Genomic DNA, 56775 nt, shown 5'->3' with positions numbered 1-56775 from the left:
GCCCTACCTGGCCCCGCCCGTGGCCGCGACCCTGGCCTTCGTCTTCCTCCTCAACCCGGGCACCGGCCCCTTCAACACCCTGCTCGACGCGGTCGGCCTGCCCGCCCCCGGCTGGTTCACCGACGCCGACTGGTCCAAGCCGGCGCTGACCGCCCTCGCCGTGTGGGGCGTCGGGGACCTGATGGTCATCTTCATGGCCGCGCTGCTCGACGTACCGAAGGAGCAGTACGAGGCCGCCGAGCTGGACGGGGCCGGCGCGTGGGCCCGCTTCCGGCACATCACCCTGCCGAACATCTCGCCGATCATCCTGTTCGCCGTGGTCACCGGGGTCATCCAGGCCATGCAGTACTACACGCAGCCGCTGGTCGCCGGGAAGGTGGCCGCCGGGGTCATCGGCGGCTCGGGACAGCAGGTCGAGCCGGGCTACCCCGACAAGTCCACGCTGACCCTCCCCCAGGTGGTCTACAACCTCGGCTTCCAGCGCTTCGACTACGGCAGCGCCTGCGTCGTCGCGCTGGTCCTGTTCGCCCTCTCCATGGCCTGCACCGCGCTCCTGATGCGCCGCCGCGGCGGCCTGACCGGAGCCGGCGGATGAGCGCCCGCGACCGCAGGGCCGTCCTGCACTGGATCGCCGTGCACTCCCTCGGCGTGGCCGCCGCCCTGTTCTTCGTCCTGCCCTTCGTCTTCCTCTTCCTCACCTCCCTGATGAGCGACCAGCAGGCACTGACCCGCGACCTGTGGCCGCGCACCTGGGAGTGGGACAACTACGCCACCGTCTGGAACACCCCCGGCTTCCTGACCTGGTGGCGCAACACCCTGCTGTACGCCGGCCTCGGCACCCTGCTGACCGTGGTGTCCTCGGTGCCCGTCGCCTACGCCCTGGCCAAGTTCCGCTTCCGCGGACGGCGGCTGTCCCTGCTGCTGGTGATCGCCATGATGATGCTGCCGCCCCAGGTGGTCGTCATCCCCATGTACCTGTTCTGGGCCCAGCAGCTGGACCTGTCCGGCACCCTGTGGCCGCTGATCGTCCCGATGGCCTTCGGCGACGCCTTCTCCATCTTCCTGCTGCGCCAGTTCCTGCTGACCATCCCCGACGAGTACCTCGACGCGGCCCGCGTCGACGGCTGCGGCGAACTGCGCACGCTGCTGCGCGTCGTCCTGCCGATGGCGAAGCCGGGCATCGCGGCCGTCGCCCTGTTCCAGTTCTTCTCCGCCTGGAACGACTACTTCGGACCGCAGATCTACGCCTCCGACAACCCGGCCGCCTGGACCCTCAGTTACGGCCTGGAGTCCTTCAAGGGCGCGCACCACACCAACTGGAACCTCACCATGGCGGCGACCGTGCTCGTCATGGCCCCGGTGATCGTCCTCTTCTTCTTCGCCCAGAAGGCGTTCGTCGAAGGCGTCACCCTGACCGGAGTGAAAGGCTGACGACCATGAAACTCGCAGTGGTGGGCGGCGGTTCCACCTACACCCCCGAACTGGTCGACGGGTTCGCACGGCTGCGCGACAGCCTCCCGGTCGACGAACTGGTGCTGATCGACCCCGCCGCCGAGCGGCTGGAGCTGATCGGCGGTCTCGCCCGGCGCATCTTCGCCCGGCAGGGGCATCCGGGACGGGTGACCACCACCGCCGACCTGGACGCGGGCGTGGCCGGCGCCGACGCGGTGCTGGTCCAGTTGCGCGTCGGCGGGCAGGCCGCCCGGCTCCGGGACGAGACCTGGCCGCTGGAGTGCGGCTGCGTCGGGCAGGAGACCACCGGCGCGGGCGGCCTGGCCAAGGCCCTGCGGACCGTCCCGGTGGTGCTGGACATCGCCGAGCGGGTCCGGCGGGCCAGCCCGGACGCCTGGATCATCGACTTCACCAACCCCGTCGGGATCGTCACCCGGGCCCTGCTCCAGGCCGGGCACAAGGCGGTCGGCCTGTGCAACGTCGCCATCGGCTTCCAGCGCAAGTTCGCGAAGCTGCTGGACCTCGCCCCCGCCGAGGTCCACCTCGACCATGTCGGCCTCAACCACCTGACGTGGGAGACCGGGGTCCGCCGCGGCGGACCCGGGGGCGAGGACCTGCTGCCGGACCTGCTCGCCGCGCACGGGGACGCCATCGCCGCCGACCTCCACCTGCCGCGGGCCGTACTGGACCGGCTCGGGGTCGTGCCCTCGTACTACCTGCGCTACTTCTACGCCCACGACGAGGTGGTGCGGGAGCTGGGCGAGAAGCCCTCGCGAGCCGCCGAGGTCGCCGCGATGGAGAAGGAACTCCTCGCCCTGTACGGGGATCCCGCGCTCGACGAGAAGCCCGCCCTGCTCGCCAAGCGCGGCGGGGCCTTCTACTCCGAGGCGGCCGTGGACCTGGCCGCGGCGCTGCTCGGGGACGGGGGGCCGCCGGTGCAGGTCGTCAACACCCGCAACGGCGGGACCCTGCCCTTCCTGCCGGACGACGCCGTCATCGAGGTGCAGGCCCGCGTGCGCGGCGCCGGCGGCTCCGGCCCGGTGCCGCTGGCCGTGCCCCGGCTGGACCCCCTGTACGCCGGTCTGATCGCGCACGTGACGGCGTACGAGGACCTCGCGCTGGACGCCGCCCTGCGCGGCGGGCGCGAACGGGTCTTCAAGGCGCTCCTCGCACACCCGCTGGTCGGGCAGTTCGACCTCGCCGAAGGACTGACCGACCGGCTGCTCGCCCACAACAAGGAGCACCTGCCATGGGCGTGACGCCCTCCGGCGCGGCCGTGCTCGCCGTCGACGCGGGCAACAGCAAGACCGACGTCGCGCTGATCGGCGCCGACGGCGACGTCCTCGGCACCGGGCGCTCGGGGGGCTTCCAGCCGCCCCGGGTCGGGGTGGAGGCGGCCGTGGACGTCCTCGGACAGGCCGTCGCGGAGGCCGCGGAGGCCGCCGGACTGCCCCGGCTGCGGCCGGGCGCCCCGTACGCGGCCCAGGTCTCGGCGTGCCTGGCCAACGCGGACCTCCCCGTGGAGGAACGGCAGCTCGCCGACGCGGTCAGCGCCCGCGGCTGGGGCGCGGCGACCGAGGTCCGCAACGACACCTTCGCGATCCTGCGGGCCGGACTGCCCGCGGGGGACGCGCCGCGCGGGGTGGCGGTGGTGTGCGGGGCGGGCATCAACTGCGTCGGCATGCTGCCCGACGGGCGCACCGCACGGTTCCCGGCCGTCGGGATGATCTCCGGTGACTGGGGCGGCGGGGGCGGGCTCGCGGAGGAGGCCCTGTGGTGGGCGGCCCGCGCCGAGGACGGGCGGGGCGGGCCGACGGAACTGGCGGCCGCGCTGCCGGGGCACTTCGGGCTCGGTTCCATGTACGAGCTGATCGAGGCGCTGCACCTGGGTTCCCTCGCCCGGCGGCGCGTCCACGAGCTGGTGCCGGTGCTGTTCGCGGTGGCCGCCGCGGGCGATCCGGTGGCTTCCTCGCTGGTGGAACGGCAGGCCGACGAGGTGGTGGCGATGGCCGCGGTGGCGCTGGAGCGGCTCGGCCTGCTGGAGGAGGAGGTACCGGTCCTGCTGGGCGGCAGCGTGCTCGCGGCCGGGCATCCGCAGCTCAACGGCAGGATCGGGGACCTGCTGGCGCGGCGGGCCCCGCGGGCGCGGGTCGCGGTGGTCTCGGCGCCGCCGGTGCTGGGCGCCGGGCTGCTGGGGCTGGACGCGCTGGGGGCTCCTGCCGGGGCCCACGCGAAACTCCGTGCCCATTTCGGGTGAACCGGCCCCGGGGGGTGGCGGTTCTGGAACCGTGGGGGCCTCCGGGGCGTATTGACGGTGAAGGGGTCACGGGGTGCGCACGGGGGGCGCACCCAGAGGCACGGGGAGGCGTTCCGGGCCGGCTTCGACCACGGATCGCCCAAGATCGAGCACCGGGTGCTGTGGTCGGCCGCCGCTGGGGCCATACTGCTCCGGAACAGCAGGGACCGAGGGGGAGGTCACGGTGGCCATCACGACACGCGCGCCCGCGCCCGGGGGCGGCACCTCCGGGGTGCCCACCGGGCCCGCCGCGGGCCCGCCCGCGCCGCCGGGGCGGGGTACCGCCTGGGCGGAGGGCGTGGAGCGGCTGCGCGCGGCCGCGACCACCGAGCCGGGCCGGCTGCGGATCATCGGGGCCGTACTGGCCGCGCTGATCGTGCTGTTCGGGGCGGTCGCCGTGTGGGAGGTCTCGGGCCGGGTCACCGCCGCCGACGACGTGGTGGGCCGCAGCCAGCCGCTGAGCGCGGACGCGGCGAGCATCTACCGCTCCCTCGCGGATGCCGACACGGCCTCCTCCAGTGGCTTCCTCGCGGGCTCGCAGGAGCCCCGGGAGGTCCGCCGGCGGTACGAGAAGGACATCGCCAACGCGTCCCGGCTCCTGGTCAGCGCGGCGGCCAACACCGGTGCCGGCGGGGACTCCCGCAAGGAGATAGCGCTCCTCGGCGAGCAGCTGCCCCGCTACACCGGCCTGATCGAGCAGGCCCGCGCCAACAACCGGCAGGGCCTGCCCCTGGGCGGCGCGTACCTGCGCCACGCCAACGAGCAGATGAGCACGGTGCTGCTGCCGGCCGCGCAGCGGCTGTACGAGGCGGAGACGGGCCGGCTCTACACGGACTACGACGAGGCCCGGTCCTGGCCGCTGGCCTCGACGGGGGCCGGGGTGCTGGCGATCGGCGCCCTGGTGTGGGCCCAGCGGCGCAACTACCTTCGCACCCACCGGGTCTTCAACCACGGTCTGCTGGCCGCGACCGCCGCCTCGGTGGTGGTGCTGCTGTGGCTGACGGTGGGGCAGACCGTCGCACGGTCGGGGCTCAGCGAGGCCCGGGCGGACGGGCAGGAGTCGCTGAAGGTGCTCAACGACGCACGGATCGCCTCGCTCCAGGCGCGGGCCAGCGAGAACCTGACGCTGATCGCGCGGGGCGCCGTACTGGCCGAGGACAAGAAGTCCGACAAGTACGACGTCGACTACGCGAAGAACATGCGGCAACTGGACGAGGGGCTGGCGAAGGCACTGCGGCTGGCGGACGACGGCAGCGGGCGGGATCCGCTCACGAAGGCCGCGGCGGGCGTGACGCAGTGGAAGCAGCGGCACGCGGCGGCCCGGGAGTCGGACATGAAGGGCGACTACGAGCTCGCCCTGCCGCAGGTCATCGGGGACAAGGACCACCCGGAGAGCAGCGGGGCGTCGTTCGACGTGGTGGACGCCTCCCTGGAGGAGGCCGTGGTCCACGAGCAGCAGGAGTTCACCCGGGCGGCCCGGAGCGGGCTCGGCGCCCTCGGCGGGCTGGTGACGGGCTCGGCGGGCCTGGCGGTCCTCGGCGCGGTGGCCGCCCTCCTCGGCATCGGCCGCAGGCTTTCGGAGTACAGGTGAAATCGATGCGGATACGGCGGATACGGGCGGGGCAGGACGGGGCTTCCGGTGCGGCCGGGACCTCCCAGGCGCAGCGCGCGACGGGCCGGCTGCGCGGCTGGGGCGGGGTGAGCGCGATGGCCGCCGCCTGCGCGGTGACGGCCGCGGCCGTGCTGCTGCCGCTCGCGCAGGGCGCGCCGGACGGCGGACGGGCGGGCGTGGTCGGCGAACCGGCCACCGTGGCGGCCGCCCCGGCCGCCCCCGCGGACACCTGCCCGGATCCGGAGGCGAGCCTTCGCCCGTCCGGCATGGACGGGCCGACGATCGAGCGGATCCGCAAGGCGGGCAAGCTCGTGGCCGGCGTGGACCAGAACAGCTTCAAGTGGGGCTACCGCAATCCGGACGGCCACCTCGACGGCTTCGACATCGATCTGGTCAAGGCCATCGCGAAGGACATCCTGGGCGACGAGGGCCTGGTCATCTACCGGGCCATCCCGACCAGTCAGCGCATCCCGGCCCTCCAGGAGGGCCGTGTCGACGTCGTCGTGCGGACGATGACGATCAACTGCAAGCGGCTGGAGGACGTGGCCTTCTCCACGGCCTACTTCGAGGCCGGTCAGCAGGTGCTCGTCCCCAAGGGTTCGACGATCACCGGCTACGACGATTCGCTGAAGGGCCGCACGGTCTGCACGGCCGCCGGGTCGACGGCGGAGGCGGCCCTCAAGTCCCGGTCGTACGGTTCGGTTCCGGTGTCCGTCCCGAACCAGCTGGACTGCCTGGTGCGGCTCCAGCTGGGCGAGGTGGACGGGATCATCACGGACAACGCCCTCGCCGCCGGCCAGGCCGCGCAGGACCCGTCGGTGCAGCTCGTCGGCGCCCCCTTCACCCGCGAGTTCTACGGGGTGGCCATGAACAAGGACGCCTCCGACCTGGTGCGCCGGGTGAACAAGGTGCTGGAGGACTACCGCGCGGGCGGTGACGGCAGCCCGTGGCTGACCTCCTACCGGGAGCACTTCGAGAACGTGCTGCCGAAGGCCGCCGCGCCGCCCGCGCCCAAGTACCGGGACGGCTGAGGCCGGTGACGGAATCGAGGCCGTACGTGAGCCTTCCGGGAACGGGGCCCGCAGTGATGGACAGGGACGACGTCGACCGCGCGCTGACGCGGCTCGGCGCCGAGCACGAGGCCGTCGAGACCTCGCTGCTCGCCCTCCAGGACCACGCCGGGCGCCGGCTCCTGGAAGGGGCCGCGCTGAGCGGGGTCACCAAGGAGCGGTGGGCCGCCGCGGACGCGGCGATCAGCCGGCTGTGGACGTACTTCGACGCCTACAGCGGGGCCCTGGCCGCCGCCCGCGCGATCCGTGAGCGGCGCCGCTGGCCGAGCCGGGAGGACCTGACGGAGCTGACCGAGCGGCTGCGCGGGCCCGGCGTGACCATCGCCGGCGCCGGGGTGGGGGGCGTCGCGCTGGCGGAGCGGTTCTCGCTCGCCGAGCTCGTCGCCCGGATGAACGAGCTGTACGCGTCCTCCCTCGACGTGGTGGTCGCCGCCGACGCCGTGTGGTCGGCGCTGCCCGCCCGGATCGACCTGCTCGCCGCCGAACTGCACCGGACGCGGTCGCTGGCGCACTCGGTCGGGGTGCGGCCGGGCGAACACCCGTCGGGGGACGACCTGGAGTCGATCACCGCCGAGCTGGCGGAGCTCCGGGAGCGGGTCATCGCGGACCCGCTGGCCTTCTGGGTCCCGGCGGCGGGAAGTTCCGCGCCGGGCGGGGGCCGTCCGGACACCGGCCGCTACGACCGGGCGGCACGCGCGCTGGACGACGTACGCCGCGAGGTGGAGGCGGTGCTGACCGTGCGGCAGGACGCCGAGCAGCGCCTGATCGGCCTGCGGGACGTGCTCTCGCGGGCCGACCGGACCCTCGCGGAGGCGCGCAACGCCCGCGGCGAGGTACTGGCGAAGATCGCGGCGTCCGAGGTGCCGGCCGTCAGCGGACCGCCGACCGCCCTCCAGGAGCAGCTCGCGGCGGCGGCCGAGTACCGCAGGCGTTCGCAGTGGCACCGGCTGTCCCCGCTGCTGGACGCCCTGGAGGAGCGGGCCGAGGAGGAACTCCGGCGGGCCCGCGAATCGTTGACCGCGGTGACGGCCCCGCTCGCGGTACGGGCGGAACTGCGCGGCAGGCTTGACGCCTACCGGGCGAAGGTGGCCCGGCACGGTCTGGCGGAGGACCCGTTGCTGATCGAGCGGTACGACACCGCCCGGCGGATGCTGTGGAGCGCGCCCTGCGACCTGCGGGCCGCCGAACTGGCGGTCCTGCGCTACCAGCGGGCGACGGCCGAGACGCTGGCGCCGCCGCAGCGCGACCCGTACGCACAGGACGACCACGACGCGCAGGAGCCCCTCCTGCCCGAGCAGCACCGGCCCGGCGGGCCGGGGAAGGAGGACGCATGAGCCTGAACGGAACGCCCTGCATGCGCCCCGGCTGCCCCGGGACGTACGAGGACATGGGCGGCGGCGAACTGTACTGCGACACCTGCGGGCTCGCCCCGACGGGCGCGGTCGCGGCGGGTGCCGAGGAACTGCTCTCCCCGCCGACGGGCATGACGAGCGCCGCCCGGCACGGCGACTCCCGGGGCTCGGCGGGCTCCCGCGGGTCCGGCCGGTCCTCGGCCTCGGCGCGTTCCTCGCGTTCCTCCCGGTCCTCCTCCTCGCGCCGCTCGGTGTCCGGGCGGCTGTCGCGGTCCCTGTCGGGCTCGGCGTCCACCCGTTCGGTGTCGGTGCGCAGTTCCGGTTCGGCCTCCGCGGCCTCGGGGCGGGGCCGGCTGGGCGCCGGACTGGTCAGCGTGCCGGAAGTGCCGCGTCCCGATCCGTCGGCGGCGGTGCTGGAGAACCCGGAGGTGCCGGAGCGCAAGCGGTTCTGTTCGCGCTCGGACTGCGGGGCGCCGGTGGGCCGCTCGCGCGGGGAACGGCCCGGGCGGACGGAGGGGTTCTGCACCAAGTGCGGGCACCCGTACTCCTTCGTGCCCAAGCTGCGCGCGGGTGACGTGGTGCACGGCCAGTACGAGGTGGCGGGCTGCCTCGCGCACGGCGGGCTGGGCTGGGTGTACCTGGCGGTGGACCGGGCCGTCTCGGACCGGTGGGTGGTCCTCAAGGGTCTCCTCGACACCGGGGACCAGGACGCGATGGAGGCGGCGATCTCCGAGCGGCGCTTCCTCGCGGAGATCGAGCACTCCAACATCGTGCGCATCTACAACTTCGTGGAGCACCTGGACCAGCGGACCGGTTCGCTGGACGGGTACATCGTCATGGAGTACGTGGGCGGCAAGTCCCTGAAGGAGATCGCGAACGAGCGGCGCCGGCCGGACGGCAGACGCGACCCGCTGCCCGTGGAACAGGCCTGCGCCTACGGGATCGAGGCGCTGGAGGCCCTCGGCCACCTGCACAGCCGCAACCTCCTGTACTGCGACTTCAAGGTCGACAACGCCATCCAGCAGCAGGACCAGCTGAAGCTGATCGACATGGGCGCGGTCCGCCGGATGGACGACGAGGAGTCGGCCATATACGGCACCGTCGGCTACCAGGCCCCCGAGGTGGCCGAGGTGGGCCCGTCGGTGGCCTCGGACCTCTACACGGTGGCGCGCACCCTCGCCGTGCTGACCTTCGACTTCCAGGGCTACACGAACGTGTTCGTGGACTCGCTGCCGGACCCGGAGCACATCGAGGTCTTCGGCCGGTACGAGTCCTTCTACCGACTGCTGGTGCGGGCGACCGACCCGGACCCGGACCGGCGGTTCGCGTCCGCGCAGGAGATGGCGGACCAGCTCACGGGCGTGCTGCGGGAGGTGGTCGCGCTGCAGACGGGCCGGCCGCGGCCGCAGCTGTCGACGCTGTTCGGTCCGGAGCTGCGGGTTCCGGACACTCAGCTGTACGCGGACGAGGCGGGCGCCGAGGTCTCCAGGCTGGGCGCGCGGGACGTCTCGCGGCGGCTGTGGGGGCGGGGCCCGGGCGGGCGCCGGCCGGTGCCCGCGGGTCCGGGTGCGGGCGGCCCTTCCGCCGCGGCGGGTCCGGCCGGGCCCGTTCCCGCCGCCGGTGTTCCCGAGCAGGGGCCGGATCCGGCCCGGGCGCCGTTCCCGCCGGCCGGGGGCGCCGTCCCCGCGCTCGGGACGACCGCGACCCACGTGGCGGGCGCCGCCGTACCGGGCCCCCGGCGGGAGCCGGCGGGGCAGGCTGCCCCGGCCGCGCACGCCGGCCCGGGCGCACAGGCGTCCGTACTCCCGCCCGCCGCGGCGGGGCCCGGCCGGGCCGGTCCGGCGCACCTCGACGCGTGTGACACGGCGCTCGCCCTGCCCGTGCCCCTGGTCGACCCGGCCGACCCGAACGCCGGGTTCCTCGCCGGACTCCTCGCCTCCGCCCCCGCCGACCTGCTGGGCGCCCTCGGCTCGGCCCCGGCGGACTCCGCCGAACTGCGGCTGCGCGAGCTGCGGGCCCGTCTCGAACTGGGCGAACTCGCGGTGGCGGGCGAGGCGCTGACCGATCTGGAGGCCCGGCATCCGGACGACTGGCGCGTGGTGTGGGCGCGCGGGATCGCCTCGCTGGCCACCGGGGACGACGAGATAGCGGCGCTGTCCTTCGACGCGATCTACGACGCCTTCCCGGGCGAGCCCGCGCCGAAGCTGGCCCTCGGGCTGTGCGCGGAGATCCTCGGGCAGCTCGACAACGCCGCCGAGTACTACCGGCTCGTGTGGACCACCGACCCGGGGTTCGTGAGCGCGGCCTTCGGGCTGGCCCGGGTCCAGCTGGCCGCCGGCGACCGGGACGCGGCGGTGCGCACGCTGGAGTCCGTACCGGAGGCCTCGATCCACTACACGGCCGCACGGGTGGCGGCCGTACGGGCACGCCTGCGCGACCGGTCCCCTCAGGAGCCCCTGCTGCCCGACCTGGTGGCGGCGTCCGGGCAGGTCGAGGCACTGCGGCGGTTCGGGCTGGACCCGGAGCGACAGGAGCGGCTGGCGACGGAGGTTCTGGGCTCGGCCCTGGACTGGGTACTGTCGGGTAGCCGGGGTTCCGACCCCGGCCGGACCTCGCTGCTCGGCAGTCAACTGGACGAGCGGGGGCTGCGCTTCGGCCTGGAGCGCTCGTACCGCGTCCTCGCTCGGCTGGCGCAGCGGGGCGAGGAGAGGATCGAACTGGTGGAGCGGGCAAACCGTTTCCGTCCCCGGACGTGGGTGTGATTGATGTCGATGCATCGGCTGTCGGGCTGCCCCAGCTGCGCGGAGCCCCTGGAAGAGGGTGACCGTTTCTGTGGCGTGTGCGGTTACGCCCTGTCCTCCCCGCCCCCGCCGCCGGACCCGGACCCGACCCTGCCCGTCGGTTCGCTGACGGGCCCGGCCGGGGCGGCCGCCGCGGGCCGCGCCCCGACGGCCTCCACGGGCACCCACCCCGGGCAGGGACCCGGGGTCCCGCCCGCCGGGGAGCAGGCCGGGCCTTACGCGGCCGGGGACCCGGGGCTCCCGGGCGCGGCCCCGTCCGGCCCGGAGGCCGGCGCTCACCCCGACCGGGAGGCCGCGGCGCCCGGCGCCCGCCCCGACCACCCCGCCGCCCCGGCCCACGCCCCGGCTCCGGCTCCGGCTCCGGCTCCGGCTCCGGCGTACGCGCCCGCCGGTGACGCGGCCACCGCGCGGAGTGCCGCCTACGCCCCCGGGGTGCCCGCGCCCGGGTGGGGCAGTGTCGCCGAGGCCGCGCCGACCCTGGCCGGGGAAACCCCCGCCCCGCCCGGGCCGAGCAGCCCCTGGGGCTCCGCCGGCTCCGGGCACGAGGCCCCGTACGGGCAGGAACCCGCCCGGTACGACCTCCCCGGCGGCGCCGGAACCCCGCCCGAGGGCACGCCCTGGGGTACGCCCGCGCCCGAGGACCCGTACGCGCCGCAGGGCTCCCCCGCGCCCGAGGACCCGTACGGCGCCGCCCCGCAGGGGGACGGCGGGAAGACCTGCGTCGCCTGCCGCGCCGGGCACGTGGACACCGACGGGTACTGCGAGCACTGCGGTCACGCCCAGCCCCGCGAGCGGGACCACCTGGAGGAGGAGCTCGGCAGCGTGGCCGCCGTCAGCGACCGGGGCCTGCGCCACCACCGCAACGAGGACTCCTTCGCCGTGGCGGCCACGGCCCTGCCCGACGGCTCGGCCGCCACCGTCGCCATCGTCTGCGACGGCGTCTCCTCCGCGAGCCGGCCCGACGAGGCCTCGGCCGCGGCCGCCGCCGCCGCCAACGAGGCGCTCCTCGAAGCCCTCCCCCGCGGCGCCCACCCGCAGGAGGCCATGCACGAGGCGATCCTGGCCGCGGCCTCCGCCGTGACGGCCCTCGCCCCGGAGACCCCCGGGGCCCAGAACGCGCCCGCCTGCACCCTGGTCGGCGCCGTAGTCAGCGGCGGTGTCCTGACCATCGGCTGGGTCGGCGACAGCCGCGCGTACTGGGTGCCCGACGACCGTGCCGCCCTGCCCCGCCGTCTCACCGAGGACGACTCGTGGGCCGCCCAGATGGTCGCGGCCGGCCTGATGGGCGAGGCCGAGGCCTACGCCGACGTCCGGGCCCACGCCATCACGGGCTGGCTCGGTGCCGACGCGTACGACCTCGAACCGCACACCGCGAGCTACAAACCGGACCACCCCGGCGTCGTCGTCGTCTGCACCGACGGCCTGTGGAACTACGCCGAATCCGCCCGGGACATGGCCCAGGTGCTGCCCCCGGACGCGGCGGTCCGGCCCCTGCACAGCGCGCAGGTCCTGGTGGGACACGCCCTCGACGGGGGCGGGCACGACAACGTCACCGTCGCCATCGTGCCCTTCGCCGCCGGGCCGGAACCGGAAGCCGCCGGCACCGGCCCGGAACCGGAAGCCGAAGCGGAACCGCGCCCCCGGGCCTGACCAGCCCGTCCCCGTCAGCGAGCCCCCCGAGGAGTCCAGTCGATGGCGAACTTCGCCAAGCCGAGCGCCCCGCGCTTCAGCGTGGAGGTGTACCAGAACGAGTTCCTGCCGGAGGGCGGCCGGGACGTGCACGCCATCGTGACGGTCACCTCCAGCGGGGGCGCCACCGCGACCGCCGCCCGCGCCCTGGGTCAGGACGCGGCCGTCGTGATCATGGTGGACTGCTCGGGCTCGATGGAGTACCCGCCGGACAAGATGCGCGGGGCCCGCGAGGCGACCGCCGCCGCGATCGACACCCTGCGCGACGGCACCGCCTTCGCCGTGATCGCCGGCACCCACGTGGCCCGCGAGGTGTACCCGGGCCAGGGCCGGCTGGCCACCGCCGGCCCGGCCACCCGGACCCAGGCCAAGGAGGCGCTGCGCGCTCTCGCCGCGGGCGGCGGCACCGCCATCGGGACCTGGCTGCGCCTGGCCGACGGCCTGCTGCGCCAGTCGTCCGCCGGCATCCGGCACGGCATCCTGCTCACCGACGGGCGCAACGAGCACGAGGAGCCGGCGGTGCTGCGCGCCACCCTCGACGCCTGCGCCGGCCGTTTCACCTGCGACGCCCGCGGCGTGGGCACGGACTGGGAGGTCAAGGAGGTCACCGGGATCGCGGGCGCGCTGCTCGGCTCGGCGGACATCGTGGCCGATCCGGCACACCTCGCCGAGGACTTCACGCGCATGATGGAGAACGTCATGGGCAAGGAGGTCGCGGACGTGGCGCTGCGCCTGTGGACCCCGGTGGGCGTGGAGATCCAGTACGTCAAGCAGGTCGCGCCCACCGTCCAGGACCTGACCGGCCGCCGCACGGAGGCCGGACCCCGCGCCGGGGACTATCCGACGGGCTCGTGGGGCGACGAGTCCCGCGAGTACCACGTCTGCGTGCGAGTGCCGGGCGCGTCCGTCGGCCAGGAGATGCTGGCCTCCCGGGTATCGCTGGTCCTGCCCGGGCCGGCGGGCGAGCCGCGGCCCCCGCTCGCGCAGGGCCTGGTCCGGGCGGTGTGGACGGACGACCTGGCCGCCTCGACCGCGATCAGCCCCCAGGTGGCGCACTACACGGGACAGGCAGAACTCGCGCAGGCTATCCAACAGGGCCTGGAAGCCCGCAAAATGGGTGATGTCGATGGCGCCACGGCCAAACTGGGCCGTGCCGTGCAGCTGGCGAGCGTCTCCGGGAACGCCGACACCGCCAAACTGCTGGCGAAGGTGGTGGATGTCGTCGATGCGGTGGCGGGTACTGTGCGGCTGAAAGCGAAGGTCGCCGATGCCGACGAGATGACCCTTGAAACGCGTTCGACGCAGACCGTCCGAGTGAAGAAGACCTGAGAAGAAACCTGACGCGATGACGCAGGAAGAAGGGGGAAGCGCCGCGATGCCGACCTGCCCGAACGGGCACCAGTCCGCCTCCGACGACTGGTGCGAGGTCTGCGGCCACCGCATGGCTGCCCCCGCGGGCACCTCCGCGGCGCCCTCCTACGGTTACGGCTACCCTCCCACGACCGGGGAGCCGACCGCTCAGGCCGAGCTGTGCCCCCAGTGCCGGACCCCGCGCGAGGCCATGGCCCCGTTCTGCGAGGAGTGCCGGTACAACTTCCTCACCCGTACGCCGACTTCGTACGCGCCGCTCACCCCGGACGGCACGGGCGCCGGCGCGGGCGCGCAGCCCGGGCCGCCGCCCCCGCCGCCGGCTCCGGCCCCGCCGGTCTACTCCCAGGACCACTTCGAGTACCAGGGATCGCGGCCGTCCCGGGTCAACCGGCCCGCCGAACCGCTCCAGCGCGAGGACGACTGGCTGCTGCCGCCGCCCTCGCACGAGCAGCAGGGCCAGGGCGCGGGCCAGGGCCAGTCGGCACAGCAGCCCGTCCAGCAGGAATACCAGCAGGAGTACCAGCAGCAGCACTACCAGCAGCAGCCTCCGCCGCCGCAGGAGTACCAGCAGCAGCCCGTCCAGCAGCACCACGAGTACCAGCAGCAGCACCAGCAGCAGCCGCCCTTCCCGCCGCAGAACGCCTCGGTGTCCTGGTCTGCGACGGTCGGCCCCGACCGCTCGTACTTCATGGCGATGATGCAGCGCAGCGGCCCGGAGGCGGCGGGGCTCAACCTGCCCGCGTACTCCCCCGAGCAGCACCTGCCGCTCTCCGGCGGCCAGATCACCATCGGCCGCCGGCGCGCGTCGACGGGCGAGTCCCCGGACATCGACCTCTCGGTGCCGCCGGAGGACCCGGGCGTCTCCCACCAGCACGCCGTGCTCGTCCAGCAGCCCGACCTCAGCTGGGCGGTCGTCGACCAGAACTCCACCAACGGCACCACCATCAACGGCGGCGAGGAGCCGATCCAGCCCTACGTGCCGGTCCCGCTCTCCGACGGCGACCGCGTCCACGTGGGGGCCTGGACCACCATCACCATCCGCCGCGGCTAGTGCCGTGACCGGAAAGGTCCGGAAGGGACGGCCTAAGGCCTGACCGGTTCCCCCAGGGGCCACACGTACGGGCCCTGGGGGTCGTCGAGCCACGACCACTGCCCCTCGGTCGTGACGGTGACCCCGAACCGCTCGCGCGGCGGGCGGCCCTCCCTGCGCCACAGGTCCAGGGCCTCACGGGGGTGCAGGACGCCCGCGGTCAGCACGAGCAGGAACTGGAAGCGCTCGTTCTCCACCAGCTCGTACGGGACCCCGTGCAGCGGCCCGGTCGTCCCGGCGGGGGTGAGCGCCGCCGTGGCCCCGCGCAGGGGGACGAAGTAGGCCGAGGTGTGCAGGAAGCGGCCCTCGGCGAACCGGGCGTCGCGGACGGTGAGCGCGATCAGTCCCGTCGACAGGGGGGCCAGGATCCGTGCTCCCGGCCGGCACTGGGCGAGCCAGGCGTCCGGGACCAACGGCAGGGTGCAGGTCACCAGGATCCGGTCGAAGGGGGCCCGGGAGGGGCAGCCGCGCGCGCCGTCGCCGGTGACGACGGCCGGACGGTAGCCGAGCAGCGCGAGGTGGGCCCGCGCCGACTCGGTGATCTCCTCGTCGAGGTCCACCGTGGTGACCAGGTCCTCGCCGAGCCGGTGGCAGAGCAGGGCGGCGTTGTAGCCGGTGCCCGCGCCGATCTCCAGCACGTTGTCGCCGTCGCGCACGTCCAGCGCGTCCAGCATCTTCGCCATCAGGGAGGGCTGGCTGCTGGAGGAGACCAGCTCCCCGTCGCGCAGCCGGGTCGCGAGCGGGGCGTCGGTGTACACGCCGCGCAGCCACCGGGCCCGCTGTTCCGGATCCGGGTCCTCGCCCCACAGCCGCTCGTGCCCGGCGCCGCGGCCGGTCCAGAACCAGGGCACGAACAGGTGCCGGGGCACCGCGCCGAAGGCCGCCCGCCAGGCCGGGTCCGGCAGCGCCCCGGCCGCCGTCAGCTCCCGCACCTGGGCGGCGTGCGCGGTGTCCCGCAGGTCCCGTGCCCCCTCGCCCGGTGACCCGTGGGAGCCGCGTGAGGTGTGTGCGCCCGTGCCGCCCGTGCCCATGACTCCACTGTGCTGCGGGCCGCCCCGGCGTGCGACCGCGCGGGGGCGGCCCGGGGGTGGGACCAGGACCGGGGTCCTCCGTCCGGGTGTCTGAGACGATGGTCGGGTGAATGACGATCCGCAGAGCACGGTCCAGGCGCAGACCTTCTACGAGCTGGTGGGCGGCGAGGACACGTTCCGCCGGCTGGTGCACCGCTTCTACCAGGGAGTCGCGGAGGACCCGCTGCTGCGCCCGATGTACCCGGAGGAGGACCTCGGGCCCGCCGAGGAGCGGTTCGCGCTGTTCCTGATGCAGTACTGGGGCGGCCCGGGCACCTACAGCGAGAACCGCGGGCACCCCCGCCTGCGGATGCGGCACGCGCCGTTCCGGGTGGACGCGGCCGCGCACGACGCGTGGCTGAAACACATGCGGGTCGCCGTGGACGAGATGGGCTTCGCGCCGGAGCACGAGGCGCAGCTGTGGCGGTACCTGACCTACGCGGCCGCCTCGATGATCAACTCGGCGTAGCCGCCGGGCCGGGGGTCAGACCGGCCGTACCTGGAGGGCGCCCAGGCCGCCGGTCCGCCCGGGGCGCCGCATGGCGACGGACCCGTACGGGGTGCTGAGGCGCAGCCACCCTCCGGAGGCGAACAGCGCCACGGGGGCGGGGACCGCGGTGGCCTGCGGCGCGCCGGTGGCGGTCGCGGCGGGCACGGGGGACCGTACGGGCCGCAGGAAGCCCAGGGACTGCGCGGCGTGCACGGCGCGGAGCGGGAGTTCGGTGTCGCCCAGGGTGCGCGACCAGATCTCGCGGCCGATGCGGTCCCGCTCGGAGCGGGTCCGGTGCTGCGCGGGCAGGGCCTCGTCCCGGGCGCGGAACTCGGCGACGGCCGCGGCCACGCAGGCGCGCACCGCTTCGGGGGAAGGCAGTCCCGCCACCGGCTGCCAGCCGCCGCGGGGCGGCAGCACTCCGGCCCAGGGGGGCCCGGTGACCGGCCCGGGCACGACGACGCCGGCGGTGGTCTCGTCGACGGCCTCCAGCAGCTCGCCGGCGGACACGGTCACGTCGAGCTGCGTCGCGAGGGGCTCGGCGAGACGCACCGTACGGACGGCGAGGACGTCGAAGGACGGCGGCCGTCCGAACACGGCGAGCGCGCCGCCGCCCGCCCGCGCCTGCAGGCGGACCGCGGCGGCGCGGTCGTAGTGCACCAGCCGGCCCAGGAAGGCGGCGAGGTCCGCCGCCTCCCCGGGATCGGCGAAGCGCAGCTGGCCGGTCATGCCGCGAGGCGCCCTTCGGGGGCCACGGGCTGGTCGAGGTACTCCTCCAGGAAGCGCCGCTCCTCGGCCGTGATGCGGCGGGGCCGCCCCTCGGCGAGGTTGTAGGGCACGACCACGGTCTCGGCCCGGACGTAGACCGTCTCGGGCGCGTCCGCGGTCGCCTCGTCCTTGACCTCGTAGCGGATGGTCAGGGACGCGGCGCCGATACGGGTCACCCAGGACTCGATGAGCACCGGCTCGTGCCGGTGCACCAGGGGCAGCTTGTAGTCGATCTCGTGGCGGGCCACGACGGATCCGCCCGTGAAGGAATCGCTGCCCTCCCCCGGCGCCAGGCGGAACATGAAGTCGATCCGCGCCTCCTCCAGGTAACGGAGGAAGACGACGTTGTTGACGTGCCCGAAGGCATCCATGTCCGCCCAGCGGAGGGGGCACCTGTAGTGGTGTCTGGCCATGGTCTCGGCCTAGCCCCGGGTGAGCTTCTTGTAGGTGGCGCGGTGCGGACGGGTGGCGTCCGGGCCGAGCCGCTCGACCTTGTTCTTCTCGTAGGACTCGAAGTTGCCCTCGAACCAGAACCACTTCGACTCGCCCTCGTAGGCGAGGATGTGCGTCGCGACCCGGTCCAGGAACCAGCGGTCGTGGGAGACGACCACGGCCGCACCGGGGAACTCCAGCAGCGCGTTCTCGAGCGAGCCCAGGGTTTCGACGTCGAGGTCGTTGGTGGGTTCGTCGAGGAGCAGCAGGTTGCCGCCCTGCTTGAGGGTGAGCGCGAGGTTCAGGCGGTTGCGCTCACCGCCGGAGAGCACGCCGGCCGGCTTCTGCTGGTCCGGGCCCTTGAAGCCGAACGCGCTGACGTACGCGCGGGACGGCATCTCGACCTGGCCGACGTTGATGTAGTCCAGCTCGTCCGACACGACCGCCCAGAGGCTCTTCTTGGGGTCGATGTTGGCGCGGCCCTGGTCCACGTACGAGATCTTGACGGTCTCGCCGACCTTGATCTCGCCCGAGTCCGGCTTCTCCAGGCCCTGGATCATCTTGAACAGCGTGGTCTTGCCCGCGCCGTTCGGGCCGATGATGCCGACGATGCCGTTGCGCGGCAGCGTGAAGGACAGGTCGTCGATGAGGACCTTGTCACCGAACGCCTTGGAGAGGTTGTTGACCTCGACCACGATCGAGCCCAGACGCGGGCCCGGCGGGATCTGGATCTCCTCGAAGTCGAGCTTGCGCATCTTGTCGGCCTCGGCCGCCATCTCCTCGTAGCGAGCGAGACGGGCCTTGGACTTCGCCTGGCGGCCCTTGGCGTTGGAGCGGACCCACTCCAGCTCTTCCTTGAGGCGCTTGGCGCGCTTCTCGTCCTTCTTGCCCTCGACCTTGAGGCGCTCGGCCTTCTTCTCCAGGTAGGTGGAGTAGTTGCCCTCGTACGGGTGGGCGCGGCCGCGGTCGAGCTCCAGGATCCACTCGGCGACGTTGTCGAGGAAGTACCGGTCGTGGGTGACGGCCACGACGGCGCCCTTGTACTGGGCCAGGTGCTGCTCCAGCCAGTTCACGGACTCGGCGTCGAGGTGGTTGGTGGGCTCGTCGAGGAGCAGCAGGTCGGGGGCTTCCAGCAGCAGCTTGCAGAGGGCCACGCGGCGCTTCTCACCACCGGAGAGGGTGGTGACCGGCCAGTCGCCGGGCGGGCAGCCCAGCGCGTCCATGGCCTGCTCCAGCTGGGCGTCGAGGTCCCACGCGTTGGCGTGGTCCAGGTCGTCCTGGAGCTTGCCCATCTCCTCCATCAGCTCGTCGGTGTAGTTCGTCGCCATTTCCTCGGCGATCGCGTTGAACCGGTTGAGCTTGCCCTTGATCTCCGAGACGCCGTCCTCGACGTTCTCCAGGACGGTCTTGGACTCGTCGAGCTTGGGCTCCTGCATGAGGATGCCCACGGAGTAGCCGGGAGACAGGTACGCCTCACCGTTGGAGGGGTGCTCGATGCCCGCCATGATCTTCAGAACGGTGGACTTACCGGCGCCGTTGGGGCCCACCACACCGATCTTCGCGCCGGGCAGGAAGTTCAGGAAGACGTCGTCAAGAATCACCTTGTCGCCGTGCGCCTTGCGCGTCTTGCGCATGGTGTAAATGAACTCAGCCAAGAGAAACCGTCCGGCAGATCGATGGTGGGCAGATACACCCCATCTTGCCGTACGTCCATCCCCCGGGGGAAACCCGTATGGTCAGGGCCCCTGCTCCCGGGCCGTCACAGGGCGACCGGGGACGCGGGGCCGGCGCGGGGCGGGCGGCCCGTGACGGCGGGCCCCGACGACGGGAAAGGCCCTGGCCGGCGGCCCGGCGGGGAGGCAGGATGCTGGTGCGCCGCACGGCGCCGACAGCACCGGAGGCCCCGCTGAACAGCAGTTCCCCCATCCCGCTCGCCATCGCCGTCATCGGGGTCGGCGGCACCCTGCTCGCCCCTCTGCTGACGCAGCGGCTCGTGGCCCGCGTCCAGGCGGAACAGGGCGAGCGGCAGGAACGGCTGGCCGAGACCCAGTGGGGGCGCGAGCAGCAGGTCGCCGCGTTGGAGAAGCGCCGCGACTGCTACGTGGCGGCGAACTCCGGATACCGCCGGTTCCGCGTCGAGCTCATGAACCACCTGTGGCTGGTGCACTAGGGCGAGGTCACCCCGGAACGGCGGGCGGCCCTGGAGGAGGCCCGGCACACGATGCACGCCTCCGATGCGGTGCTGGCGGAGCTGGACTCGATGTCGGAGACCTTCGCATACCTGTACGACCGGGTCATGCGGCTGGAGGAAGGGAACCCCGCGCCGGACGGTTCCTTCGAGAGATCCAGGCCGGCCTGCTGCGCGCGAACGAGCAGTGGATGACGATGCGCGGCACGATCCGCACCGACCTGGGCGTGCCCCGAGCCCCCCACCGACCCCCACTCCGAACTGACCCCGCCTCCGGGGCCGGGGCCGGGGGCGGGGGCCGGGGGCGGGGCCGGGGCCGGGGGGCCGGTCCGGACCGAGGACCGCGCGGCAGCCGAGCCGGGACCGGGCGCCGGGACAGGGCCAGGACCGAGCCACCGCCGGAGGGGAACCCAAGACCGGAGCCGGAGCCGAGGCGGGACCGAGCCCGGACCGGAGCCGGAAGCCGAACCCGGGAACGGGACAGGGCGGAAGCCCGAGCCGAGGCCGGAGTCGGGCCGGGCCCGAGCCCGAGCAGAAGCCGAAAGCTGAGCCGGGAACCGGGACCGGGGCTGGGACCGGGCGGGGGCCCGAGCCGAAGCCAGGCACCGGGACAGGGCCAGGACCGAGCGAGCTCGAGCCGAAGCCGGAGTCGGGCCAGGGCCCGGACCGGGGCCGGGATCGGGGACCGCTCGTCAGACCGAGCCGAAGCCGGGCACCGGGACACGGGCCAGGACCGAGCCACAGCCGGAGGGGAACCCAAGACCGGAGCCGGAGCCGAGCCCGGACCGAGCCCGGGCCGGAGCGGGAAGCTGAGCCGGGGACCGGGGACCGAGCCGGAGCCCGAGCCGAGGCCGGAGTCGGGCTGGGCCCGAGCCGGAGCCGGAAGCTGAGCCGGGAACCGGGGACCGAGCGGGAGCCCGAGCCGAAGCCGACGCCGGGCCGGGCCCGAGCCGGAAACTAAGCCGGGAACCGGGAGCAGGACCGAGCCGGGGCGGGGCCGGGCCAGAGCCGGGGACTGGGCCGGGGCCGGGGACTGGGGGCGGTGGTCGGGACCGGGGGCCGGGCCTGTCGGCGGGTGGGGTGGGCTGTGGGCAGCGCCCCAGGGGATGGGGCGCTGCCGACGGGGCCGGCCTCCGGGTCTGGCGGTGCGGGGGTGGCTGGTTCAGCGGGGACGGTAGACGGTGAGGGCGTCCGGCAGCGCGTCGAGGACGAACGCGGTGGGCGCCTGGGCGTACTCCCCGTCGTAGGCGAGCGGAGTGCCTTCCGGGACGTCCGAGACGCGCAGGCTGCGGAGCTTGGTGGCCACGTGGACGGGGGAACGGGTCAGCGGACCGGTGAAGGCGGCCGCGAGGAGGCGGGGTCCCGGGCGGCCTCCGCCGTGGACGAGCCGCAGGTCGAGCAGGCCCTCCCCGAGGGTGGCTCGGCGACGGGGCGTCGGGCCGGTCCCCTGGTAGGTGCCGTTGCCCGCGAAGAGCAGCCACACGCTCCGGGGACGCCCGGCCAGCCGGAGCCGCACGGGCCGCTCGGCACGTACCACCCGCCAGGCGGCCAGCAGCGCGGCCGGCCCGCCGCCGATCCGCGGCCCCCAGTGCAGCCGGTGCCGCAGCAGCTCGGGGTAGGCCCCGATGCTGAAGTTGTTCAGGAAGTACCCGGAGTCGTCACTGCCGCCGGGCCCGTATCCGGCCGCGGCAGCCGGTCCGGCCTGCGGTGCGCGGCCCGCGCCGGGGGCTGAGTCAGGGGTTGCCGGGGCCGGGGCGGACCGGAGGTCGGCGCGGGTGCCGGTGGGCTCGCCGGTGTCGGGGTCGGGGACGCCAGCGGCGTCGGGGGCGGGGGTGGGTCGGCGTGGGCCGGGGGTGAACCGGCCGACGCCGACGCGGACCGCGTGGCCCGCCGCGACGGCCCGGCAGGTGTCCGCGGGGCCGGCGAGGCCGAGGTCCAGCGCGAAGTGGTTGAGCGTGCCTCCCGGGAACACCGCGAGCGGCACCCCGGCGCGCAGCGCGGCGGTCGCGGCGGCGTTGATCGTGCCGTCGCCGCCGCACACCCCGAGCACGGTGGCCCGGGACGCCGCCGCGGCCAGCTCGGTCACCAGGTCGCCGCTCGCGCACTCCACCAGCTCCGCCTTCGGCAGCCGCTCCCGCAGGATGTCGAGGCCTGCCTCCGCCGCCGAACCCGACCCGGTGTTCACCACCACCGTCAGCCCGTCGCCGTCGGGCAGCGCGGGCGCGCCGGGCGCGGTGCGCTCGTCACCCGGCATCACCCTGGCCTCCTGGGCGTCCCGTGCGAGCCGCCGTACGACGAACCCCGCCGCCACCCCGAGCGCCGCGCCCGCCACCACGTCGGACGGGTAGTGCACCCCCGTGTACACGCGGGAGAACGCCACCGACGCGGCGACGGGTGCCAGCGCGGCCCCCCACCCGGGGGACTCCAGTGCCAGTCCGGCGGTGAACGCGAAGGCCGACGCCGAGTGCCCGGACGGGAAGGAGGTGGTCTGCGGCTGCGTGTGCAGCTGCCGCACGGCGGGCACGCCGTCCAGCATCGGCCGGGGGCGGCGGACCGACCACTTGCCGACGGTGTTGATGGTCGCCGAGGCCAGCGCGAGCGAGGCGGCTCCGCGCAGCGCGGCCCTGCGGGCCCGGTTGGAACCGAGCACGGAGATCGCCACGGCGGTGCCGCCCCAGAGCACGCCGTGGTTCGCGGCCCGCCCGAGGCGCGGCAGCACCCGGTCGGCACCGGGCCAGTGCCGGCGGGCCACCGCGTCGAACAACTGCCGGTCCCACCGCGCGACCGCACCTCGCCAGGTCAGTTCCTGATCAGCCATTTCCAGCCCCTACCCCGATGAACGAATCCGAAATCAGCCCACACGCCCGCCCGGGTCACACCACCCAGAACCCCGCCCCCTGGTCCCGGCCCCGGGACCAAGGCCCAAGGCCGGGACCACAGCCGGAGGGCGGACCCGAGGCCGGATGCCGGAGCCCGAGCCGGAGGCCGGGGCCGGGCCCGAGGCGGTCCAGGCCCGAGGCCGGAGCCAGGCCGAGGCCGGAGCCAGGCCGAGGCCGGAGCCAGGGCCGGACCCGAGGCCTGAAGCCGGGCCCGAGGCTGGCGGGCATAGCCCCCGTAGGGGGTCGGGCTCGGGCGGGATATCCCCCGCCCCCGCGGTGGAGGGCGGGTTCCGCGCGGGGCTCCTCGCCCCCCGGGCCGCCCCGGAGCCGGGCCCGGAGGCCGGAGCCGGGCCCGGAGGCCGGAGCCGGGCCCGGAGGCCGGCGGGCATAGCCCCCGCAGTGGGTCGGGCTCTGGCGGAATATCCCCCGCCCCGGCGGTGGAGGGCGGGTTCCGCGCGGGGCTCCTCGCCCCTGGACCGCCCCCGGAGCCGGAGCCGGTGCCGGGCCCGACGCCTGGTCCAGGCCGAGGCCGAGGCCCGAAGTCGGGGCCGGGCCCGAGGCCGGCGGGCATGGCCCCCGCAGGGGGTCGGGCTCTGGCGGGACATCCCCCGGCCCGCCCCGGGGCTGGAGCGGGGAGGCGGGCGGGGTCGGCGGAGGTGGGGTGTCGGTTACGCCTCGTTCTCCTCCGGGTGTTCGTCCTCGTAGGGGCGCTTGCGGAGCAGGAGGACGACCAGGCCGCCCAGGACCACCAGGCCCACGGCCAGGGAGGCGATGACCGGCGTCGCGGCCGAGCTGCCGCTGGAGGCCAGCCGTTCCTCCTCCGGGGATTCGGAGATCGCCGGGTCCGGCTCCCCGGCGACGGCGAGCTCGGTGGCTCCGGCCAGCGTGCCCACCGTGCCCGTCGGGGGCTGTGCCGGCTCGGGCCACACCGCGGTGGCCCCGGCCGAGGCCGCGGACTCGCTGGAGCCGGCCACGATCTGTGCCTCGGCCGGGATCCCGCTGGTGAAGACCCGCCCGACGGGCACCTTCGTGGAGCCCTGCACGATGACGGAGGCCGTGCCGTCGGGGGTGCCCGCGGGCACCTCGAAGTACAGCCGGCTGCCGTCGGCCGCGGTGTCGAGGGTTTTCCCCTCGGCGTCCACGACCCGTACGCCCATGGCGGCCGCGGCCGCGTCGGGGGTGACGGTCACGCTCTGGGCGCGGGTCCGGACCGTGACCGGGCCGATGCGGCTGCCGACCGGCCCGGCGACGGGTCCGGTCACCCGGCCGGGGTCGAGCCCCAGCGAGGCCGGCGGCTCCGGCAGCCGGCCCGCCTCCCGCTGGAGGTAGTCGGCGAGCTGTTCCGCCGCCGGGTCCGCGGCCTCCACCTGTGCCCCGTCGGCGAGCCTCCAGATCGCCACCTGGGTGCCGGCGGCGGCGCTCTCCGCGGTCAGCGCACCGGCTCCGGCGGCCTTCGCGAGCCCGGCCAGGTCGTTGAGCTGCGGGTAGGAGTGCTCCAGCACCCAGCGGATGCGTCCGGCCTCGGCGTTCCCGGCGAGGGGGCTGCCGCCCCAGCCGGTCTCGGTGAAGCGGGCCTGGGGCTGCGCGTATCCCGCGACGCCCACTCCGTACGTCTGGAGCATGCCGCCGCCGTCGACCCGCATCTCGTGGAGCCCGGCCGGGATCTCCCGGACCGAGCCGTCTCCGGAGCGCAGGACGGCCTGCCCGTACGTCTTGAGCCCGTCGAGGACGGCGCTGGCTCCCTCGGACGCCCGGCCTGCGGCCGGACCGGAATCCGCCGAGGCCCGGGCCCCCGGCGCGGCGGAGAGGGCGGCTGCCGCCAGGAGGGCCACCGCGAGGGGTCTGCGTACGGAGCCGCGCCCCCCGGACCCCGGAGCCACCGGAGCCACAACCGGAGCCGGAGTCGGAGCCAGGACCGGCTCAGCGGGGGCGCCGGCCGCGGGAACAGCGGCCGGGCCGGGAAGCGGAACCGCGGCGGCGGCTCCGGAGGACGGTCCGGCGGCGGCCGGAGCCACCCGCGCGGACGCGGTTGAGGACGCGGGTTCGGGCGAGGGCGCGGACGCCGGTCTGCCCGTGGAGGCGGAGGGAACGCGGTACGTGAAGGATTCGGAGGATGCGGAGGACGCGGGAACAGCAATCGACACAGTCTTCCCCTTCGGGCCAAAAGCCCAGGTGCCCGTGAGTACCGGGGAATCCTAGCCGTCTCGAACACTCAGACCACCGCCGCCTTCTGAGGGCCCATCAGTGGGGTGTCCGTCTTGACGACCCTGCGGAAGGCCGCGGTCCCGCGGTTGAGGTCGTGTCCGATGGCGATCGCGTCGATGTCGGCGGAGAACCAGCGGACGCCCTCGCCGTCGGGCGGGTCCTCCCGGACCCGGAGCCTCCCGTGCACCACGAGCGGTTCCCCGACGGACACGGAACTGGCCAGGTTCAGTGCCAGGACCCGCCGCGCCCACACGGTGTAGAAGCTGGTGGCCGAGTCCGTCCAGGTGTCCGTACGCCGGTCGAAGTACCTCGGCGTCACGGCGAAGCGGAACCTCGCCGACTGGCCGGTCGGCGTCTCCTTGAAGTCGATCTGCGTCGCCACGTACCCGACCAGCGTCACCAGGGTGTCGTTCATCCCGGTCGCCCTCCCCACGGTGCCGTACCCGCGCGGACCGTCCGCGCGGAGTGCCCCTGCGGACCAGCCGCACGAGGTACGACCATGCTGGGCCCGGCCCCGCGGATCCCGCTCCGGCCTGTGGACTACTGGCGGGTTGTGGACAACTTGCTCCCCCCTGCGGCGACGGTCGCGTACTGCTCCCGCACCTCCCGGTAGCGCAGCAGCTCGGCCGCCACCGGTTCGAGCACGCGGGCCCGCCCGCAGCCCGCGGCGGCCTGCCGCAGCCGGCGTTCCGCGTCCTGCCCGTAGCGCCGGGCCGGGCCGCGCGCCGCGATGGAGCAGGCCCACTCCACGAGCGGTCCGCCGATGATGCCGGCCACCATGAACAGCACCGGGGTCAGGAGCCGCGGCTCCAGGACGCCCACGATCTGTCCCACGAGCCAGAGCCCGCCGAAGATCTGAACCAGCGTCATGGCCGCCTGCGCCAGGACGGCGGCGGGCCACCAGGTGGGCCGCGGCGGTTTGGCGCCGGGCACGGCGACCGCCGCGCCCAGGGTGACGGCCAGCTCGTCCAGCGCCTCGGGCAGCTGTTCGCCGCCGCGCACGGCGGTTTCCCGTACGGCCTGTGCCCAGGGGTCGGGCAGCCCGATGACCGCCTCGTCCGCGACCGTCCGTACGGCCTGCTCCACCCGCTGCCGGGCGGTCACCTCCTCCTCGGCAGGTGCCTGCGCGGCGGGCGCGGTGGAGCGCCCGATCGCCGCCAGGGCGGCCAACCCGGCCAGGGAACGCGGGGCGCGCCGGTTCTCGTACCACCGCCACAGCCGCAGCCAGGGCGTCCCGCAGGCCTTGCCGGCGTTGCGCCGCCAGGCCCGTTCGGCGGCGAGGCCGGCGGCGTACGCGCCGACCGCTTCCGCGAGCCGGTCCTCGAACTCGGCGCGCGCCGCCTCCCCGATCTCGGGCCCGGCGTGCCCGTCGGCGACGTACAGCGGGCGCAGGCGCGTCGCGGCCCGGTCGACATCGGCGGAGATCCGGCGGGTCGCGGCGCCCTTCTCCTGGGTGAACGTGCCGAGGAGTTCGCGCAGTTCCCCGACGCCTTCGCCCGTGAGGGCGGACAGTCCGAGGACGGTGGCTCCGGGTTCGCCGTGCTCGCCGAGCGCGATCCCGTCGTCGTCGAGGAGCCTGCGCAGGTCGTCGAGGACGAGGTCGGCGGATTCGCCGGGGAGCCGGTCCACCTGGTTGAGGACGACGAAAGTCACCTCGGCGTGCCCGGCCAGCGGTCTCAGGTACCGCTCGTGCAGGACGGCGTCGGCGTACTTCTCCGGGTCCACCACCCACACGACCGCGTCGACCAGCGCCAGCACCCGGTCCACGTGGTCGCGGTGCACGCCGAGCGCCGAGTCCAGGTCGGGCAGGTCGACGAGGACCATCCCGCGCAGCGCCTCGGCCTCCGAGGTCTCGCGGGGACGGCGGCGCAGCCGTCCGGGGATCTCCAGCCGGTCGAGGAGCCCGGCGGCTCCGTCCGACCAGCTGCACGCGATGGGCGCGGCCGTGGTCGGGCGGCGCAGTCCGGTCTCGGAGATCTGCACTCCGGCGAGTGAATTGAAGAGCGTGGACTTGCCGCTTCCGGTGGCTCCCGCGATGGCGACGACGGTGTGCTGCGGGGACAGTCCGCGGCGCGCCGCGGCTTCGTCGAGGACCCGGCCGGCTTCGGCGAGGGTCTTGCCGTCGAGCCGGGTCCGGGACAGTCCGACGAGCTGGCGCAGGGCGTCGAGGCGCGTCCGCAGGGCCTGGGCCTCGGGGCTGAGCGGCGGGGCGGTGACCTTGCCGCCGTCGCTGCCGGCCCCGGACACGGCCCGTACGAGGGCTTCGTCGCCCGCTTCCCGTTCCTCGTCGAGCTCCTCGTCGTGCTCGCCGTCGCACAGGCCCTCGTCGCAGAGGCCTTCGCCGCACAGGTCGCCGTCGCCCAGGGCGCCGAGGCCCCTGCGGCCGGCGGGCCGGGGGCGCGAGCGTGCGATGAGTCCGTCGTCCCAGCGGTCGTCGGTGCGGTCGCGGTCGGTCAGGGCGGTCACCGCGTCACCTCTCCTTCTGCAGTACGGACAGCGCGGCGATCAGCTCGGCCTGGGGTTCCGGGGTCACTTCGAGCGCTTCGATGGGGGCGAGGCGGCGGTCGCGTTCGGCGCGCAGCACCTCGTCGAGGTGGTCGCCGACCAGTTCGCCGCCGCGGTCGCGCAGCCGGACGGCGGCCTGTACGCCGATCCGTTCGGCGAGCTTCTCCCCCGCCGGGCGGGCCCGCTTGCCGCCGAGGAGGGCGGCGACGAGGAGGGCCGCGACGCCGTCGGGGTCGGGCGAGGGCTGCCGGTCGAGCCGGGCGACCTCTTCCTCGGCGAGTTCCTCCAGCACGCGGCGCCAGCGCCGTACGGCCATGCCGATACGTTCCGCCGCCTCCCGGTCGGGGGCGGGCAGGGACACCGCGCCGGCGGCCGGTTCGCGCCGCCAGGCTTCGGCGATCCGCTCGTCGGCGGCGGCGACGGCGCACTGGAGCAGTGCGGCGAGGGATTCGGCGAGGGAGTCCAGCAGTTCGTCGGCGCTGGTGTCGAGGGGGTAGCCGCGCCACCGGGTGAGGGCGTCCCCGGCAAGGACGGCGCCCCGGTCGAGGCGGGTACGGACCCGCTTGCCCTCCCGCTTGTACGCGTCTTCGACGGCCGATGTCAGCCGTACGGCGGCGGCGTGCTGGGCGGCGACGGCGGAGGCGAGCTCCGGCATCCGCCGCCCGAGGGAGTCGAGCGCGCCCAGCGCGGTGCGTCCGACGGCGTACTGGCGGGCGGCCGGGTCCTGGGCGTGGTGGCTGAGCCACGCGAGGAGCGGCGCTACGGCACTGGCCGGCAGCAGCCCGCCCCCGCCGGCCGACTCGGGCAGTTCGGGCACCGTGAACCGCGGTACGTCGCCCAGCCCGGCCCGGGTGAGCAGTGCCCCGTACTGGCGCGAGACCTCGGCGAGGACCTGGTGCGGGACCCGGTCGAGGACGGTGACGAGGGTGGCCTTGTACTGCTTGGCGGTGCGCAGGAGGTGCCAGGGCACGGCGTCGGCGTACCGCGAGGCGGTGGTGACCATGACCCAGACGTCGGCTGCGCAGATGAGCTCGGCGGCGAGGGTCCGGTTCTCGACGACGAGGGAGTCGATGTCGGGGGCGTCGAGGATGGCGAGTCCGCGCGGGAGGGTGGTGACGGTCTCGATCCGCAGCTCGCGGGCGGAGACGCGGCGGTTCGGGGCGCGGAGGGCGTTGCGCTTCGGGGGCGGGGCGAGGTCGTCGTCCTCCTCCGGCGCCCACACGCGCATGAGGTCGGGGAGGATCCGCATCCCGGCGAACCAGTGATGATCATCCGGATGGCAGACGAGCACGGGTGTGCGCGTCGTGGGGCGCAGTACGCCGGCTTCGCTGACCTGCCGGCCGACGAGGGAGTTGACGAGGGTGGACTTGCCGGCCCCGGTCGACCCGCCGATGACGGCGAGCATGGGCGCCTCGGGCGCCTTCAGCCGGGGGACGAGGTAGTCGTCGAGCTGCGCGAGCAGCTCGGCTCTGGTCTGGCGGGCGCGCGGGGCGCCGGGCAGGGGCAGCGGCAGACGCACGGACGCGACCCGGTCGCGCAGGGCGGACAGGGCATCGAGCAGCTGAGGCCGTACATCCAAGGTCACCACATGCGAAGAATGCCCAATTTAGGACCATTTTTGAAGCTTATACGCCCTCTGCGCGCCGACCGCGACTCCAGCGGGACATCATGGACACCGCGGACGAGTGGGACGCAGGCATAACGAGTGCACAACACCCAGGCCGACGCGGCGCAAAAGCGATGCGAGAATCGCGCCTGCCTGCGAGTATCGGGACCGCTTCACCGAACCTCCACATCGTGGCACGCGAGTGAAGCAACCGGGACAAGGCAACCGGAGCCCTATCCTTGACCCGGCACGGCCCGCAGTCCCACCCCCACCACGGGGCTCCAGGCCACCACGGCCACCTACCGGCCCCCGTAGCTCAGTGGATAGAGCAGGTGCCTTCTAAGCACTTGGCCGCAGGTTCGAGTCCTGCCGGGGGCACTCACCTGAAGACCCTCCTGCGGGAGGGTCTTTCTGCTGGTCAGGGACGTTTTCCGGCGGCGGGGCGATCTCAGGATTCACCCTCTCGGCGGACCCGGAGAGTCCGGCGGTGTCCGGCTGACACCGAGTTCCTGCGGGTCGCTGCGGAGAATACGCGGTGAAAAATCAAGCCCCTGGCACAGCCGGACCCGGCAGCTCCCCCGCGCTTTCGATCCGCTGCTTGAGCTCGTCCAGCTGCCCGTTGCTGCCTCGTGCGTACGTGGCCAGGAGCACGGGAACGCTGTTGCCCGTCCACTCGGCCACGTCCGCACCAGGCAGCCGTACGTCCGCGACCTTGAGCGCCGCGACCTTGAGCGCCGCGATCTCCTCCGGCCGAGCTCCGGCGAAGTACATCGTGGCGAAGAAGGCGTGCAGCCGCCGGCGCCGCCCGCGGCCGCGCGTAAATCCAGGCGAGCAGCCTTCATGTGGAGCCGGTCCCCGCACGCCGAGTTGGCGCAGGCTCGGCGGTTCCCGAAGGGGAACTTGCCCTCGCGTAGGGGCAGGACGGGCAGCCCGATCCCGGCGAGCCAGAGTGCGGTCTGAAGGTTCGGCGGTGAAGCCGCGCGGCGGGAGCCTCGCGGGTAGTCAGTGGTGTGGGTCATGATTGGGGTCTCCAGTCCGCTTTCTCCGGGCTGGATGTGGGCGGTCCCGGCTTGTCCCCGGGGCCGCCCTTTTGTTGGCGGGTGGGGTCAGAGGCCGTTGTGGGCGCCGGGGCCGGGGCACTCGGGATTCCGGATCCGACCGCATCCGCTGATGCGCGTCGCAGCCCGCCGATGAAGACGATCATCAGGTTGGGGTGGGCGTCGCCCCCCAGGGCCCGGTACGGCGCCTCGGGGCGGGGCGTGGCGGATGATCTGCGCCACCGGCCCTTCGGGGCAGGGGCGTTGCTTCCGCGCGGTCGCCGGGGGCCGGTCGGCCCGGGGGCGTTTTCCCGGACGGCCGGGCGGAGTTCGGCGGCCTCGGGGGTCAGACCGGCGTGGCCGCGTCAGCGGATACGGTACCGATCGTGACCATCCGCATACTTCTCGCCGACGACCAGGAATCCGTTCGCGCGGGATTCCGCCTGATCCTGGATTCCCAGCCGGACATGGAGGTCGTCGGCGAAGCCCCGGACGGTGTGAAGGCCCTCGAACTCGCCGCGAAACTGCGGCCGGACGTCGTGCTCGCCGACATCCGCATGCCGCGCCTGGACGGTCTGGAAGTGACCCGCAGACTCGCCGGGCCCGAGGTCTCCGATCCGCTGCGGGTGGTCGTGGTGACCACCTTCGACCTCGACGAGTACGTGCACACCGCGCTCCGCAACGGGGCCTGCGGCTTCCTGCTGAAGCGTTCGGGCCCGGCCCTGCTCGTCGAGGCGGTACGCGCCGCCGTTGCGGGTGAGACCATGATCAGCCCCTCGGTCACCGTCCGGCTGCTGAAGCACCTGCGCGGTCCGGCGGGGCCCGACCCGGCTTCCGTGACGGTGCCGTTGACGGACCGCGAGACGGAGATCGCGCGCCTGGTGGCGAAGGGCCTGACGAACGCGGAGATCGGCACCGAACTCTTCATCTCCGCCGGCACCGCCAAGACCCACATCGCAAACATCCAGCGCAAGCTGGACGTGCGCAACCGGGTCGGGATCGCGGCCTGGGTGTGGGACAACGGCCTGGCGGCCTGAAGACGCGGCGGGATGCGGCCGGCGCCTGCGGGGCTCGTGGTCCGCTACCTCGCCTCGGGGACCCCGAAGGCCATGACCGCCTGGTAGTAGGTCCAGGCCGTGCCTTCGCAGGAGGCCTTCCGCGCGGGCGCGTAGGGGGCGCAGACCCGCTTCATGTCCGCGTGGAAGGCGTCGTCGAGCCGGCGCTTCACCGTGGGGAAGCTGCCCGCCGCCTTGTGGTTGCGGTAGCCGAAGTCGTGGCGGGCGCACGCCGTCGCGAAGGGGAAGCCGAACGGGTTGTCGGGGGAGCTCGTGCACTGGTCCGTCGACCAGTCGAAGCCGTACGCCTCCCAGGCCGGCCGGTGGGCGCGCGCGGTGACCCAGGCGTCCTGGCTCGCCGCGCTGGTCCGCGTCCAGTTGTCCAGGACCAGCGGTTTGTCCGCCGGGACGGTGGCGGCCCGGGCGGGGGCTCCCGCGGCCAGCAGGCAAGCGGCCAGCGCGCACGCGAGACGGGCGGTGGGGCGATGACGACGCACGGCGGTCCTCCGGACGGGCAGCGGGGTACGGCCTTGTAACGCGGAACGACGGACCGGGGTCGCGGGGAACCGGGGAACCGGGGAACCGGGGAGGGGTACGGCTGGCCTGCGGGGACCGGCGGGCCGTTCGACCAGCGGGGGCCGGCGGGCCGGGTGGGACTCGGGTACTGGTGGGGCCCGGCGCGCCCCTCTTGGGTATGACCGCGTGTACGACTTGCGGCAGAGCCGGAGTTCGTACCGTGGAGGGACGCGCGAAACGCCGCCGACCCGAACACTGGTAGGTATGAACCGCCGCCCGCTCGTGATCGCCGTCGCTGCCGTGGGAGTCCTGGCCACGGCCGCCTTCGCCCTGCCGAACCTGCCGCCCAACCCGCTCACCAACGCCCTCGACGACCAGGTCTTCCACGAGAAGGGCCGACGCTTCGCCACCGCCGCCGACGCGCCCGCAGGCGGCGACCGCGCGTTCGCCCTGCCCGCCTGGATACCGGCGGACGCCAAGAACATACGCATACGGGCCCGTACGACCGGGGAGGCCCGCCTGATCCGGTTCACCCTCGGCCGGACCCCGCTCGACGGACCCCAGTGCACCGCCGGCGGCGCGAAGCCGGCGGGTGGGCCCCGGCTGGACGCCCGGTGGTGGCCGGGTGACACCAGGGCGGAGGAGCGGCCCGAATGCCGGGGCCGTCACCAGTACCAGGTGGCCGTGCGCGGCAAGCGGGTCTACGCCTGGACCGACGGCACCCCGTCCCCGGGCATACGGACCGAGGGCGCCGCCGGCGGCGTCAACGCCACGCCCGCCGTGCGGCGGTAGCCGGGAGGCCTCAGGCGGTGTCGCCCCGCAGGACGGCGGCCGTGGCGTGGGCGAAGCCGTCGGGGTTGTCCAGCATGATGTTGTGCCCGCAGGCCGGTACGGCCGTGACCGTGACTCCCGCGGCCTCCAGGGCCTCCGTCCCGGCGGGGGATCCGTCCGCCTCCGGGTGGAGGAAACCGCGCGGGACCTTCAGCTCCAGCAGCAGCTCACGCATGGTGGGGGTCGTGCCGGTCACGAGGTGTACGGCGCTGCGGTGCAGGGCGGTCCGGCCCGCCAGCCGCATGGTCGACCACCAGTGGGCACCGGCCCGGTCGCGCACCTCGGCCCAGCCTCCGGACAGGAACTCCTCCTCCGTGTAGGAGGCGATGCCGCTGCTTCCCGCGGCGCCCGGTACCCGGGGCAGCGGGTCCAGGTTGGCGTCGACCAGGACGAGGCGGGAGACCAGATGGGGATGACGGGCGGCCAGCACGATGGCCACCGATCCGCCCATGCTGTGCGCGATCACCTCGGCCTCCCCGGCGCGGGCTTCGGTGAGTGCCTCCGCCAGCGCGTCGGCGTGGGCCTCCAGCGTGTAGGAGAACGTCTCGGGCCGGTCGCTGTGCCCGTGCCCCAGGAGGTCGACCAGCAGCGACCGCCGGCCCGCGAGCAGCGGATGGGCGGCGGTGGCGGCGAAGTAGGCGGGCGAGGTGGCGCCCAGTCCGTGCACGTAGACGCGGACCGGTTCCTCCCCGGGCAGTTCGGCCCAACGGATCCGGTCGCCTTCCGGCGTCACGACGGCACTGCGCACGGTGTGTCCCCCTGGAGTCGGTCACTGTGAAACCGGGACGAGGGTAACCGGGCCGCCGATCGGCGATCTCCTCGTCTACCCTGCTCAGATGACCGAGTACGTGAACCAGCTCGGCGACGGCATACCGCGGACCGGCACGCTGCCCGCGGGGCCGGACGCCGTCGTGTGGTCCCTGGACACCACGCGTGCGGTGATCGGCGGCCACCGGACCGACGAGGCCGCCGCGCTGCTGGACGCGGCCGAACGGGACCGGCTGGCCCGGCTGCTGCGGCCGCACGACCGGCGCAGCTACCTCGCCTCCCACATCGGGCTGCGGGTGCTGCTCGGCGGCTACCTGGGCCTGGCGCCCGAGAAGGTCGCGCTGGTCCGTGAGGACTGCCCGTGCTGCGGGGGGCCGCACGGCCGGCCCGCCGTGGCGGGGGGCGCGGTGCACTTCTCGCTGTCGCACAGCGCGGACATGGCCTACCTCGCCTTCGCCGGCGTGCCGGTCGGCGTCGATGTGGAGGGCCTGCCGAGTGCCGGCGCGGTCGGTGACGTGATGGGCACCCTGCATCCGGCGGAGACGGCCGAACTGACGGCGCTCCCGGCGGCGGACCGGCAGGTGGCGCTGGCCCGGCTGTGGTCCCGCAAGGAGGCCTACCTCAAGGCCACCGGTACGGGCCTCGCCCTCGGACTGGCCGAACCGTACGTGGGCACCGCGCTCACCCCCGCCCCCGTCCCGGGCTGGTCCCTCCGCGACCTCCCGGCCCCGCCCGCGTACGCGGCAGCCCTGGCCGTCCGCACTCCCTGACGCACCCGCCGGGCCGCCCCGAACTCCCCGCACCAGTCCGTCATGTCCGCAGGGTCACACGGGTCCCCGCCCGTATCGTGACCGGCATGGACATCCGCCCCGCCACCACCGCCGCCGAACTGCGAGCCGCCGAGGGGCTCTTCGACGGGCCCGCCCGCGAGGAGTGGTCCGAGGACTTCCTGCGCTCCCCCGGGCACCTGATGCTGATCGCGTACGTGGACGGGGTGCCCGCCGGCATGGTGTCCGGCGTCGAGATGACCCACCCGGACAAGGGCACCGAGATGTGCCTGTACGAGCTCTCCGTCGACGAGGGCTACCGGCGGAGCGGCATCGGCCGCGCCCTCACCGAGGCCCTCGCGGCGGAAGCCAGGAGGCGCGGCTGCTACGGCATGTGGGTGGGGGTCGACACGGACAACGAGCCCGCGCTGGCCACCTACGCCGCAGCCGGCTCCGAGGACGAGGGCACCTTCACCATGCGCGGCTGGCCCCTCGCCCAGCAGGGCTGACACCCCGACCGACCCAGCCCGACCCGTCTGCCCCGACCCGCCCCGACCCAACCCGACCCCTCCCGACCCCTCCCGCCGCAGACCGGCGTGACCACCCGGGCTCCCCCTCCCCCGGACCCCGCCCGACCCGCCCCGCCCCGAGCCCGGCGAGGGCCGGCCGCGGGCCCGGCGAGGGCGACCCCCGGACCCTTGCGGCGGCGTGTCGTGCGGCCACTCGGCGCACCCTCCGCGCGCCGCGCCCCCACCGGCGGGAGCGTCGGAGGCATGACCGCACTGACCGCGCTCCTCCCGGCCGCCGCCCTCCTCGCGGCGGCCGCCGCGCTCCCGCCGCCCGCCGCCTCCGATGCCGAAGCCCCCACCGCCTCCTACGTGGTGCTCCTCAAGGACGCCACCCGCCGCGCCCCGACCCGCGCCCTGGCCGCCGAGGCTGCCGAGGCCGGCGACCGGGTGGGGTCCGTCTACGACACCGCCCTCAACGGCTTCGCCGTCCGTACGACGGCCGCCCGCGCGGCCGCCCTCGCCGCCGACCCCCGGGTGGCCTCCGTGGAACCGGACGCGGACTTCCGCATCACCGACACCCCGGCCGACACGCCAGGCGGCGCCCCGGCCGGGCCCCCCGCCGGCCTCCCGGCGACCGGCGCCGCGACCGCCGTCACCGCCCAGGCCTCCGCCCCCTGGCCCCTCGACCGGATCGACCAGCGCGAGCTCCCGCTCGACGGTTCGTACGCGTACGCCGGCAAGGCGGAGGGCGTCACGGTGTACGTCGTCGACACCGGGATCAACACCGCCCACCAGGAGTTCGGGGGCCGGGCCCGGGCCGGTTACAACGCGGTGTTCTTCGGCGGCGCCGGCGACTGCAACGGGCACGGCACGCACGTCGCGGCGACCGTGGGCGGGGCGACGTACGGGGTCGCGAAGGGGGTCTCCCTCGTGGGCGTGAAGGTCGCCGACTGCCAGGGCGACGGCAAGCTGTCGGGGATCCTGCGCGGTCTCGACTGGCTGCTCAAGGACGCCGCCCGGAACGCCGCCAAGGGCCCCTCCGTCGCCAACATGAGCATGGGCGGCAGCCGCAGCCGCGCCATGGACGCGGCGGTCGTCCGGGCCGTGGCCTCCGGGATCACCTTCACCGTGGCGGCCGGCAACTCCGGCAAGGACGCCTGCTCCGGCTCCCCCGCCGGCGTGGCCCAGGCCCTCACCGTCGGTGCCACGGACTCCGCCGACCGGCGGCCCGCGTTCTCCAACCACGGCCGCTGCGTGGACCTCTCGGCGCCCGGCGTGTCCGTCACCTCGGCGTGGAAGGGCTCCCCGACGGCCCTCGCGCGGGCCTCCGGCACCTCCATGGCAGCCCCGCACGTGGCGGGCGCGGCCGCGCTGCTCCTGGCGGGCGGCACGGCCCGCACCCCCGAGCAGGTGGGACGGGCCCTGCTGGCCGACGCCGTCCCGGACCGGATCACGGGTCTCCCCGCCGGGACCGCGAACCTGCTCCTGCACACCCCGACGAGCCGCTGACGCCGCTCGGACCCGCCACCGACCAGTCGGTATCCGATGTCCCATCAGACCGGGTCTGATGGGACATCAATGTGTGGGTGCTTCGGGCGAAAGCAATGCATTGACTTCTCATCACCGCGACGCGTCAATGACGGCCTCCGCACCGGCTCAACCTCCCCCACACAGCGGGTGGGGGGAGGGGTTCGTCTGACGAAGGAGTCGCGACCCAGTGAGTACAACGTTCCGACGAAGAGTTCTGGCCGGGGCGGGCGCCCTTTCCCTCGCCCTGACGGGCGGCGTCGTGGCCCTGACGGGGACGGCGCAGGCCGCGACCAAGACCACTCCCGTTCCCGTGAAGTGCGTCGCCCCCGCCCCCCAGCCGGGCGCCAACGGCACCCAGGACTTCACGGTCACGGTGCCCGACACCGCCAAGGCCGGTCAGTCCGTGCCGATCACGATCGATCCGGGCGAGACCCCCGTCGTCCCGATGTTCACCATCGACACGGTCAACACCATCAAGATGAAGCTGCTAGTCGGCGGGGTCCCCCAGACGGTGACCAGCCCGGCCGTCCCGAGCCACCAGGAAGCCGGCAAGAAGGCGGACCCGCCGGCGTTCAGCGGGAACATCACCGTCCCCGAGGGCACCGAGGGCTCGACGCTCCAGATCACCATCGACCAGGTGATCACGGACGCCGATCTGGGCGGCACGATCTACACGACGACGTGTACGCCGGACCCGCGCCCCAGCGCTTCGGTCGGTTCGGTCGCCGTCGAGGCCCTGCCCAAGGACCCGGTCACGACGAAGGTGACACCCAACAGCGGACCGGCGGGCACCGCCGTGACCGTCACCGGCGCCAACTTCCCGGCCGGAGCGGTCGCCTGTTCCGCGCTGCTGGGCGGCGCGGTGACCGGTGACACCGGTTCCGGGACGGCGGACGCGTCCGGTGCCGCCACCTGCAACCTCACGGTCACCAAGAAGGCCGACGCGATCAGGATCGACGGTGCGGTGACCCCGTACAAGCCGTTCGTGTTCGTCGAGGAGCAGGCGGGCGTGAAGAACCCGGTGGACGTCGAGGTACTGCCCGGGCCGCTGGCCCTCGGCCCGAAGGACGGCCAGCCGGCCGTCAGCTTCGGCGCGGTGACCATCAACGGAAAGTCCCAGTCGGTGTTCGGCGCGTTCAACGCCGCGACCGTCCAGGACTTCCGTGGCGGCAGCCTCGGCTGGGACGTGACGGCGACCCGTACGCCGTTCCTGAACCAGACGACCGGCCACTCGATGGCGAAGGCGCAGCTCGGCATCCAGCCGTCCTGCACCGTCACCAACCCGGACAGCCCGAGCACCTGCACGGCGGGCGCCCCGGGCGCGATCACCGACACCCCGATGAAGGTCGCCTCGCAGGCGGCCGGCGGTGACGAGCTGACCGGCGGCGAGTTCGCCGTGGGCGGCGCGGCGATGCTCCAGCTGCCGCCGTTCATGTTCGCCGACACCTACCAGTCGGTCGTGACGTTCTCGATCGCCTGACCGGGCCCCGGCCCCGGGGTGGTGCGGTGCTCCGGCGCCGCACCACCCCTTTCCCGCTCTCCGCTCTCCGCCGCGACTGGAGAAATCCGCCCATGCGCATCCGCACCCCCCGCAGCCCCTGGCTGCCCCTCCTGCTCACCGGCCTGTGCGCGCTGCTGCTCCCCGGGGCGACCGCGACGGCCGCGGACAACGGCACCTGGGGCGTCTTCCCCACGCCCGCGGCCGGTGCGGCGATGACCGACCGCGCCTACTTCTTCCACCAGGGCGCCGCGGGGACCACCGTCAGCGACAGTGCGACGATCCTGAACTCCTCCGACAAGGAGCTGACCTTCCAGGTCTTCGCCACCGACGCGATGAACACCCCGTCGGGCGGCGCCTTCGCGCTGCTGCCCGTCGACGCGAAGCCCAAGGACGTGGGCGCGTGGACCGTACTGGCTCCCGAGGCGGCGACGACCGTCACCGTCCCGCCGAAGGGCCGCAAGGACGTCCCGTTCACCGTGAAGGTGCCGGCGGACGCGACGCCGGGCGACCACGTCGGCGGGATCGTCGCCCTGAACACGGCCGTCGAGGGCGTGCAGCGGGAGGGCAAGGTCCAGGTCGGGGTGAAGCGGTCGGTGGGCGCGCGCCTGTACTTCCGGGTGCCGGGGCCGGTGGCCGCGGGCCTGAGCGTGGAGGACGTACGGGTCAGCCGCAGCGCCCCGGTGCTGCCCTGGTTCGACGACGCCCGCGCCACCGTGACGTACACGCTGGTCAACCGGGGCAACGTGGTGGTCGAGCCGCGGGTGACGGTGTCGGCGCGGGGCCTGTTCGGGCGGGAGGTGCTGGACCGGCCGGCGCGGGACACCCGGCTGGTCCTGCTGCCCGGCCGGCGGGTGGAGCTGACCGAGGTGTGGAAGGACGCACCGCAGCTGGACTGGGTGGACGTGAAGGTCTCGGCGGACGCGGCCGCGCATCCGGACCTGCGGTCCGAGGCCGGTACGGACTTCCTGGCCGTCCCCTGGTCGGCGGCGGGCGGGGTCCTGGTGCTGGCGGGGGCGGGCGCCGCCTTCTGGCTGCTGCGCCGTCGGCGCCGCGACGAGGAGGACCCGGGACAGCCGAGCCCCGCCCCCGACCTGGCGACGGCCGGCTGACCGGTACGCGGACGGGTCCGGGCGGGCCCGGGACAGCAGGACCCCCCGGCCGGTGAGGGTTGGCCGGGGGGCTGCGGTACGGGTGGGGCTGCGGTACGGGGGTGGAACTGCGGTACGGGTGGGACTGCGGTACGGGTGGGACTGCGGTACGGGCCGGCCAGGGCTCAGTGGTTGCGGGGGAAGCCGAGGTCGACGCCGGCCGGGGCGTCGGCCGGGTCGGGCCAGCGGGTCGTGACGACCTTGCCGCGGGTGTAGAAGTGGATGCCGTCGTTGCCGTAGATGTGGTGGTCCCCGAAGAGGGAGTCCTTCCAGCCGCCGAAGGAGTGGTAGCCCACCGGCACCGGGATCGGCACGTTCACGCCGACCATGCCCGCCTGGATCTCCAGCTGGAAGCGGCGGGCGGCACCGCCGTCGCGGGTGAAGATCGCGGTGCCGTTGCCGAACGGGGAGGCGTTGATGAGGGCGACGCCCTCCTCGTAGGTCTCGGTGCGCAGGACGCACAGCACCGGGCCGAAGATCTCGTCGCGGTAGGCGTCGGAGTCGGTCTTGACGTTGTCGAGGAGGGAGAGGCCGATCCAGTGGCCGTTCTCGTTGCCCTCGACCGTGTAGCCGGTGCCGTCCAGGACCACGTCCGCGCCCTGGGCGGCGGCGCCCTTCACGTACGAGGCGACCTTGTCGCGGTGGGCGGCGGTGATCAGCGGGCCCATCTCGGAGGTCGGGTCGTTGCCGGGGCCGACCTTGATCTTCTCGGCGCGCTCGCGGATCTTCTCGACGAGCTCGTCGGCGATGGCCCCGACGGCGACGACGGCGGAGATCGCCATGCAGCGCTCGCCGGCCGAGCCGTACGCGGCGGAGACGGCCGCGTCGGCGGCGGCGTCCAGGTCGGCGTCGGGGAGCACCAGCATGTGGTTCTTGGCGCCGCCCAGGGCCTGGACGCGCTTGCCGTTGGCGGAGGCGGTGGTGTGGATGTGGCGGGCGATCGGGGTCGAGCCGACGAAGGAGACCGCCGCGACGTCGGGGTGCGCGAGCAGCGCGTCGACGGCGGTCTTGTCGCCGTGGACGACGTTCAGGACGCCCGCGGGCAGACCGGCCTCGGTCATCAGCTCGGCGAGCTTGTTGGAGGCCGAGGGGTCCTTCTCGCTCGGCTTGAGGATGAAGGTGTTTCCGCAGGCCACGGCCAGCGGGAACATCCACATCGGCACCATCGCCGGGAAGTTGAAGGGGGTGATGCCCGCGACGACGCCGACGGGCTGGCGGATCGAGGAGACGTCCACCCGGTTGGAGACGGAGGTGGAGAGCTCGCCCTTGAGCTGCGTGGTGATCCCGCAGGCCAGTTCGACGATCTCCAGGCCGCGGGCGACCTCGCCCAGCGCGTCCGAGTGGACCTTGCCGTGCTCGGCGGTGATCAGTTCGGCGATGGCGTCGCGGTTGGCGTCCAGCAGGGCGCGGTACGCGAACAGCACCTTGGTGCGGGCGGCCAGCGAGGACTGGCCCCAGCTGAGGAAGGCCTCCTTGGCGACCTGTACGGCCGCGTCGACCTCGTCGGCCGAGGCGAGGGCGACCTGCGTGGTGACCTCGCCCGTCGCCGGGTCGGTGACCGGGCCGTAGTTGCCCGACGCGCCCTCGACGGTCTTGCCACCGATCCAGTGGTTGACGGTCTTCATGCCTTGCTCCTTCACAGATGGCGACGTCGCTGCGCGGCTTGCCGGTCGTACTCTTCACGGGCCAGGGCCGCCGGCGTACGGGTCGCGGTCTCGGCCACAGGAACATCCCACCACGCCTGTGCCGGGGGTGGGCCCGACACAGTGTCGGGTGTTCGGGTCTGTGCGTAGACACATGTGGGACGGTCCGCTTCCCGTGCCTCGGCCAGGGCTTTTCGCAGGTCACCGATGGTGTGGGTGCGGATGACGGCCATCCCGAGGGAGGCGGCGTTCGCCGCGAGGTCCACCGGGAGGGGGGCGCCGTCGTACGCGCCGTCGGGCCCGCGGAAGCGGTACGCGGTACCGAAGCCCTCGCCGCCCACGGCCCCGGACAGGCCGCCGATGGAGGCGTAGCCGTGGTTGTCGAGGATCACCAGCCGCAGCGGGATCCGTTCCTGGACGGCGGTGACGATCTCGGTGGGGTTCATCAGGTACGTCCCGTCCCCGACGAGCGCCCACACCGGGCGGCCGGGCGCGGCCAGCGCCACGCCGATCGCGGCGGGGATCTCGTAGCCCATGCAGGAGTAGCCGTACTCGACGTGGTACTGGTCCCCGGAGCGGGTCCGCCACAGCTTGTGGAGGTCTCCGGGGAGCGATCCGGCGGCGTTGACGAGGATGTCGGTGCCGTCCACGAGGGCGTCGAGGAGGCCGAGTACCTGGGTCTGGGTGGGCGGCCGGTCCTCGTCGGCGGCGGGCACGGCGTAGGCGGCGTCGACGCGGGCCTCCCAGTCCGCCTTCGCGGCGGTGTACGCCGCCTCGTACGCGGGGTCCACGCGGTGGCCGTGGAGGCCCTCGGCGAGCGCCCGCAGTCCGGCCCGGGCGTCGGCGAGCAACGGCGAGCCGGCCATCTTGTGCGCGTCGAACCCGGCGACGTTCAGGTTCAGGAACCGGACCTCGGGGTTCTGGAACAGGGTGGCCGAGGCGGTGGTGAAGTCGGTGTACCGGGTGCCGACGCCGAGGACGAGGTCGGCGGTGCGGGCGAGGCCGTTGGCGGTGGCGGTGCCGGTGTGTCCGACGCCTCCGACGTCCGCCGGGTGGTCGAAGGGCAGGGAGCCCTTGCCCGCCTGGGTGGAGGCGACGGGGATGCCCGTCGCCCCGGCGAGGGCCCGCAGGGCGTCCCGGGCTCCGCTGTGGCGCACACCGCCCCCGGCGATGATCAGCGGCCGCCGGGCCGCGCGCACGGCGGCCCGGGCCTCGTCCAGTTCCGCGGGGTCCGGGTGGGGCGCCCCGATCCGCCACACCCGCTCGGCGAAGAACTCCTCGGGCCAGTCGTGGGCCTCCGCCTGTACGTCCTGCGGCAGCGCGAGGGTGACGGCGCCGGTCTGCGCGGGGTCGGTGAGCACCCGCATCGCCTGGAGGGCGGCGGGGACCAGCGCCTCGGGGCGGGTGATCCGGTCGAAGTAGCGGGAGACGGGCCGCAGGGCGTCGTTCACGGAGACGTCGCCCGCGTAGGGGACTTCGAGCTGCTGGAGCACCGGATCGGCGGGCCGGGTCGCGAAGGCGTCCCCGGGGAGCAGGAGGACCGGGAGGTGGTTGACCGTGGCGAGGGCGGCGCCGGTGACGAGGTTGGTGGCGCCGGGCCCGATGGACGTGGTCACGGCGTGCGCGGACAGGCGCCCGCTCTGGCGGGCGTACCCGACGGCGGCGTGCACCATGGCCTGCTCGTTGCGGCCCTGGAGGAACGGCATGGCCCGCGGACCGCTCTCCAGCAGGGCCTGGCCGATCCCGGCGACGTTGCCGTGCCCGAAGATCCCCCAGGTGGCGGCGATCAACCGTCGGCGCCGGCCGTCGCGTTCGGTGTACTGGCGGCCCAGGAAGCGTACGAGTGCCTGGGCGACGGTGAGCCTCATGCGTCCTCCGCGCGGTAGAAGGGCAGCCGGGGGTCGGTCTCCTGCCCGGCCCAGGTGTCCCGGATCCAGCCGTGGTCGGGGTGGTCCCGGATCAGCCACGCGCGGGGTCCGGGCGGGCCCGCCATGACGTTCAGGTAGTACATGTCGTGCCCGGGCGCGGCGATGGAGGGACCGTGCCAGCCGTCCGGGATGAGGACGGTGTCGCCCGTCCGCACCTCCGTGAGGATGTCGGTCTTCCCCGCCGGGGAGGGGCTGACACGCTGGTAGCCGAGCCCGGGGACGCCCTCGTGGGGGGCGATCTCGAACCAGTAGATCTCCTCCAGCCGGGATTCCTCGCCGGGGTGGTGCTCGTCGTGCTTGTGGGGCGGGTACGAGGACCAGTTCCCGCCGGGGGTGAGCACCTCGACGGCGATGAGCCGGTCGCAGGGGAAGACGTCGGCGGCGGCGAAGTTGTTGACCTGCCGGGAGCACGTCCCGGCGCCGCGCAGCTCGACGGGAACCCCGGCGGCCGGCCCGTAGCGCGCGGGGAGGCGCCGTTCGCACCGCGCCCCGGCGAGCGCGAACCGTCCGCCGGCGGCCGACCGTACCTCCGCGTGCGCGTCCCGGGGCAGGTACGCGAAGTCGGTGGCCGCGGCGAACACCCCCGGCCGCCCGCGCAGTTCGAAGACCTCCGGCTCCGCTTCGGGGCCGCCGCCCCGGCCCCGGGATTCGCCCGCCGGCCGGGGCGCGGATCCCGGCAGGGCCCGGCAGCGGACCTCGCACGCGCCCGCGAGCGGCAGCACGATCCACTCGGACTCCCCGCAGTCGTGCGCGTACACCTCCCCCGGCGCCAGGTCGAGGACGGTCAGCCTCGTCCAGGACATCTCCCGCTCAGACACCACCGGCACGTCCCAGCACCTCCTCCACCTCGTGCGGGAACGGCATCGCCGTCGAACACGCCAGCCGCGAGGCGACGATCGCCCCGGCCGCGTTGGCGTAGCGCAGGATCCGTTCCAGGTCCCAGCCCGCCAGCAGCCCGTGGACCAGGGCGCCTCCGAAGGCGTCCCCGGCGCCCAGCCCGTTCACCACCTCCACCGGGACGGGCGGCACTTCCACCACCGCGCCGCTCCGGTCGGCGGCCAGCACGCCGAGCGGCCCCCGCTTGACGACCGCGAGCTCGACCCCGGCGGCGAGCAGGGCGCGGGCGGCCGCGTACGGGTCGCTCTCCCCGGTGGCGATCTCGCACTCCTCCGCGTTGCCGACGGCCACGGTCGCCAGCGCGAGCGCCCGCCCGTACCAGGGCTGCGGCGGCCCCTCCCAGAGCATCGGCCGCCAGTCCAGGTCGAAGACCGTGATCCGGCCGGGGGCGCGCTCCGAGCGGGCCTCCAGCGCGGCGAGAGTGGCGCTGCGGCTCGGCTCCGCGCTGAGGCCCGTACCCGTCATCCAGAAGACCCGCGCGGCCCGCACCGCGTCCCGGTCCACCTCGTCGGGCCCGATCTCCAGGTCGGGGGCCTTCGGGAGCCGGTAGAAGTACAGCGGGAAGTGGTCCGGCGGGAAGATCTCGCAGAAGGTGACGGGCGTCGGGTACCGGTCCACCTCTCCCGCCCACCGGTCGTCGACGCCGAAGCCGCGCAGCTCGGACCGCAGGTACGCCCCGAAGGGGTCCGCCCCGGTCCGGGTGATCAGTGCCGTGCGCCTGCCCAGCCGGGAGGCGGCGACGGTGACGTTCGCCGGGGAGCCGCCGAGGAACTTGCCGAAGGTGTCCGCCTCGGCGAGCGGTACACCGGTCTTCAGCGGGTAGAGATCCACCCCGATCCGCCCCATCGCGATCAGGTCGTACGCCCCGTCGTCCGCCCCGCGGGTCCCGTCGTCCGCGCCGTCGTCCGCGCGGCCTCGCGCCGTGGTCACAGCAGGCCCTCCTCCCACTCGTCTTCCCCGTCCCCTCGAGCCTCGCACCCTAAGGTGGCCGTCATGACGTCCTCCCCGCCCGCGTTGACCCGTATCCGCATCGGTTCGGCTCCGGACTCCTGGGGTGTCTGGTTCCCGGACGACCCCCTCCAGACCCCCTGGGACCGCTTCCTCGACGAGGTCGCGGACGCCGGGTACGAGTGGATCGAGCTCGGCCCCTACGGCTATCTGCCCACCGATCCGGCCCGGCTCCGCGACGAGACGGCCCGGCGGGGCCTGCGGGTGTCCGCCGGCACCGTCTTCACCGGACTCCATCACGGGCCCGCGGTGTGGGAGGAGACCTGGGAGCACGTGTCGCGGATCGCGGAACTCACCGCGGCGACGGGCGCCGACCGGCTCGTCGTCATCCCCTCCTTCTGGCGTGACGACAAGACCGGGAAGGTGCTGGAGGACCGGGTGCTGACCGCGGGTCAATGGCGTGATCTGGCGGGGCAGACGGAGCGCCTGGGCCGGGAGGTCCTGGACCGGTACGGGCTGCGGATCGTCGTCCACCCGCACGCCGACACCCACGTCGACACCCCGGAGAACGTGGCCCGTTTCCTGGACGCCACGGATCCCGCGCTGGTCTCCCTGTGCCTGGACACCGGGCACTACGCGTACTGCGGCGGGGACAGCGTCGAGGCGGTGGAGACCTTCGGGGAGCGGATCGGCTACCTCCACCTCAAGCAGGTCGACCCGCGGATCCTCGCCGAAGTGGTGGCGGAGCAGCTCCCGTTCGGGCCGGCCGTGGCGCGCGGGGTGATGTGCGAGCCGCCGTCGGGGGTGCCCGCGCTGGAGCCCGTACTGGCGGCGGCGCAGCGGCTCGGGGTGGACCTGTTCGCGATCGTGGAGCAGGACATGTACCCGTGTCCGCCGGACCGGCCGCTCCCGATCGCCCGGCGCACCCGCGCCTACCTGCGCTCCTGCGGCGCCCGCTGACCGGCCGACTTCGAAGGGACATCCGTACATGAGCACGCTCGGCATCGCCGTCATCGGCACGGGCAAGATGGGCGCCGATCACGTCCGGCGGATCGGCGGCACGGTCGGCGGGGCGCGGGTCGTGTCGCTGGCCGATCCGGACGGGGACCGGGTCAAGGAGGTCGCGGCCGGCCTGGACGGCGCGGCCGCGTTCACGGACCCGGCGGCCGCGATGGCCGCGCCGGGGGTGGACGCCGTACTGATCGCCTCGCCCGGGCCCGCCCATGAGGAAGCGATTCTGCTGGCCCTGGAGCGGGAGTTGCCGGTGCTCTGCGAGAAGCCGCTGACCCCGGATCCGGAGGGCGCCCTGCGGGTGATGGAGGCGGAGGCCCGCCTCGGCCGGCGGCTGGTGCAGGTGGGGTTCATGCGGCGGTACGACGCCGAGTACGAGCGCCTCAAGGAGCTGCTCGACGCGGGCGGGATCGGGCGGCCGCTCTTCCTGCACTGCCGCCACCGCAACGCCTCCTCGCCGTCCTTCTTCACCAGCGACATGCTGATCACCGATTCCGTGGTGCACGAGGTGGACGCGGCCCGCTGGCTGCTGGACCAGGAGGTCACGGCCGTGACGGTGCTGTCCCCGACGCGGTCCTCGGCCGCTCCCGAGGGGCTGCGCGATCCGCGGCTGGTGCTGCTGGAGACCTCGGGCGGGGTGATCGTGGACGTCGAGATCTTCGTCAACTGCGGTTTCGGCTACCAGGTCCGGTGTGAGGCGGTCGGGGAGTCGGGCAGCGCCCGGATCGGCGACGGCCACGCGATGGTCGTCCAGTCGGGCGGCCGCTGGGGCGGGGAGATCACCCAGGACTTCACCACCCGGTTCGCCGACGCCTACGACCGCCAGGTGCGGCGGTGGGTGGCCGCGGCCGCCCGGGGCCGGGTGGAGGGGCCGGACGCCTGGGACGGCTACGCGGCCGCCGCGGTCTCCGAGGCGGGGCTCGCGGCGTCGCGCAGCGGCATACGGACGGAGGTCCGGCTGGCCGAGCGGCCGGAGCTGTACCGGCGCTGACGGGCGGTGACGGGGGCCGGCCCGGGGCGAGGGGCTGGCGGGCGGTCATACGAGCATTCCGCACGGCTCTTCCGGCGGGCATTTCACACGAGGATTCCTGTGCCGCATCCGTCACAGGAGTCGCCTCCATGTCACACATATCCGCATTACGCGGGTCTTACGTCACAGGCGGTCGACAGCCGCTCCCCTGCCTTCACCCAGCGTCGTTCTCCGGGCACAACCTGAGTGATCGTCTGTGTCCACACCCCGGCTCCCCCGACGGCCTCCCGGCCGGCCCCGCGGCGTGGACAAGGAGGTGTCGTGCATGAGCGACCGACAGCTGTGGTCGTACAAGGAGATCGCCGCCCACATCCGGGTGCAGCCGGACACGGTCCGCTCCTACCGCAAGCACGGGCTGCTTCCCCAGCCCGACCACGTGGAGGGCGGCAAGCCCTACTGGTACGCCGACACCATCCGGACCTGGGTGGCCCGCCGCCCCGGCAACCGGGGCCGCCGCGAGGACTGACTCCCGCCGCCCGCACGTCCGGCGCGGGGCCCTGGGGCCCCGCGCTTCCCGTCCGACCCGCCGAATAGTCGCCGTAATACCCCCTAGGGGTATAATCTACGAGAAAGACCCCCCGAAAGAGGAGAACGAGATGACCTCCGAGACGGACACCCCGCAGTCGAGCGGATCCTGCTGCTCCCCCGCCGGCTCCTGCCACGACGGCACCGTCGAGGTCCAGAGCGGCGCCGTCACCGCCGTGTACAAGGTCACCGGCATGACCTGCGGGCACTGCGAGGGCGCCGTGACCGCCGAGCTCACCGCCCTGCCGGGCGTGACCTCCGTCAAGGCCGTCGCCGCGACGGGCGAGGTCACCGTGATCTCCGCCGCCCCGCTCACCGAGGAGGACGTGCGCGCCGCCGTGGACGAGGCCGGGTACGAGCTCGCCGGCCGGGCCTGAGGCCCGAAGCGATCCCGACGCGGTACTCCGCCGGGTCGTACCGGCCGGCTCATACTGGTTCCGTACGACCCGGCCCTCCCCCCCCCTGGAGCCGGACATGAGCAGCAGCACCGTGCACGACGGGCCCATAGCGGTGACCGACGCGGCCGAGGTCGAGCTGACGATCGGCGGGATGACCTGCGCCTCCTGCGCGGCCCGCATCGAGAAGAAGCTGAACCGGATGGACGGGGTCACCGCCACGGTGAACTACGCCACCGAGAAGGCCCGGGTCTCGTACGCGGGTGACGTACGGGTCGCCGACCTGATCGCCACCGTCGTGAAGACCGGGTACACCGCCGAGGAGCCCCCGCCACCGGCGCCCGAGCCCGAAGTACCGGTGCCCGGCGCCGCGCCCGCCGTACGCGACCCCGAACTGGCCGCGCTGCGCGAGCGGCTGCTGGTGTCCGCCGTCCTGGCCCTGCCCGTCGTCCTGCTCTCCATGGTCCCGGCCCTCCAGTTCGACAACTGGCAGTGGCTCTCGCTCACCCTCGCCTCCCCCGTGGTCGTCTGGGGCGGCCTCCCCTTCCACAGGGCCGCCTGGACCAACGCCCGGCACGGCGCCGCCACCATGGACACCCTGGTCTCGGTCGGCACCCTCGCCGCCTACGCCTGGTCGCTGTGGGCCCTGTTCTTCGGACACGCGGGCATGCCCGGCATGCGGCACGGATTCGACTTCACCGTCAGCCGCTCCGACGGCTCCTCCGCCCTCTACCTGGAGGTCGCGGCGGGCGTCGTCACCTTCATCCTGCTCGGCCGCTACCTGGAGGCCCGCTCCAAGCGCAAGGCGGGCGCGGCCCTGAAGGCGCTGCTGGAGCTGGGCGCCAAGGAGGTCAGCGTGCTGCGCGGGGGCCGGGAGGTCCTGGTCCCGGTGGGCTCGCTCGCCGCCGGCGACCGGTTCGTGGTCCGCCCCGGCGAGAAGATCGCCACCGACGGCACGGTCGTCGAGGGCGGCTCCGCCGTGGACGCCTCGATGCTGACCGGCGAGTCCGTGCCCGTCGAGGTCTCCGTCGGCGACCCCGTCACCGGCGCCACCGTCAACGCCTCCGGCCGCATCGTCGTGGAGGCCACCCGGGTCGGCGCCGACACCCAGCTCGCCCGGATGGCCAAGATGGTCGAGGACGCGCAGAACGGCAAGGCCGAGGTGCAGCGCCTCGCCGACCGGATCTCCGCCGTCTTCGTGCCCGTCGTCCTGGTCCTCGCGCTGGGCACGTGGGTGGCCTGGCTGCTCGTCACCGACGACGCCACGGCCGCCTTCACCGCCGCCGTCGCCGTACTGATCATCGCCTGCCCCTGCGCCCTGGGCCTGGCCACGCCGACCGCCCTGATGGTCGGCACCGGCCGGGGCGCGCAGCTCGGCATCCTGATCAAGGGCCCGGAGGTGCTGGAATCCACCCGCCGGGTCGACACGGTCGTCCTGGACAAGACCGGAACCGTCACCACCGGCCGGATGACCCTCACCGGCGTCCACCCCGCCGAGGGCGTCGACGTGCGCGAACTGCTGCGCCTGGCGGGCTCCCTTGAGCACGCCTCCGAGCACCCGGTCGCCCGGGCCGTCGCGGCGGGCGCCGCGGAACGCGCCGGGGGCCTGACGGACCCGGAGGGCTTCCGCAACCACGGCGGCCTCGGCGTGGAGGGCACCGTCGAGGGGCACGCCGTCCTCGTGGGGCGCGAACGGCTGCTGGCCGACCGGTCGGTCACCCTGCCCGGCGCGCTCGCCGACGCGCGGGCGGCCGCCGAGGCCGCGGGCGGCACGGCCGTGCTGGTGGCCTGGGACGGGCGGGCCCGCGGGGTGCTGACCGTGACCGACGCGGTCAAGGACGGCAGCGCCGAGGCCGTGACCCGGCTGCGGGCCCTCGGCCTCAACCCGGTACTGCTGACGGGCGACAACCGGGCCGTCGCGGAGTCCGTCGCGGCGGAGGTCGGCATCGACGAGGTGATCGCCGAGGTGCTCCCGCAGGACAAGGTGGACGTCGTGCGCCGCCTCCAGGAGGAGGGCCGTACGGTCGCCATGGTCGGCGACGGGGTCAACGACGCGGCCGCGCTGGCCCGGGCGGACCTGGGCCTGGCCATGGGCACGGGCACCGACGCGGCCATCGAGGCCGCGGACCTGACCCTCGTACGGGGTGACCTGCGGGTGGCCGCGGACGCGATCCGGCTCTCCCGCCGGACCCTGGCCACCATCAAGGGCAACCTGTTCTGGGCCTTCGGCTACAACGTGGCGGCGCTGCCGCTGGCGGCAGCGGGCCTGCTCAACCCCATGATCGCGGGGGCGGCCATGGCCTTCTCCTCGGTCTTCGTGGTGACCAACAGCCTGCGGCTGCGGTCCTTCCGCTAGTGGATCTCCTACCCCGGTCCTCCACATCTCCTTCACTGGAGACGCAGATCACAGTGATGACAACGTAACCATCCGGGGTCGGCGCGGGTCTAATGGGGCGATGCCGAAACGTCTTGGGGGACGTTTGACGGAGGTCTTGGGGGACGTCCGGGCATCAGCCGGCCGGGGCCACGTGCCCGCGGGAGCCTTGAGCGGCCCTCCCGACCCGAACGGGTCCCGGCACACCGACGCCCCGGCGCGGGTCCCGTGGGGGGAGTCCGCAGCCGGGGAAAGGGAAGCGCCCCGACCGTCGACCCGTGGGGGGATCGACGGCGGGGCGCTTTTCGCAGAGCGCGCGGCCGGAGGACCGCTGTCAGCGGGCCTCGACCGGGACGAAGTCGCGCAGGACCTCGCCGGTGTAGATCTGGCGCGGGCGGCCGATGCGGGAACCCGGCTCCTTGATCATCTCGTGCCACTGGGCGATCCAGCCGGGGAGCCGGCCGAGCGCGAAGAGCACGGTGAACATCTCGGTCGGGAAGCCCATGGCCCGGTAGATGAGACCGGTGTAGAAGTCCACGTTCGGGTAGAGGTTGCGCTCGACGAAGTACTCGTCGGCCAGCGCGTGCTCTTCCAGCTTGAGCGCGATGTCCAGCAGCTCGTCGCTCTTGCCGAGCGCCGACAGGACGTCGTGGGCCGCCGCCTTGATGATCTTCGCCCGGGGGTCGAAGCTCTTGTAGACGCGGTGCCCGAAGCCCATGAGGCGGACGCCGTCTTCCTTGTTCTTCACCTTGCGGATGAAGGCGTCGACGTCACCGCCGTCGTTCTTGATGCCTTCCAGCATCTCGAGGACGGACTGGTTGGCGCCACCGTGCAGCGGGCCCCACAGGGCGGAGATGCCGGCGGAGATCGAGGCGAACATGTTCGCCTGCGAGGAGCCGACCAGACGCACGGTGGAGGTCGAGCAGTTCTGCTCGTGGTCCGCGTGCAGGATCAGCAGCTTGTCGAGCGCCGAGACCACGACCGGGTCCAGGTCGTACTCCTGGGCCGGCACGGAGAAGGTCATGCGCAGGAAGTTCTCGACGTAGCCGAGGTCGTTGCGCGGGTAGACCACCGGGTGGCCGACCGACTTCTTGTACGCGTAGGCCGCGATCGTCGGGAGCTTGGCCAGCAGCCGGATCGTCGAGAGGTGGCGCTGCTTCTCGTCGAAGGGGTTGTGGCTGTCCTGGTAGAACGTGGACAGCGCGCTGACCACGGAGGACAGCATCGCCATCGGGTGCGCGTCCCGCGGGAAGCCGTCGTAGAAGCGCTTCACGTCCTCGTGCAGCAGCGTGTGCTGGGTGATCTCGTTGCGGAACGACGCGAGCTGGTCGACGGTCGGCAGCTCCCCGTTGATCAGCAGGTAGGCGACCTCGATGAAGGTCGACCGCTCGGCCAGCTGCTCGATCGGGTAGCCGCGGTAACGCAGGATCCCCTGCTCACCGTCGAGGTAGGTAATCGCGGACTTGTACGCCGCGGTGTTGCCGTAGCCGCTGTCCAGAGTGACGAGCCCGGTCTGGGCCCTCAGCTTCGAGATGTCGAAGCCCTGGTCACCGACGGTGCTCTCGACCACCGGGTAGGTGTATTCACCGTCCGCGTACCGGAGTACTACAGAGTTGTCGCTCACGTCATCCCTCACCGACGTAGTGCCTCTTCTTCGAGGTGCCCTGACTGCCTCTACCTTCCCCCATTTGGCGCAGGAGAGTGCACTCGGGGTCGGCCTTTGGTGCTTTTGACGGCACTGAGTGCCGCCAAGCTGCTCATCCTGCCCCCTCCACACCGGTCGGGGAACCCCAAATGATCGATCATTTAGGTGATGTTTCCCACCGGTATCCGGCCGGACAGTCTGGATGCCACCGCCGTGTACCTCCTGCCTGCGGAAACGGTACGCACCGCCTGGGCGAGGGCCTTGCGGGACCCGACCAGGACGACCAGTTTCTTCGCCCTGGTCACCGCCGTGTAGAGCAGGTTGCGCTGGAGCATCATCCAGGCCCCGGTGGTGACGGGGATCACGACGGCCGGATATTCACTCCCCTGGGAACGGTGGATGGTGACGGCGTAGGCGTGGGCGAGCTCGTCGAGTTCGGCGAACTCGTATACGACCTCCTCGTCCTCCTCCGTGCGCACCGTCAGGCGCTGTTCGTCCAGGTCGAGCCCGGTGACCACGCCGACGGTGCCGTTGAAGACGCCGTTGGCGCCCTTCTCGTAGTTGTTCCGGATCTGGGTCACCTTGTCGCCCACCCGGAAGACCCGGCCGCCGAACCGCTTCTCGGGCAGGTTCGGCCGGGCCGGGGTGATGGCCTGCTGGAGCAGGCCGTTGAGGTTCCCGGCCCCGGCGGGGCCGCGGTGCATGGGGGCGAGGACCTGGATGTCCCGGCGCGGGTCCAGCCCGAATCTGGCCGGAATTCGACGGGCGGCCACGTCCACCGTGAGGATTCCGGCCGCCTCGGTGTCCTCCTCCGGGAAGAGGAAGAAGTCCGGGAGGCCGTCCGTGAGGGGCGGCACCCCCGTGTTGATGCGGTGCGCGTTGGTGACCACCCCGGACTGCTGGGCCTGCCGGAAGATCCGGGTCAGCCGGACGGCCGGCACCGGTCCGCCCTCGGCCAGCAGGTCCCGCAGCACCTCGCCGGCGCCGACCGAGGGGAGCTGGTCCACGTCGCCGACCAGCAGCAGGTGCGCACCCGGGGCCACGGCCTTGACCAGTTTGTTGGCCAGCAGGAGATCGAGCATCGAGGCTTCGTCGACCACGACGAGATCGGCTTCCAAGGGCCGGTCCCGGTCGTAGGCGGCGTCACCCCCGGGCTTCAGCTCCAGCAGCCGGTGCACGGTGGAGGCCTCGGCCCCGGTGAGCTCGGACAGCCGCTTCGCCGCCCGGCCGGTGGGGGCGGCGAGCACCACCTTGGCCTTCTTGGCCCGGGCCAGCTCGACGATGGAGCGCACCGTGAAGGACTTGCCGCAGCCGGGCCCGCCGGTGAGGACGGCGACCCGGCGGGTGAGGGCGAGGCGGACCGCGTCCCGTTGTTCGGGGGCGAGGGCCGCCCCCGTGCGGCCGGCCAGCCAGCCGAGGGCCTTCTCCCAGTCCACGTCCTGGAAGGCCGGCATCCGGTCGTCCTCGGCGTTCAGGAGCCGGCGGAGCTGGCCGACCAGGGAGAGTTCGGCCCGGTGGAAGGGGACCAGGTACACCGCGGTCAGCGGCGGCCCGCCCTGCGGGTCGGGCACGGCCTCCCGTACGACCCCTTCGGGATCGGCGGCCAGTTCGGCGAGGCACTCGATGACCAGGCCGGTGTCGACCTGGAGGAGCTTGACGCCGTCGGCGATGAGGCGTTCCTCGGGCAGGAAGCAGTGGCCCTGGTCGGTGGACTGGGACAGGGCGTACTGGAGTCCGGCCTTGACCCGTTCGGGACTGTCGTGCGGGATGCCGACGGCCTGGGCGATGCGGTCGGCGGTGAGGAAGCCGATGCCCCACACGTCGGCGGCGAGCCGGTAGGGCTGGTTCTTCACGACGGAGATGGAGGCGTCGCCGTACTTCTTGTAGATGCGGACGGCGATGGAGGTGGAGACCCCGACTCCCTGGAGGAAGACCATGACCTCCTTGATGGCCTTCTGCTCCTCCCAGGCGGCGCCGATCAGCTTCGTCCGCTTCGGGCCGAGGCCGGGCACCTCGATCAGGCGCTTGGGCTCCTCCTCGATGACGTCGAGGGTGTCGGTGCCGAAGTGCTCCACGATCCGGTCGGCGATCTTCGGGCCGATGCCCTTGATGAGGCCGGACCCGAGGTAGCGGCGGATGCCCTGGATGGTGGCGGGCAGGAGCGTCGTGTAGTTCTCGACGGTGAACTGCTTGCCGTACTGGGGGTGCGAGCCCCAGCGGCCCTCCATGCGCAGGGATTCGCCGGGCTGCGCCCCGAGGAGGGAGCCGACGACGGTCAGCAGGTCTCCGGAGCCGCGGCCGGTGTCCACCCGGGCGACCGTGTACCCGCTCTCCTCGTTGGCGTAGGTGATGCGCTCCAACACCCCCTCCAGCACCGCCAACTGCACCGCCGCATTGGTTGTCATGGCACGAAGCTACCGTCCGGCGCCGACAGCCCGCCGGGGGGTGTGGACGGGCCGGCGCGGGGGAAACGGAAGGGGGTCCGGCCTCGCGGCCGGACCCCCTCACGGTTACCCCTCCCTCGTCGGACTTCCCGATCCCCCCAGATCCCCTCCCGGAAGTGCCGACGTACCGTACGACCCGCCATCCGCGCGGAGGGTTGCACCCAGAAGCGGAGCTTTACCTTTCTGTTACTTCCCGCCCTCCCCCGACTGCTCCGAGGTGCCACCAAATCGGCACGCAAGTAGCGTTTCCGGCATGAGCGAATCTTCATTCCAGGACGACGTGCTGGTCGAGCTCGGCGACGACAAGCTGACGGAGATCGCCGGGCTGCTCGGCACCGACGTCGGCGGCGCGCGCGAGACCGTCGCCGAGACCGTCGGCGCCATGACGGGCGACCTCCGGCAGAAGGCAGCGGCGGACGACGACGACGGGGTGGAGGTGCGCCAGGCCTTCGCGGAGGTGGCCGAACCTCCGCTCCAGGGCGTGTCCACGCTCGGCGGCGGGCTGGGCGGGCTGCTGAGCGGCGGCATGATGGCCGGGGTGCTCGCCAAGGTGAGCAAGCCCGTGGCCAACGCCGTGTCGAAGAAGACCGGCATCCCCGCGCCCACCATCAGCCGGGTCATCGAAATGCTGATCCCGGTCCTGCTGGCCGTCCTCGCCAAGCGCGCGACCGCCGGCAAGGGAGCGGGCCCGGCGACGGCCGGCGGTGCTCCGGCCGGCGGCGCCCCGGCCCCTGGTGCGGCGCCCGCGGGAGCCCCCGCCGAGGGCGGCGGCCTCGGCGACCTGCTGGGCCAGATCCTGGGCGGCGGCAAGAAGTAACCCGTGCGGAGCAGTGGTGCCCGGCCTCGCGGGGCCGGGCGCCGCCGCGTCGCGGGCCGTCCGCCCGCCCGGCCCCCGCGCTATCCTCGGGCGCCATGGAGACCTCCGGCGCACAAGTACGGCTCAGGGATCCGGAGCCCGGGGAACTGGGCTGGATCGTGCAGCGGCACGGCGCGCTCTACGCGGCCGAGTACGGCTGGAACCAGGAGTTCGAGGGCCTGGTGGCCCGGATCGTCGCGGACTTCGCCGAGGACCACGACCCCTACGTGGAGCGGGTCTGGATCGCGGAGCACGAGGGCCGGCCGGTCGGCTCGGTGATGTGCGTGCGCGAGGAGGGCTCGCCCGGCACCGCCCGGCTGCGGCTGCTCCTGGTGGAGCCCGCCGGGCGCGGGCTCGGCATCGGCGGGCTGCTGGTGGACACCGTCGTCGCCTTCGCCCGTTCGGTCGGCTACCGCGAGCTGGTGCTGTGGACCAACGACGTCCTGCGCGAGGCCCGCACCCTGTACGAGCGGGCGGGCTTCAGCCTCGTCTCCGAGCACCCGCACCGCTCGTACGGCGTCACCCTCACCGGGCAGGACTGGCGGCTGCCGTTGCGGGAGGGCTGACCTCGCTGACGCCCGAACCGACCCCCGTACGGTCCGGGCGCCGCGCGGGGGCCAGCGAGGTGAGGCCCACGCCGCCGACGAGCAGCACCGCGGCGGCCCAGCGGGTCCCCGAGATGCCCTCGCCGAGGACCAGGGCCGCCGAGGACATCCCGAACACCGGGACCAGCAGCGAGAACGGCGCCACGGACGAAGCCGGGTAGCGGCGCAGCAGGTATCCCCAGGCGCCGAAGCCGAACACCGTGGACACCCAGGCGACGTAGACGATGACGCCGGCCCCCGACCAGTCGAGGGCGCGCAGGGCGGCGAGGTCCCGTTCGGGCCCCTCCAGCAGCAGCGAGAGGGCGATCAGCGGCAGGACGGGGACGGTGCACACCCACACCATGAAGTTCAGGGCGTCGGTCGGGGCGGCCTTGCGGGTGAGCACGTTGGACACGCCCCAGCAGGCGGCGGCCGCGACGACCAGCACGAAGCCGAGGACGGGCCCGGACAGGCCCCGGTCCACGGCGGCGACGGCGATCCCGGCCAGCGCCACGGCCATGCCCAGCAGCCGTACCCGGCCGGGCCGTTCGCGCAGGAGGAGGGCGGCGAGGGCGGCGGTGAAGACGGCCTGGACCTGGAGCACGAGGGAGGACAGTCCGGCGGGCATCCCGGCGTCCATGCCCGTGAACAGCAGGCCGAACTTGGCGATCCCGAGGGTGGCTCCGACGCCGATGATCCACTTCCAGGCGACCTTGGGCCGGCCGACGAAGAACACGGCGGGCAGCGCCGCCACCAGGAAGCGCAGGGCGGACAGGAGCAGGGGCGGGAAGTGGCCGAGGCCGATCTCGATGACGACGAAGTTGAACCCCCAGACGGCGGCGACGATCACGGCGAGTGCGGTGTGTACGGGACGCATGCTCCGAGCATCGGCGACCCAACCGTGTAGCACCAGCGCGAATATCTTCCGGGATGGATGAAGCAGTGCTTACGATTGGGGCATGCTCGACCTGTCCCGGCTGCGCGCCCTGCACGCCGTCTCCGTCCACGGTTCGGTCGCGGGCGCGGCGGCCGCACTCGGCTACACCCCGTCCGCGGTCTCGCAGCAGATCGCCAAACTGGAGCGGGAGACCCGGACGACGCTGCTGGAGCGGCGCGGGCGCGGGATCGCGCTCACCGAGGAGGCCCGGCACCTCGCGGACACGGCGCGGGAGTTGCTGTCGATCGTGGAGCGGGCCGAGACCACGCTGGAGGAGCGGCGCGGGCAGCCGAGCGGGCTGCTGACGGTGGCCGCCTTCGCCTCGGCGGCGCGCGGGCTGATGCCGGGGGTACTGGCCGATCTGGCCCGCCGGCATCCGGCGCTGGACGTCCGCCTGACGGAGGTCGACCCCCATCTGTCGGTGGACCTGGTGGCGCGGGGCGTCACCGATCTGGCGGTGGCGCACGACTGGGACATCGCCCCGCTGCCCGCGCCCGAGGGCGTGGAGCACGCGGTGATCGGGGACGACCACTGCGACCTGGTGGTCCCGGCCGGGCATCCCTTCACCACCCGGGACGTGGTGCGGCGCACGGACCTCGGCGGGCTGCGCTGGGTGTGCCAGCCGCCGGGGCGGGTGTGCCACGACTGGCTGGTACGGACCCTGCGGACGGCCGGGCTGGAGCCGGAGATCGCCCACGTGGCGGAGGAGAACCACACCATCGTCGCCCTGGTCGCGGCCGGGCTCGGGGTGGCGGTGGTGCCCCGGCTCGGTACGGGCGCGCTGCCCCCGGGCGCGGTGGCCGTCCCGCTGCGGCCGGGCCCCGTACGCAGGCTGTACGCCCTGTGGCGGACGGGGGCGGCCCGCCGGCCCGCGATCACCGAGGCGGTCCGCACCCTCCGGGAGCACTGGCCGGCCGTGGGCGAGTCCTAGGGCCTGTCGTCAAACTCCCGTCTGCCCCGCGACGCCTGGCACGCGCTCTCGCCGCACCGGGCGAAAGCCAAGTACGTCCAGTACGCGGG

46 protein-coding genes, 1 tRNA gene and 3 pseudogenes (1 of these 50 only partly in view) are annotated in these 56775 nt (G+C 73.9%); 30 read left to right on the top strand and 20 right to left on the bottom strand.

The window, feature by feature from the left end; genetic code table 11:
• The 11 genes from ABZZ17_RS23210 to ABZZ17_RS23160 all read left to right on the top strand — a co-directional run.
• Nucleotides 1–595 carry the 3' portion of a sugar ABC transporter permease gene (locus ABZZ17_RS23210; protein ID WP_356878211.1) on the top strand. Its footprint begins 383 nt before the window's first position, so 595 of the gene's 978 nt are visible here — the last part of the coding sequence; its start codon lies off the left edge, out of view; the stop codon is at nucleotides 593–595.
• On the top strand, nucleotides 592–1431 hold the full coding sequence (locus ABZZ17_RS23205; protein WP_356878210.1) for a carbohydrate ABC transporter permease: 840 nt from the start codon (nucleotides 592–594) through the stop codon (nucleotides 1429–1431). Before ABZZ17_RS23210 ends, ABZZ17_RS23205 begins: the two co-directional genes overlap by 4 nt.
• Nucleotides 1432–1436: 5 nt before the next feature.
• A complete protein-coding gene (locus ABZZ17_RS23200) occupies nucleotides 1437–2711 on the top strand; it encodes a 6-phospho-beta-glucosidase (RefSeq protein ID WP_356878209.1) in 1275 nt (424 codons plus the stop codon).
• Nucleotides 2702–3709 (top strand): BadF/BadG/BcrA/BcrD ATPase family protein, encoded by a 1008-nt coding sequence (locus tag ABZZ17_RS23195; protein ID WP_356878208.1) that lies wholly within the window; start codon nucleotides 2702–2704, stop codon nucleotides 3707–3709. The genes ABZZ17_RS23200 and ABZZ17_RS23195 overlap by 10 nt, the downstream gene beginning before the upstream one ends.
• Nucleotides 3710–4046: 337 nt before the next feature.
• Nucleotides 4047–5339, top strand: a complete 1293-nt coding sequence (locus ABZZ17_RS23190) for a hypothetical protein (protein ID WP_356878244.1) — start codon at nucleotides 4047–4049, stop codon at nucleotides 5337–5339.
• Between the two features lie 116 nt (nucleotides 5340–5455).
• The gene (locus ABZZ17_RS23185) at nucleotides 5456–6391 is read left to right on the top strand and encodes a glutamate ABC transporter substrate-binding protein (protein WP_356878243.1); all 936 of its coding nucleotides are present in this window, start codon (nucleotides 5456–5458) and stop codon (nucleotides 6389–6391) included.
• 56 nt (nucleotides 6392–6447) lie between these two features.
• On the top strand, nucleotides 6448–7764 hold the full coding sequence (locus tag ABZZ17_RS23180) for a hypothetical protein (protein ID WP_356878207.1): 1317 nt from the start codon (nucleotides 6448–6450) through the stop codon (nucleotides 7762–7764).
• Nucleotides 7761–10544, top strand: coding sequence for a tetratricopeptide repeat protein (locus tag ABZZ17_RS23175; RefSeq protein ID WP_356878206.1), 2784 nt, complete (start codon nucleotides 7761–7763; stop codon nucleotides 10542–10544). The genes ABZZ17_RS23180 and ABZZ17_RS23175 overlap by 4 nt, the downstream gene beginning before the upstream one ends.
• 3 nt (nucleotides 10545–10547) lie before the next feature.
• A complete protein-coding gene (locus ABZZ17_RS23170) occupies nucleotides 10548–12233 on the top strand; it encodes a protein phosphatase 2C domain-containing protein (protein ID WP_356878205.1) in 1686 nt (561 codons plus the stop codon).
• Between the two features lie 42 nt (nucleotides 12234–12275).
• Complete coding sequence (locus ABZZ17_RS23165) at nucleotides 12276–13601, top strand: VWA domain-containing protein (RefSeq protein ID WP_356878204.1); 1326 nt, start codon at nucleotides 12276–12278, stop codon at nucleotides 13599–13601.
• 46 nt (nucleotides 13602–13647) lie between these two features.
• On the top strand, nucleotides 13648–14694 hold the full coding sequence (locus tag ABZZ17_RS23160; protein ID WP_356878242.1) for an FHA domain-containing protein: 1047 nt from the start codon (nucleotides 13648–13650) through the stop codon (nucleotides 14692–14694).
• Nucleotides 14695–14726: 32 nt separating this feature from the next.
• On the opposite strand, the gene ABZZ17_RS23155 is transcribed toward ABZZ17_RS23160, so the two are convergent.
• On the bottom strand, nucleotides 14727–15764 hold the full coding sequence (locus ABZZ17_RS23155) for a methyltransferase domain-containing protein (protein ID WP_356878203.1): 1038 nt from the start codon (nucleotides 15762–15764) through the stop codon (nucleotides 14727–14729).
• A 106-nt stretch (nucleotides 15765–15870) separates the two neighbouring features.
• Between ABZZ17_RS23155 and ABZZ17_RS23150 the strand changes: the two genes are divergently transcribed.
• Nucleotides 15871–16272 carry a globin gene (locus tag ABZZ17_RS23150; protein WP_356878202.1) on the top strand — a complete coding sequence of 134 codons (402 nt, stop codon included), beginning with the start codon at nucleotides 15871–15873 and terminating at the stop codon, nucleotides 16270–16272.
• 15 nt (nucleotides 16273–16287) lie between these two features.
• On the opposite strand, the gene ABZZ17_RS23145 is transcribed toward ABZZ17_RS23150, so the two are convergent.
• The 3 genes from ABZZ17_RS23145 to ettA are packed head-to-tail and all read right to left on the bottom strand — an operon-like array spanning nucleotide 16288 to nucleotide 19148.
• The gene (locus ABZZ17_RS23145; protein ID WP_356878201.1) at nucleotides 16288–17022 is read right to left on the bottom strand and encodes a hypothetical protein; all 735 of its coding nucleotides are present in this window, start codon (nucleotides 17020–17022) and stop codon (nucleotides 16288–16290) included.
• Nucleotides 17019–17474, bottom strand: a complete 456-nt coding sequence (locus tag ABZZ17_RS23140) for a thioesterase family protein (protein WP_356878200.1) — start codon at nucleotides 17472–17474, stop codon at nucleotides 17019–17021. The genes ABZZ17_RS23145 and ABZZ17_RS23140 overlap by 4 nt, the downstream gene beginning before the upstream one ends.
• 9 nt (nucleotides 17475–17483) lie before the next feature.
• The gene (gene ettA, locus ABZZ17_RS23135) at nucleotides 17484–19148 is read right to left on the bottom strand and encodes an energy-dependent translational throttle protein EttA (protein ID WP_356878199.1); all 1665 of its coding nucleotides are present in this window, start codon (nucleotides 19146–19148) and stop codon (nucleotides 17484–17486) included.
• 209 nt (nucleotides 19149–19357) lie between these two features.
• Between ettA and ABZZ17_RS23130 the strand changes: the two genes are divergently transcribed.
• Nucleotides 19358–19663: a hypothetical protein gene (locus ABZZ17_RS23130; RefSeq protein WP_356878198.1), complete on the top strand. Its 306-nt coding sequence runs from the start codon at nucleotides 19358–19360 to the stop codon at nucleotides 19661–19663.
• A 51-nt stretch (nucleotides 19664–19714) separates the two neighbouring features.
• The gene (locus ABZZ17_RS23125; RefSeq protein WP_356878197.1) at nucleotides 19715–19876 is read left to right on the top strand and encodes a hypothetical protein; all 162 of its coding nucleotides are present in this window, start codon (nucleotides 19715–19717) and stop codon (nucleotides 19874–19876) included.
• A 967-nt stretch (nucleotides 19877–20843) separates the two neighbouring features.
• Here the strand turns inward: ABZZ17_RS23125 and ABZZ17_RS23120 are convergent.
• The 5 genes from ABZZ17_RS23120 to ABZZ17_RS23100 form a co-directional block, all read right to left on the bottom strand.
• Nucleotides 20844–22499: a phosphatase PAP2 family protein gene (locus ABZZ17_RS23120; protein ID WP_356878196.1), complete on the bottom strand. Its 1656-nt coding sequence runs from the start codon at nucleotides 22497–22499 to the stop codon at nucleotides 20844–20846.
• 729 nt (nucleotides 22500–23228) lie between these two features.
• The gene (locus tag ABZZ17_RS23115) at nucleotides 23229–24392 is read right to left on the bottom strand and encodes a thioester domain-containing protein (protein WP_356878195.1); all 1164 of its coding nucleotides are present in this window, start codon (nucleotides 24390–24392) and stop codon (nucleotides 23229–23231) included.
• A gap of 380 nt (nucleotides 24393–24772) precedes the next feature.
• Complete coding sequence (locus ABZZ17_RS23110; protein ID WP_356878194.1) at nucleotides 24773–25180, bottom strand: single-stranded DNA-binding protein; 408 nt, start codon at nucleotides 25178–25180, stop codon at nucleotides 24773–24775.
• 125 nt (nucleotides 25181–25305) lie between these two features.
• Nucleotides 25306–27231 (bottom strand): GTPase, encoded by a 1926-nt coding sequence (locus ABZZ17_RS23105; protein WP_356878193.1) that lies wholly within the window; start codon nucleotides 27229–27231, stop codon nucleotides 25306–25308.
• Between the two features lie 4 nt (nucleotides 27232–27235).
• On the bottom strand, nucleotides 27236–28849 hold the full coding sequence (locus ABZZ17_RS23100; RefSeq protein WP_356878192.1) for a dynamin family protein: 1614 nt from the start codon (nucleotides 28847–28849) through the stop codon (nucleotides 27236–27238).
• Nucleotides 28850–29181: 332 nt separating this feature from the next.
• Between ABZZ17_RS23100 and ABZZ17_RS23095 the strand changes: the two genes are divergently transcribed.
• A tRNA-Arg gene (locus ABZZ17_RS23095) sits at nucleotides 29182–29254 on the top strand.
• Between the two features lie 165 nt (nucleotides 29255–29419).
• Here ABZZ17_RS23095 and ABZZ17_RS23090 read toward each other — a convergent pair.
• Nucleotides 29420–29647: a hypothetical protein gene (locus ABZZ17_RS23090; protein ID WP_356878245.1), complete on the bottom strand. Its 228-nt coding sequence runs from the start codon at nucleotides 29645–29647 to the stop codon at nucleotides 29420–29422.
• A 62-nt stretch (nucleotides 29648–29709) separates the two neighbouring features.
• Nucleotides 29710–29895: pseudogene (locus ABZZ17_RS23085) on the bottom strand (DNA primase); the annotation flags it as partial.
• A gap of 404 nt (nucleotides 29896–30299) precedes the next feature.
• On the opposite strand from ABZZ17_RS23085, the gene ABZZ17_RS23080 reads away from it, so the two are divergent.
• On the top strand, nucleotides 30300–30950 hold the full coding sequence (locus tag ABZZ17_RS23080) for a response regulator transcription factor (protein WP_356878191.1): 651 nt from the start codon (nucleotides 30300–30302) through the stop codon (nucleotides 30948–30950).
• A 44-nt stretch (nucleotides 30951–30994) separates the two neighbouring features.
• Here ABZZ17_RS23080 and ABZZ17_RS23075 read toward each other — a convergent pair.
• Nucleotides 30995–31387 (bottom strand): annotated as a pseudogene (locus ABZZ17_RS23075) (phospholipase); the annotation flags it as partial.
• Nucleotides 31388–31748: 361 nt separating this feature from the next.
• Between ABZZ17_RS23075 and ABZZ17_RS23070 the strand changes: the two are divergent.
• Complete coding sequence (locus tag ABZZ17_RS23070; protein WP_356878190.1) at nucleotides 31749–32276, top strand: hypothetical protein; 528 nt, start codon at nucleotides 31749–31751, stop codon at nucleotides 32274–32276.
• Between the two features lie 10 nt (nucleotides 32277–32286).
• Here the strand turns inward: ABZZ17_RS23070 and ABZZ17_RS23065 are convergent, their stop codons facing one another.
• Complete coding sequence (locus ABZZ17_RS23065) at nucleotides 32287–33063, bottom strand: alpha/beta hydrolase (RefSeq protein WP_356878189.1); 777 nt, start codon at nucleotides 33061–33063, stop codon at nucleotides 32287–32289.
• Between the two features lie 88 nt (nucleotides 33064–33151).
• On the opposite strand from ABZZ17_RS23065, the gene ABZZ17_RS23060 reads away from it, so the two are divergent.
• The 5 genes from ABZZ17_RS23060 (at nucleotide 33152) to ABZZ17_RS23040 (ending at nucleotide 38499) form a co-directional block, all read left to right on the top strand.
• Entirely contained in the window at nucleotides 33152–33853 is a 702-nt protein-coding gene (locus ABZZ17_RS23060; RefSeq protein WP_356878188.1) for a 4'-phosphopantetheinyl transferase superfamily protein, read from the top strand.
• A gap of 86 nt (nucleotides 33854–33939) precedes the next feature.
• On the top strand, nucleotides 33940–34359 hold the full coding sequence (locus ABZZ17_RS23055; RefSeq protein WP_356878187.1) for a GNAT family N-acetyltransferase: 420 nt from the start codon (nucleotides 33940–33942) through the stop codon (nucleotides 34357–34359).
• Between the two features lie 264 nt (nucleotides 34360–34623).
• Nucleotides 34624–35868, top strand: coding sequence for a S8 family peptidase (locus tag ABZZ17_RS23050; RefSeq protein WP_356878186.1), 1245 nt, complete (start codon nucleotides 34624–34626; stop codon nucleotides 35866–35868).
• 208 nt (nucleotides 35869–36076) lie between these two features.
• Nucleotides 36077–37369: a hypothetical protein gene (locus ABZZ17_RS23045; RefSeq protein WP_356878185.1), complete on the top strand. Its 1293-nt coding sequence runs from the start codon at nucleotides 36077–36079 to the stop codon at nucleotides 37367–37369.
• A 92-nt stretch (nucleotides 37370–37461) separates the two neighbouring features.
• Nucleotides 37462–38499, top strand: a complete 1038-nt coding sequence (locus tag ABZZ17_RS23040; protein WP_356878184.1) for a DUF916 domain-containing protein — start codon at nucleotides 37462–37464, stop codon at nucleotides 38497–38499.
• A gap of 164 nt (nucleotides 38500–38663) precedes the next feature.
• Here the strand turns inward: ABZZ17_RS23040 and ABZZ17_RS23035 are convergent, their stop codons facing one another.
• Genes ABZZ17_RS23035 through iolC form a run of 4 tightly spaced genes read right to left on the bottom strand, consistent with a single transcriptional unit; the run spans nucleotide 38664 to nucleotide 43852 of the window.
• Entirely contained in the window at nucleotides 38664–40163 is a 1500-nt protein-coding gene (locus ABZZ17_RS23035; protein ID WP_356878183.1) for a CoA-acylating methylmalonate-semialdehyde dehydrogenase, read from the bottom strand.
• Nucleotides 40164–40174: 11 nt separating this feature from the next.
• The gene (iolD, locus tag ABZZ17_RS23030; protein ID WP_356878182.1) at nucleotides 40175–42049 is read right to left on the bottom strand and encodes a 3D-(3,5/4)-trihydroxycyclohexane-1,2-dione acylhydrolase (decyclizing); all 1875 of its coding nucleotides are present in this window, start codon (nucleotides 42047–42049) and stop codon (nucleotides 40175–40177) included.
• A complete protein-coding gene (iolB, locus tag ABZZ17_RS23025) occupies nucleotides 42046–42912 on the bottom strand; it encodes a 5-deoxy-glucuronate isomerase (protein WP_356878241.1) in 867 nt (288 codons plus the stop codon). Before iolB ends, iolD begins: the two co-directional genes overlap by 4 nt.
• A gap of 7 nt (nucleotides 42913–42919) precedes the next feature.
• Nucleotides 42920–43852, bottom strand: coding sequence for a 5-dehydro-2-deoxygluconokinase (gene iolC, locus ABZZ17_RS23020; RefSeq protein WP_356878240.1), 933 nt, complete (start codon nucleotides 43850–43852; stop codon nucleotides 42920–42922).
• Nucleotides 43853–43999: 147 nt separating this feature from the next.
• Between iolC and ABZZ17_RS23015 the strand changes: the two genes are divergently transcribed.
• The 5 genes from ABZZ17_RS23015 (at nucleotide 44000) to ABZZ17_RS22995 (ending at nucleotide 49271) form a co-directional block, all read left to right on the top strand.
• Entirely contained in the window at nucleotides 44000–44914 is a 915-nt protein-coding gene (locus ABZZ17_RS23015) for a sugar phosphate isomerase/epimerase (RefSeq protein ID WP_356878181.1), read from the top strand.
• Nucleotides 44915–44942: 28 nt separating this feature from the next.
• Nucleotides 44943–45956 carry a Gfo/Idh/MocA family oxidoreductase gene (locus tag ABZZ17_RS23010; protein WP_356878180.1) on the top strand — a complete coding sequence of 338 codons (1014 nt, stop codon included), beginning with the start codon at nucleotides 44943–44945 and terminating at the stop codon, nucleotides 45954–45956.
• Between the two features lie 304 nt (nucleotides 45957–46260).
• A complete protein-coding gene (locus ABZZ17_RS23005) occupies nucleotides 46261–46461 on the top strand; it encodes a MerR family transcriptional regulator (protein ID WP_356878179.1) in 201 nt (66 codons plus the stop codon).
• A gap of 130 nt (nucleotides 46462–46591) precedes the next feature.
• Nucleotides 46592–46897, top strand: a complete 306-nt coding sequence (locus tag ABZZ17_RS23000; protein WP_356878178.1) for a heavy-metal-associated domain-containing protein — start codon at nucleotides 46592–46594, stop codon at nucleotides 46895–46897.
• 97 nt (nucleotides 46898–46994) lie between these two features.
• Complete coding sequence (locus ABZZ17_RS22995; protein WP_356878177.1) at nucleotides 46995–49271, top strand: heavy metal translocating P-type ATPase; 2277 nt, start codon at nucleotides 46995–46997, stop codon at nucleotides 49269–49271.
• 352 nt (nucleotides 49272–49623) lie between these two features.
• On the opposite strand, the gene ABZZ17_RS22990 is transcribed toward ABZZ17_RS22995, so the two are convergent.
• Together ABZZ17_RS22990 and ABZZ17_RS22985 are read right to left on the bottom strand one after the other, a co-directional pair.
• Nucleotides 49624–50913 carry a citrate synthase gene (locus ABZZ17_RS22990; RefSeq protein ID WP_048479416.1) on the bottom strand — a complete coding sequence of 430 codons (1290 nt, stop codon included), beginning with the start codon at nucleotides 50911–50913 and terminating at the stop codon, nucleotides 49624–49626.
• Nucleotides 50914–51095: 182 nt separating this feature from the next.
• Nucleotides 51096–53339: an ATP-dependent RecD-like DNA helicase gene (locus tag ABZZ17_RS22985; protein ID WP_356878176.1), complete on the bottom strand. Its 2244-nt coding sequence runs from the start codon at nucleotides 53337–53339 to the stop codon at nucleotides 51096–51098.
• Between the two features lie 292 nt (nucleotides 53340–53631).
• Between ABZZ17_RS22985 and ABZZ17_RS22980 the strand changes: the two genes are divergently transcribed.
• On the top strand, nucleotides 53632–54195 hold the full coding sequence (locus tag ABZZ17_RS22980; protein WP_356878175.1) for a DUF937 domain-containing protein: 564 nt from the start codon (nucleotides 53632–53634) through the stop codon (nucleotides 54193–54195).
• 122 nt (nucleotides 54196–54317) lie between these two features.
• Nucleotides 54318–54800: pseudogene (locus tag ABZZ17_RS22975) on the top strand (GNAT family N-acetyltransferase); the annotation flags it as partial.
• On the opposite strand, the gene ABZZ17_RS22970 reads toward ABZZ17_RS22975, so the two are convergent.
• Nucleotides 54760–55695, bottom strand: coding sequence for an EamA family transporter (locus tag ABZZ17_RS22970; RefSeq protein WP_356878174.1), 936 nt, complete (start codon nucleotides 55693–55695; stop codon nucleotides 54760–54762). The pseudogene ABZZ17_RS22975 and the gene ABZZ17_RS22970 overlap by 41 nt on opposite strands.
• Before the next feature lie 82 nt (nucleotides 55696–55777).
• Between ABZZ17_RS22970 and ABZZ17_RS22965 the strand changes: the two genes are divergently transcribed.
• Nucleotides 55778–56686: a LysR substrate-binding domain-containing protein gene (locus ABZZ17_RS22965; protein ID WP_356878173.1), complete on the top strand. Its 909-nt coding sequence runs from the start codon at nucleotides 55778–55780 to the stop codon at nucleotides 56684–56686.
• Nucleotides 56687–56775: the final 89 nt, after the last annotated feature.

This window comes from Streptomyces sp. NPDC006512, assembly GCF_040611935.1.
GTDB lineage: Bacteria > Actinomycetota > Actinomycetes > Streptomycetales > Streptomycetaceae > Streptomyces.
The sequence above is the reverse complement of the archived record's forward strand: the minus strand, read 5'-3'. Positions and strand labels throughout refer to the sequence as shown.

Bases quoted from the DNA above. Each gene is read 5' to 3' on its own strand.
- ABZZ17_RS23205 (WP_356878210.1), top strand. From the start codon at position 592: ATGAGCGCCCGCGACCGCAGGGCCGTCCTGCACTGGATCGCCGTGCAC.
- ABZZ17_RS23200 (WP_356878209.1), top strand. From the start codon at position 1,437: ATGAAACTCGCAGTGGTGGGCGGCGGTTCCACCTACACCCCCGAACTG.
- ABZZ17_RS23195 (WP_356878208.1), top strand. From the start codon at position 2,702: ATGGGCGTGACGCCCTCCGGCGCGGCCGTGCTCGCCGTCGACGCGGGC.
- ABZZ17_RS23185 (WP_356878243.1), top strand. From the start codon at position 5,456: ATGGCCGCCGCCTGCGCGGTGACGGCCGCGGCCGTGCTGCTGCCGCTC.
- ABZZ17_RS23180 (WP_356878207.1), top strand. From the start codon at position 6,448: ATGGACAGGGACGACGTCGACCGCGCGCTGACGCGGCTCGGCGCCGAG.
- ABZZ17_RS23175 (WP_356878206.1), top strand. From the start codon at position 7,761: ATGAGCCTGAACGGAACGCCCTGCATGCGCCCCGGCTGCCCCGGGACG.
- ABZZ17_RS23170 (WP_356878205.1), top strand. From the start codon at position 10,548: ATGTCGATGCATCGGCTGTCGGGCTGCCCCAGCTGCGCGGAGCCCCTG.
- ABZZ17_RS23165 (WP_356878204.1), top strand. From the start codon at position 12,276: ATGGCGAACTTCGCCAAGCCGAGCGCCCCGCGCTTCAGCGTGGAGGTG.
- ABZZ17_RS23160 (WP_356878242.1), top strand. From the start codon at position 13,648: ATGCCGACCTGCCCGAACGGGCACCAGTCCGCCTCCGACGACTGGTGC.
- ABZZ17_RS23155 (WP_356878203.1), bottom strand. From the start codon at position 15,764: ATGGGCACGGGCGGCACGGGCGCACACACCTCACGCGGCTCCCACGGG.
- ABZZ17_RS23145 (WP_356878201.1), bottom strand. From the start codon at position 17,022: ATGACCGGCCAGCTGCGCTTCGCCGATCCCGGGGAGGCGGCGGACCTC.
- ABZZ17_RS23140 (WP_356878200.1), bottom strand. From the start codon at position 17,474: ATGGCCAGACACCACTACAGGTGCCCCCTCCGCTGGGCGGACATGGAT.
- ABZZ17_RS23130 (WP_356878198.1), top strand. From the start codon at position 19,358: ATGCTGGTGCGCCGCACGGCGCCGACAGCACCGGAGGCCCCGCTGAAC.
- ABZZ17_RS23125 (WP_356878197.1), top strand. From the start codon at position 19,715: ATGCACGCCTCCGATGCGGTGCTGGCGGAGCTGGACTCGATGTCGGAG.
- ABZZ17_RS23120 (WP_356878196.1), bottom strand. From the start codon at position 22,499: ATGGCTGATCAGGAACTGACCTGGCGAGGTGCGGTCGCGCGGTGGGAC.
- ABZZ17_RS23110 (WP_356878194.1), bottom strand. From the start codon at position 25,180: ATGAACGACACCCTGGTGACGCTGGTCGGGTACGTGGCGACGCAGATC.
- ABZZ17_RS23090 (WP_356878245.1), bottom strand. From the start codon at position 29,647: ATGTACTTCGCCGGAGCTCGGCCGGAGGAGATCGCGGCGCTCAAGGTC.
- ABZZ17_RS23070 (WP_356878190.1), top strand. From the start codon at position 31,749: ATGAACCGCCGCCCGCTCGTGATCGCCGTCGCTGCCGTGGGAGTCCTG.
- ABZZ17_RS23060 (WP_356878188.1), top strand. From the start codon at position 33,152: ATGACCGAGTACGTGAACCAGCTCGGCGACGGCATACCGCGGACCGGC.
- ABZZ17_RS23055 (WP_356878187.1), top strand. From the start codon at position 33,940: ATGGACATCCGCCCCGCCACCACCGCCGCCGAACTGCGAGCCGCCGAG.
- ABZZ17_RS23050 (WP_356878186.1), top strand. From the start codon at position 34,624: ATGACCGCACTGACCGCGCTCCTCCCGGCCGCCGCCCTCCTCGCGGCG.
- ABZZ17_RS23040 (WP_356878184.1), top strand. From the start codon at position 37,462: ATGCGCATCCGCACCCCCCGCAGCCCCTGGCTGCCCCTCCTGCTCACC.
- ABZZ17_RS23035 (WP_356878183.1), bottom strand. From the start codon at position 40,163: ATGAAGACCGTCAACCACTGGATCGGTGGCAAGACCGTCGAGGGCGCG.
- iolD (WP_356878182.1), bottom strand. From the start codon at position 42,049: ATGAGGCTCACCGTCGCCCAGGCACTCGTACGCTTCCTGGGCCGCCAG.
- iolB (WP_356878241.1), bottom strand. From the start codon at position 42,912: ATGTCCTGGACGAGGCTGACCGTCCTCGACCTGGCGCCGGGGGAGGTG.
- iolC (WP_356878240.1), bottom strand. From the start codon at position 43,852: ATGGGGCGGATCGGGGTGGATCTCTACCCGCTGAAGACCGGTGTACCG.
- ABZZ17_RS23015 (WP_356878181.1), top strand. From the start codon at position 44,000: ATGACGTCCTCCCCGCCCGCGTTGACCCGTATCCGCATCGGTTCGGCT.
- ABZZ17_RS23010 (WP_356878180.1), top strand. From the start codon at position 44,943: ATGAGCACGCTCGGCATCGCCGTCATCGGCACGGGCAAGATGGGCGCC.
- ABZZ17_RS23005 (WP_356878179.1), top strand. From the start codon at position 46,261: ATGAGCGACCGACAGCTGTGGTCGTACAAGGAGATCGCCGCCCACATC.
- ABZZ17_RS23000 (WP_356878178.1), top strand. From the start codon at position 46,592: ATGACCTCCGAGACGGACACCCCGCAGTCGAGCGGATCCTGCTGCTCC.
- ABZZ17_RS22995 (WP_356878177.1), top strand. From the start codon at position 46,995: ATGAGCAGCAGCACCGTGCACGACGGGCCCATAGCGGTGACCGACGCG.
- ABZZ17_RS22985 (WP_356878176.1), bottom strand. From the start codon at position 53,339: ATGACAACCAATGCGGCGGTGCAGTTGGCGGTGCTGGAGGGGGTGTTG.
- ABZZ17_RS22980 (WP_356878175.1), top strand. From the start codon at position 53,632: ATGAGCGAATCTTCATTCCAGGACGACGTGCTGGTCGAGCTCGGCGAC.
- ABZZ17_RS22970 (WP_356878174.1), bottom strand. From the start codon at position 55,695: ATGCGTCCCGTACACACCGCACTCGCCGTGATCGTCGCCGCCGTCTGG.
- ABZZ17_RS22965 (WP_356878173.1), top strand. From the start codon at position 55,778: ATGCTCGACCTGTCCCGGCTGCGCGCCCTGCACGCCGTCTCCGTCCAC.